The sequence below is a fragment of the Allobosea sp. Root381 genome, from assembly GCF_001429395.1.
Lineage (GTDB): Bacteria > Pseudomonadota > Alphaproteobacteria > Rhizobiales > Beijerinckiaceae > Allobosea.
Genome location: NZ_LMJT01000018.1, coordinates 1 through 56,784, shown reverse-complemented (window position 1 = coordinate 56,784; position 56,784 = coordinate 1). Strand labels below are relative to the sequence as shown.

Here is a 56,784-nt window from a genome sequence, read left to right as displayed (position 1 = left end):
CCCAGCTGCCGAAGAACATGCGGACCTGGGCCTCTTCCGGGGTCTTGGCGCCCCACAGTCTCGTGGTTGCGACGCCGGCTTCAAGCGGATTGACCGCCACCTTGACGCCGACTGCGGCCAGCTGCTGCTGGAGGAACTGCGAGGCCCTGTTGTTGAGGGTGTTGCTGAAGTTCCAGATCTCGGTCTCGAACCCGTTCGGATAGCCTGCCTCGGCCAGCAACTGCTTCGCCTTGGCGGGGTCGTAGGGCCAGACGCCCTGCTTGTTGTAGAAGGCGATGCCCGGCGCGACGGGGGCGTCCATCGGCGTGCCGAAGCCATTGTAGACGACCTTGATGAAGGCGGCCTTGTCGATGGCATAGTTGAGAGCCTGCCGGACGCGCGGATCGTCGAACGGCTTCCTGGTGGTATTGAGCGCGACATACTGCGCCACGATCGAGGGCGTCTTGTCGATGGCGAGGCGCTCGTCGCGTTCGACGATCTGCACTGTCTCGGGCGGCAGGGGGAAGACGAACTGCGCTTCGCCGGAACGCAGCAAGGCGAGCCTCGCGCCGCCTTCGGGAACGCTGCGGATCGTGACGCCGTCGAGGCGCGGCAGGCCCTGCCGCCAGTATTGCTGGTTGCGCGACGCCTTGAGCGTGTCTGGCGTCCAGCTCGCGAAGACGAAAGGCCCGGTGCCGACCGGATGCCGCGAGATGTCCGCGCCGTATTGTGCGATCGCCTTCGGGCTCAGGATCGAAGCGCCGGTGTGAGCAAGATAGTTGAGCAGCACGCCCGATGGAGCCTTCAGGATCAGGCGAACGGTGAACGCGTCGACGACCTCGACCCTGTCGAGCGCCTCGAGCAGGCTTTGCCGCTTGAGGCGGTTGGACGGGTCTCGCAGCCGGTCGTAGTTCAGCTTGACCGCGGCCGCATCGAAGGGCGTTCCGTCATGGAATTTGACGTCTCGCCGCAGATGGACGGTGTATTCGGTCGAATTGGCGTTGACCTCGCTGCGTTCGGCCAGAACCGGCACGAGCTTGAGGTTGCGGTCGAAGCCGTAGAGCCCCTGGAAGAACAGCCGGCTGGCGGAAAGCGACACCGAGTCGTTGAGGTCTGTAGGGTCGAGGCCGAGGATGTTGTCGCCGACGCCGACCGTGATCTGCCCTGCAGCGAGAACCGGACTCGCGAGACCGAGGAGGGCTGCTACGGCCACCGATCGAAAGGCGGTGCGAATGCGACTGGATGAAGGCAGCGATCTGGGCATGAGCGGCATCTCCGGCTCGGCACTTTGGGGTCACTACAGGCGTCACGGTCGTTCTTAGAAACGAACGACTCTAGGATCGGGATTTGGCAGGTCGAAGTCCAGCGTTGTGCGGACAAAGGGGAACCAAATTCGCGGCGCCTTGCAGAAGATTATTCTTTGTTTGCAAGGCTGCGTAGGTGCTCGCTTCGACTGGGGGTACGAAGCGAGCGCCTACCGGCGAGCTCCAGCGTCCTGCCGGAGATCAAATTGAGATCGTTTGGTTTGACGAACGGTGACGTCGTTCGCCCGCCAGCCTTCGCAGGGGCGATCCGTCCGATGGACTCAAGTCCGTTCGCTGAGCGGATGAACGGAATCCGCCCCTTCGGCAGCCGAGATCAGCCATTGGTGACCCGCGTGGCGAAGCGGTGCAGGCGCTTCAGGCCATCAGCGAGCGTTTCGCGATCGACGCAGAAGGACAGGCGGAAATAAGGTGACAGGCCGAACGGCGTCCCCGGCACGATGGCCAAGCCCTCGGTCTCCAGGATTTCACGCGCCACGTCCTCATCGGTCTCCATGCGCTGGCCGGATGGGGCCGTCCTGCCGACCAGCCCCGCGCAGTTGACATAGGCGTAGAAGGCCGATTGTGGGGCGGCCAGTTCTAAGCCGGGTGTCACTGCGACCGTGGCTACCACCAGATCGCGCCGCTCCTCATACTCCTTGCGATTCCGGTCCCTGAACTCCTGGTTGTCGGCGAGCGCTGCCAGCGCGGCGTATTGCGCGATCGTGCTGGGGGAGCTGACCCCTTGCGAGTTGAGCGCGTTGATCGCGGCGATGATCGGCTTGGGTGCCGCGGCGAAGCCGAGTCGCCAGCCGGTCAGCCCATAGCCCTTGGAGAAGCCGTTCACCAGGACAGTACGGTCGCGCAGATGAGGAGCCGCAGCGACGAGGTTGCCCGGGTTCACGCCGTCGAAGTTCAGGTGCTCGTAGATCTCGTCGGTCAGCACCGCGACCTGCGGATGGCGGGCCAGAACCTCGCCCAGCGCGGCGAGGTGCTCGTTGGTGTAGATCGCCCCGGTCGGGTTGTTGGGGTTGTTGAGGATCAGCAGCTTCGTGCGCGGGCCGATGGCGGCTTCCAGATCCTGCGGGGTGAGCCGGAAGCCGTTCGCCTGCGTGGTCGGAACCAGGCGGGTGGCGCCGTCGGCGTACCGCACCATCTCCGGATAAGACACCCAGAACGGGGCCGGCACCAGAACCTCGTCGTCGCGGTCCAGCAGCGCCATCAGTGCGGTCAGAAGCAAGATCTTCGAGCCGCTGGAGACGGTGATCTCGGCGGCGTCGTAGCTCACGCCGTTCTCCCGCAGCAGCTTGTCGGCAATCGCCCTGCGAAGCGCGAGAAGGCCGTCGACGGCGGTGTAGCGGGTGTCGCCACGCCGGATCGCGGCAATGCCGGCCTCTGCCGCCGCGAGGGGCGAGCCGAAATCGGGCTCGCCCGCGCTCAGTGCCAGAACATCGCGTCCGGCGGCCCGCAGCTCGGCCGCCAGCCGGGTGAGCGCCATCGTCGGCGAGTCGCGGATCGTCTTCCCCCGTGTCGACAGGCGCGAATGCGGATCGAGGGTGACGGACGAGGCGGATGCCGACATGAGTTTCTCCAGCTCGGCGCAGGACAGAGGGATGCGCCGTGCCGTCTTGTATATATCTATAAAATCGATAGACAACATGCTTGGCTTGCCGGCAATCCGGCGAACCAGCAATCCCACGGCCCGGCGACGCTGCCTGGCGAATGATCGGAATGAGGCGGTTATGATGTTCGAGACGGTGCGCCGTATTGGTTTGGCAGTCGCTGCCACGCTGTCCCTGCCGATCGCGCAGGCCATGGCCGGCCCGACCGTCGATGCGATCAAGGCGCGCGGCGAGCTGGTTTGCGGCGTGAGCCAGGGCTCCGCCGGGCTTTCGCTGGCCGGCGGCAATGGCCGCTGGGCCGGGCTCGATGTCGATTACTGCCGCGCTCTGGCGGCGGCGATCTTGGGCGACGGTGAGAAGGTCCGCTTCACGCCGCTCAGCTCGCAGCAGCGCTTCACCGCCCTGCAGTCCAAGGAGGTCGATGTCCTCTCCCGCAACACGACGATCACCTCGAGCCGCGATGCCGGCCTGGGCGTGACCTTCGTCGGGACGATCTTCTATGACGGCCAGGGATTTCTCGTGCCGAAGAAGCTCGGCGTGAAGAGCGCGAAGGAACTCGACGGTGCGCAGGTCTGCGTGCAGCCGGGCACCGTCAACGAGCAGAACCTGGTCGACTACTTCAAGAGCAACAAGCTCGCCTTCCGCCCCGTGGTCATCGAGAATCTCGTGGAGCTGGAGCAGGCCTTCTATGCCGGCCGCTGCGACGTCTACCTCTCCGATGCCTCGACGCTCTCGGCCAGCCGCGCGGCGCGTGCGCCGAAGCCGGACGATTTCGTCATCTTGCCGGAACGCATCACAAAATCGCCGCTCGGCCCGGCCGTCCGCCAGGACGATCCTAACTTTGCCGCGATCGCGCGTTGGACGCTGAATGCGCTGGTGGCGGCAGAGGAACTGGGCATCACCCAGGCCAATGTCGAGGAGCAGCGCAAGAGCCCGCAGGCCGAGACGCGCCGCCTGCTCGGCGTCGAGCCGGGCCTCGGCAAACCCTTCGGCCTCGACGATGCCTGGGCCTACCGGGTGATCAGGGCGGTCGGCAACTACGCCGATATCTGGAACCGCAATCTCGGGCCCCAGACGCCGCTCGGCCTGGCCCGCGAACAGAATCGCCTCTGGAACGAGGGCGGCCTGCTCTATTCGCCGCCGTTCCAGTGATCCGGCGGGACCTGAACTCCCGCCGGCCGTGAGCTCATTCGCAGGATGGAAGGGCGGCCCTCGGGCCGCCCTGACCGGTTTTTACGGACTTGCTTTCCTCGCCGGTCTCGGCCTCGTGCTCTGGCTGGCCGCGCTGGTCTCGGGAATGCAGGCGTCGCAGGGCATTCGCGGCGGCTTCGGCTTTCTCTCGGAGCCGGCCGGCTTCCAGATTCCAGAAGCGCTGTTTCCGGTCGGTCCTTCGGACAGCTATCTCCTCGTCATCCTGGCCGGGCTCGGCAACACGCTGCTGGTGGCGGCGCTCGCCATTCCCCTGGCGGTGGCGCTGGGCACGGCGGTCGCATTGCTGCGCCTGTTCGGCAGCCGGCCGCTGGCCTGGCTGGCGACGGCCTATGTCGAGCTCTTCCGCAACACGCCGGTCCTGCTCCAGCTTTTCCTCTGGTACGGCCTGCTGCTTCTGCTGCCGCCGATCCGACAGGCCTTCGATCCGCTGCCGGGCGTGCTGATCTCCAACCGGGGCCTGATCGTCCCGGCTCTCGCCCAGGGCGGTGCCTGGTTGGCGCTCACCGCCGCGACCGTGCTCGCGCTGCTGCTCCTGCGGAAGCGGGTGACGGAGGGCCAGCGCTTCTGGCTGAGCGCGCTCGCCATCCTTCCCCTGGCGGCGCTCGCGATTCTGCCGCGGCCGGAACTGGAGTTCGGCGCCCTGCGCGGGCTTGCGGTCTCGGGCGGCTGGAGCCTGAGCCCGGAGCTCGCCGCGCTGACCCTCGGGCTGATCCTGTTCCACGGCGCCTACATCGCAGAGGTCGTCCGTGCCGCCATCCTGGCCGTCCCGATGGGGCAGGTCGAGGCGGCCCGCTCGCTCGGCTTGGCGAATGGCGCGATCGCCCGCCTCGTCGTCGCGCCCGGCGCCGGGCGCATCGCCCTGCCGCCGCTCGCCAACCAGTTCCTGGCGCTGATCAAGAACAGCTCGCTGGCCGTCGCGATCGGCTATCCCGATCTCGTCGCGGTCATCAACACCGCGATCAACCAGACCGGCCAGGCGATCGAGGGCTCGGCGCTGGCTCTGGGCATCTATCTCGCGCTTGGCCTCTGCGTCGCCGGCGCGGTCAATCTCTATCATCGCCGCTCGAGCTATGGGGCGCTGACGGCCGATCCGACGGAGCGGCTTGGCGAGCGCTTGGCGCGGTCGCCTGTAACGCCCGCGACGCCGCTGGCCCGGGGCTTGAGCGGGTTTTCCTATGCGGTGCTGGCGCTGGCGGGCTTATGGCTGGCAAAATGGGCGCTGTGGGATGCCGTCTGGCTCGGCCCGGCGCAGCTCTGCGCCGATGGGGCAGGGGCCTGCTGGGCGGTACTGGCCGAGAAGCGCGGCCTGATCCTGTTCGGCACCATGCCGGGACAGGCGCATATCCGCGCCGTCATCGGCATCGGCCTGCTGCTGGCGGCCGTCTCGCTGATTGCGGCGCGAGGGTTGCCGCTGGCATGGCGCGCGGCTCTCGCCGTGCTGCTGGCGCTCGTCGCGCCGCTGCTGGTGCAGGGCCAGACATTCGGCCTGTCGCCCGTGCCGGTCACCAGTTGGGGCGGCGTCTTTGTCACGCTGCTGCTCGCGGTCTTCTCGATCGGCCTCGCCATCCCGCTCGCCTTGCCTCTGGCGGTTGCGCGCCGGGCGGCGACGCCGCTCCTGCGGGTTCCGGCCACATTCGTCATCGAGGCCATCCGCGGCGTGCCGCTGGTCCTGCTGCTCTTCGTCACGGCCTCGCTGCTGCCGCTGATCCTCGGCGGGCTCGCCGTCGAGAAGATGTGGCTGGTGCTGGCCGCACTGGTGCTGCACGGCGCGGCGACGCTCGCCGAGGTATGGCGCGGGGCGCTGGCCGCCGTGCCGCCGGGGCAGGCCGAAGGCGCCGCCAGCATGGGGCTGACGCGCTGGCAGGGCTTTCGGCTCGTGGTCTGGCCTCAGGCGCTGCGCATCGCCCTGCCGCCGACGGTCGGCACCATCATCGGCGCGGTCAAGGACACTTCGCTCGTCCTGGTCATCGGCGTGTTTGATGTCCTCGGCGCCGCCAAGGCCGCCTTGGCCGACACGCTGTGGCGCCCCTATGCGCTCGAGGTCTACCTCGCCGTCGCCGCCTTCTATTTCGCCATCTGCTTCCCGCTCTCCGCCTATGCCGAGCGGATGCGAAGCGGCTCGTCCTTCAACCGATGAAGACTTCCTGGAGAAACGACATGTCCGATCAACGCACGCGCCGTCGCCGCAGCTTCCTCTTCGTGCCGGGCCTGCGGCCCGACCGCTTCGCCAAGGCGCTCGAAACCGGTGCGGACGTGGTCTGCATCGATCTGGAGGACGCGGTCGCGCCCGACAGGAAGGACGAGTCCCGCGACCTGTCGCTGCCGCTCTACCATGAGCACAGGGCTGCGAAGCCCGAGAAGGCCGTCCGCATCAACAGCGCGCGCACGCCCGAAGGGCTCGCCGACCTGCTGGCGATCCTCAAGCTCGAGACGCTTCCTGACGCGGTCGTGCTGCCCAAGGTGCGCAGCGCCGACGAGGTCCGGATCGTAGCCGATCTCCTGCGCCATCGCCCCGAGCCGATCGTGCTCTATGTGATCATCGAGACGGCGGAGGGGCTCGAGAACGTCGCCTCGATCGCCCTGGCGGATCCTTCGATCGTCGCACTCTTCATCGGCGCCGTCGATCTCTCCGCCGAGCTGCGGGTCAAGCCGAGCTGGAATGCGCTGGCCTACGCGCGCTCCCGCATCGTCCATGCCGCGGCGCGGGCGGAGGTCGCCGTGCTCGACGTGCCCTATCTCACCATCGATGACGACGAGGGCCTGCGCCGCGAGGCTGCCCGCAGCGCCGAGCTGGGCTTCACCGGCAAGGCCTTGATCCACCCCAACCATATCCCGGCGATCCACGAGGCGTTCTCGCCGACCAGCGAGGACATCGCCTACGCCAAACGCGTCATCGCCGCCTATGCCGAAAGCACGACGGGGCTGGCCGTGGTCGACGGCAAGCTCATCGAGAAGCCGGTGATCCGCGAGGCCGAGCGCATCCTCGCCAATGCCGAGCGCGCGGCCGACGCGTAGCTTCGGCCCGGATACGCATCCTGAAACTGCGGCCCGGCCCGGCATTCCAGCCTGGCCGGGCACAGCTTGCCAAACCTTGCCCCAACGGACCGGAGGCGATCCCCGTGACAGCTGCGAGCGAATATCTCTGGTACATCCCCAATGCCGCGACGGCCGGTCACCGGGGCGACACCGCCTCCGAGGACCACAACAGCCTCACGACGCTGACCGAGCAGGCGAAGGCGCTGGAGCGGCATGGCTGGACGGGTGCGCTGATCGGCACCGGCTGGGGCCGGCCCGACACCTTTACGCTCGCGACTGCGCTCGCCGCGCAGACGACCAGCTTCGAGCCGCTGATCGCGATCCGCCCCGGCTACTGGCAGCCGGCGCATTTCGCCTCCTCCGCGGCGACGCTGGACCACCTCACCGGCGGCCGCGTCCGCATCAACATCGTCTCCGGCAAGGACAATCTCGCCGCCTATGGCGACAGCGAGGACGGCCAGGCCGAGCGCTACGGCCGGACCAGGGAGTTCATGCGGCTGGTCCGCAGGCTCTGGACCGAGGAAGCGGTCAGCCATGCCGGTGAGCATTTCGGGGTCGAGGCATCGACCGTCGTGCCGCGGCTGCAGCCGCGCGGGACGCGCCGTCATCCACGGCTCTATTTCGGCGGTGCCTCGGAAGCGGCGGAGCGCGTCGCCGCCACCGAGGCGGATGTCCAGCTCTTCTGGGGCGAGCCGCTCGACGGCGTCCGCGAGAGGATCGAGCGGCTCAAGGCGTTGAGCGGCAATCTGGATCGCGACCTGCCGCCGCTGGAGTTCGGGCTGCGCATCACCACGCTGGTGCGCGATACCACCGAGCAGGCCTGGGCCGATGCAGAGGCGAAGGTTGCGGAGATGGCGAGGAGCCAGGGCAGCGGTTGGAACGACCATCAGCGCGGCGTCGCCAAGGGCCAGCGGCGGCTGCTCGACCTGCAGGCGCGCGGCGAGGTTCTGGACGAGAATCTCTATACGGCGCCGGGGAAATTCGGCGGCGGCGGTGCCGGCACGACCTGGCTGGTCGGCTCGGCGGAAGACGTCGCCCGCTCGCTGCGCAAATACCAGGAGCTCGGCATCACCCAGTTCATACTCTCCGACACGCCCTATCTCGCCGAGATCAGGAGGCAGGGCGAAGAGCTCCTGCCGCTGCTGCGCGACTGAGCGCCGCTGCGGCGGCGGTTTCATTCGGCTGCCTGCCACCTCGTGCCCCACAGCGCGGAGCGATAGGCGTCCTCGCCAAATTCGGGGGCGACTGCCGAGGTGACGCGTTCGGCATGCCGGTCGAGATCGGCAAGGAACAGGTCGCGGCTGATGCTGGCGGTGACGGCGGGAATGTCCCGGCGCATCGACGGGACATCGCCGACCGGCACGCCGAAGCTGACAAAGCCGCCCGGATTGTAGATGTGGATGTTCCGGAGCTGCGGCGCGCGTCCCGGCTCCTTCTCCTGCAACTCATGGCCGAGGCCGAGATAGGGATGGGCGCCGAGATCCTCGTCCGCCTCGGTCTCCGGCGGCACATAGCGGTCCCGCCAGAGCAGGATGTCGCCGGCCAGATCGTCCAGTTCCGGGCGTCGGGCCAGGTCGACGCGGAAACCGGTGCCGGCGATCGCGAAGTCGAAATGGAACCGGCCCTGGTCGAGCGCCACCGCGATGCGGCCGTTCTCGACCTGCGGCTCGTGCCATTCCGTGCCGAGATGGATGTGAAAATTCGGGTGCTTCACGGCGCGCTCGACCGCGTCCGGCGTCGGTGTCGAGCCGGAATTGCGGAAGCGCAGCGCCTGCCGCCAGCGCAGCGCATCGGGGAGGTGGGGATAGTTGTCATAGGCGCCGGGATAGCCTCTGGCGCGGCTCACAGGCACGGACGCGATATGGTCGCGCCGGGCGAAGAGATGCACTTCGCGGGCACCAGCCTCGAGCGCGGCCCCGGCTGCATCGAAGGCCGAGGCCGCGGCGCCGATCACGGCCACGGCCTTGCCACGCAGCGAGGCGATGTCGATCTGGTCGTTGGTATGGGCGCGCAGGGTCTCGGGCAGCGCCAGCAGCGCCTCCGGCGTATAGGCATAGCCGCTGCCGGCGACGCCATTGGCCAGGATCACCTTGCGCGTGGTCTCGATCCGACGCTCGCCACCCGTCTCGAGATGAAGCTTCAGATGATCGGCCGCAGGCTCGATCCGCAGCAGCCGCGTGTCGTAGCGAATGGAGAGGCCGAGCCGGCCACGAAACCAGGAGATGTATTTCGCCCAGTCGAGGCGGGGAATGCGCAGCAGCTCGGCATAGGCCTGCCTGCCCTTGTGCTCCTCGTACCAGGCCTGGAAGCTCAGCCCCTGGACGCCGAGTTCGGGGCCCGGCAGGTTCTTCGGCGTCCGCAGCAGGTTCATGCGGGCGCGCGTCAGCCAGACGCCGGAATTTGCCTCGTCGGTCGCCGCATCGATGATGCTGAAGCGGCGGATGCCGGCGCGCTGCAGCGCAAGGGCGAAGCCGGCACCGGTGTGTCCGCCACCGACGACGACGACGTCATGGTCGATGCCTGGCCGTTCCGGCACCCAGTTCTCGGGGAAGGGGCCGAGCAGGCGCAGCGCCTCGGCGGCCGGGGACAGATCGGTCATGGGGCACTCCGGGAGAGTATGTAACGCCTGCGGCGCCAACGCCGTCTGGCCTGAAGCGGTTGTGCTCCGCCTTACTGGCGCCGAGACACCGGGAAGGCGGAAAAGCGTTGTCAGATCCGGTACCGGTCTCCGGACCGGCAAGACGCGCTCAGTGCGCGCCTTCGCGGAAGCGCACGAGCCCGTCGCGCGCGAGCAGATCGGTGATGTCGTCGCCCCAGCTGACATAGGCCGCGAGATTGCTGCGGCGCTGCGCCAGGGTCGGTAGGGGCGGCAGGGCCTCCGCCGGGTCGAATGCCGGCTGGTCGAGGCCGCTGCGGCGCTCCAGCCCGGCTTCGATCCAGGCCTGGGTTCCGCCCGCGAGCGCCAGCACGGGGCGGTCCTGCCCCGCCAGATCGGCGGCAGCCAGGCGCGCCAGCTCGCCATCAGCGGAGGTCAGCACGATCGCGCCCACGCCGGGAATACGCGAAAGGTTGTCCGCCAGCGTCGCACGGCGTGCGACATGGGAACCGGGGATGTAGCGCCGCTCGCGGAAATAGGGAGGCGCGGGCTCGAGATCGACCAGCGCGACATCTCCGGCGACAAGGCGCTGGTGCAGCTCCTGCACGGTCAGCGTCTTCGCAGAGGCGCCGTTCCCGAGGACACGCGAGGTCTGGGCGCCATGCTCGGTCAACGCGTCGGCCGATGCGGCATAGACATAGACGTTCTCATGCCCGAGTTGGATCAGCCAGGATGCCGAGATGCGTGAGCGCACGAGATCCTGATCGTCGACCAGCACGATCCGGCCCTGGCGGACGCCGACGAAGCGATCCGTCGTCTGCACGAGTTGCCCGCCGGGGGCCGAGCGGGTGCCCGGCAAATGGCCGGCGAGATATTCCTCCGTCGTCCTGACATCGAAGAGATAGAGCGTCTGCTCCGCGGCCTGCGCCTTGAATTCGGCGAGATCGGCCTTGGACAGCGTCCTGATGCCGAAGCGTTCTACCAGCCCGGAAGCGGCCTGCTCCGCCCTGGCGAGGCCCTCGGTGGTCGGACGGTCGGCGAGTGCGGTGGCGCCGCGGGCGGGCTCGTAGCCGGCGAGCAGCCATGCCGTCGTACCGTTTTCGAGCGAGACGACCGGATTGGGGAAGCCGGCATTGCGCAGAGCCTGCGCGCCGATGATGGCGCGGGTCCGGCCCGCGCAATTGATCACCACCGGTGTTTCCGGGGAGGGGATCTGGTCGAAGATCCGGTAGAGCAGCTCGGCGCCCGGCGCCGCGATGCCGCCCGGGATGGCGATGTGGTGGAACTCGTCCAGTGGACGCGTGTCGAGGATCACCAGCTCCTCGCCGGAATCGATTCGCGCCCGGAGGGTTTGCGCGTCGATCCGTGGCGTGTGGTAGCGACGCTCGATGAATTCGCCCAACGCCTTGCTGAGTGCGTACTGGCCGGTGATCAGCCCGTGGCCGGCCTTCCGCCAGCCCGCGAGCCCGCCTTCGAGCACGCGGGCGTCGCTGTAGCCCAGCTCGGTGAGGCGGCGAGCGGCGGCGAAGGCGAGTTCGCCGCCATCGTCGTCCGTCACCACCACGGTCACGCTGCGGCGCGGCAGCAGGTCTGCGGCGTGGAGCTCGATCTCGCTGAGCGGCAGCTCGACGGCGATCGAGATATGTCCGGCGAGGTAGCGCTCCTGGGCGCGGGCGTCGACGACCGCGATCTCGCGGCCTGCCAGGGCCTGGCGGCGCAGCTCTTCTGCCGAGATGGTGGCGATCGCGGAATGGGCCTTGGCGGAGCCGGGGAGGTCGTAGGCGAGGCTCATGGCTTTGCTCCTGTGAGGGGGGAAAAGGGTCAGGCGGCGACGACCGGGCGGTCGAGGCCGAGATGGTCGCGCAGGGTCCGGCCGGCATATTCGGTGCGGAACAGGTTGCGGCGGCGCAGCTCCGGAACGACATGGTCGACGAAGAGCTCGAGGCCGGACGGATAGGCGTCCATGTTCAGGTTGAAGCCGTCTGCGGCGCCGGTGCCGAACCAGAGCGCCATGTCGTCGGCGATCTGCCCAGGCGTGCCGACGACGAGGCGGTGGCCGCCGAGCGGGTTGCGGCCGAGCACCTCGCGCACGGTCAGGCGCTCGCGCCGCGCCTCGCGCACGATGTTCTCGACGAAGCCGCGGGTGACATGCGGGCTGATGTTGTCGAGTATGTCCTCGGGCAGCTCGCGATCGAGGGGCAGTCGCTCGGGATCGACGCCGAAGCGGACGGCAAGCTTTGCCTGCTCCTCTTCGATGTCGAGCAGGTCGTCCATCGCGCGCTTGCGGGCGCGCGCCTCGGCTTCGGTGCTGCCGATGACGGGATAGAGCCCCGGCAGGACGATCAGCGTCTCCGGGTCGCGGCCGAAGCCGCGGGCGAGTTCCTTGACCCTGGCATAGAAGTCGCGCCCGCCCTCGATGGTGCGCTGGATGGTGAAAAGAGCGTCGGCCCAGCGGGCGCCGAGGCGCTGGCTCGCATCGGAATCGCCGGCCTGGACGATGACCGGGCGGCCCTGCGGCGTCGGCGGCACCTGCAGCGGCCCGCGCACCGAGAACAACTCGCCGACATGGTCGATCTTGCGTGTGCGGGCGAGGTCGACATAGCGCCCGGTCGCGGGATCCGCGACGATCGCCCCCGCCGACCAGCTGTCCCACAGCTTGACGACGACCTCGACGAACTCCTCGGCGCGCCGGTAGCGGTCCTGATGGGCCGGCAGGTTGTCATAGCCGAAATTGCCGGCCGCGGCGTTGTGCTGCGTGGTGACGATGTTCCAGGCCGCCCTTCCGCCGCTGACATGGTCGAGCGAGGCGAAGCGCCGGGCGACGTGATAGGGATGGTCGAAGGTGGTCGAGGTCGTCGCCACGAGGCCGACATGGCTCGTCGCGCCGGCCATCGCGGTCAGCAGGATCGTCGGATCCAGCGCCGGCCAGGGTCGGAACGCCGCACTCTCGTCCAGGGCAGGGTGGTCGGCGAAAAAGACGGCATCGAAGGTGCCGCGCTCTGCAATCCGCGCGATTTCCAGGAAATGGCCGATATCGACGACCAATTCCGGCCGCTCCTGAAGCCGCCAGGCCGCATTGTGGCGCCCCGAGGGGATGACATTGGCGTTGAGATGGAGCTTGCGCCCTTGCTGGCGGCCGCCCGCATGAAAGGTCATGCCGCTTCTCCGGCGTATTTTCGATAATAGTATATTATTTTTATATTCTTTTATGCGTCAACCTGCGCGAGTGGCATTCTAGCTGTTCGGGCTCGACGTGCCGCAAATTAAGAAGGAATATCTCGTTAAGGTGCAAAATGAGACGATCTGTTCCAGCTGCTGGTCTTTGCACCTACCCTGCCTATTCGCCGGATCAGTCTCTAAAAAATACAGTTGTATGATAGATATTTTTGCGATCTATGACGGACGCCGCCGAGAGTCCGGCGTCCAATCAGCCAGAGGTCACGCATGCCCGAATACCGCCAGCTAGGCCGCAGCGACATCCGCGTCTCCGCCATCGCGCTTGGAACCATGACTTGGGGCCAGCAGAACACCGAGGCCGAGGGGCATGCCCAGCTCGACCATGCCCTGGATGCCGGCATCAACTTCATCGATACCGCCGAGAGCTATTCGATCCCGCCGCGGGCCGAGACTGCCGGCTCGACGGAGCGGATTATCGGCACCTGGCTGAAGACCGGCGGCAAGCGCGAACGAATCGTCCTCGCTTCCAAGGCAGCAGGACCGAGCAGCCGCAACTATCTGCGCCAGGATGGCAGCTCGCCACGCCTCGACGCGCGGCACATCAACGAGGCGATCGAGGGCTCGCTGAAGCGCCTGCAGACCGACTATCTCGATCTCTACCAGTTGCACTGGCCGCACCGGAACGTGCCGCTCTTCGGCAGCGGCGCGCATGCTCCCAGCCGCGGTGCCGACGGCTCGGAGGTGCCGATCGAGGAAACGCTGGATGCGCTCGACGGGCTGGTGAAGGCCGGCAAGGTCCGCCATATCGGCCTGTCGAACGAGACGCCCTGGGGCGTCTCGCGCTTCCTGCATCTGGCCGAGACCACAGGCAGGCCGCGCGTCGTCAGCGTCCAGAACGCCTACAACCTGATCAACCGGACCTATGAGAGCGGCCTGGCCGAGTTCCACGAGCGCGAGCAGGTCGGCCTTCTGGCCTATTCGCCGCTGGCGCAGGGCTATCTCACCGGCAAGTACCAGCGCGGTGCCCGCCCGGCGGGCGCGCGCTCGACGCTGTTCGAGCGCGGCAATCGCTATCAGAAGCCGGGCACGGAGGAGGCAGTCGACAGCTACCTGGCGATCGCGCGCGATTTCGGGCTCGATCCGGCGCAGCTGGCCATCGCCTATGTCACGAGCCGGGCCTTCGTCACCGCGAACATCATCGGCGCGACCAGCCTTGACCAGCTGCGGATCGACCTGGCGTCGCGCGAGCTGAAGATCACCCCGGAGATCGAGGCCCGCATCGACGCGGCGCATCAGATCCACGGCAACCCGGCGCCCTGATCGCCGTCAGGCGCGAAAAAGCCGCCCCGCGGTCCTCCGCGGGGCGGCTTTTTGTTTGCACGCCATGTGCCGCGGTTATTCGGCCGCGCGAGCCTGCGGCGGCGCGGCGATGCTGAAGCCGGTGCTGTCGGGGCCACCCACCGCCGAAGGCAGGCCCAGCTCCCAGTCGAGATAGGCGCGCGACGAGGCGAGGTTACCGCTGTGCCGGTCATGCAGCCAGAACAGATAGTCGATCCGCTTCGCGTCGCGGGGCTCGTCGCCGGCGCCGGACAGCGCGAGCCCCGCCTGACGCCAACTCTCCTCGCCGCCGGGATAGATGGCGACCGGTACGCGGCGCGCTTCCGCCAGATCGAGCGCCACCAGCGCCGCGAGCCCGGCATCGGCAGCGGTGACGACGAGTCGCGGCGCAGCTGCAACCTCCTGCGGCAGCTGGTCGAGCCGTGAGCGGTTGACCCAGCCCGCGCGGGCAGGGCGGTTGCGGCGATGGTCGCCGCTACGGTCGGCGGAGAGCAGCGCGGCGCCGACGCCCAGCCATTCGCGCAGCTCCGCCGCGGTCAGCACCGTCGGTGCCGGCGGGCGGGCAGGTTCGGGATGCGCGCTGGTCGGCGCCTTGCCCTCGACGAAGCCGGGAAGGACGACCGCGTCCCAGCCCAGCTGCCGCAGCCAATGCGCCGTCACCCTTGCGCGGACGCCGTCATCATCGGTCAGCACGATGCGGGCGCCGCGCGTCGCGGCCCAACTGTCGAGCGCCTGGACGAGCTGCCCGCCCTGGGCGGAGACGAAGCCCTCCGCATGGCCGGTGGCATATTCCTCGGGGCTGCGGACGTCGAACAGATAGGTCGTCCTGTCCGCCTCTCCCCTGAGGCGCGCGAGCTCGGCAGTGTCGATCTCAGGCACCGCATGGCGGGAGGCCAGCGTGGCGGCCCGCGCCTGTGCCTTCGCGCGGGCGGATTCGGCGAGCGGCGAGCGGGGAACGGCCGGGCTGTCTCGCTCCAGCGCGAAGCCGGCCAGTCGCCAGCCCTGCGTGCCCCCGGACAGGACGCGGACGGGGTTCGGGACGCCCGCATTGATCAGCGCCTGCCCGCCGATGATGCCGCGGGTGCGGCCGGCGCAGGACACCACCACGGTCGTCTCGGCCGACGGCACCAGTTCGGCGAAGCGCTGCACGATCTCCGCGCCCGGTGCGCTGACGGCGCCGGGTACGTGGAAGCGGGCGAACTCGTCGCTGGTGCGCGTGTCGATGACGATCAGGTCGGCGCCTTCCTGCCGCAGGCGGTCGAGCTCCGCGGCCTCGATGTCGGGCGTGTGGAGGGTAACCTCGACGTACTCCGCGAACGCCTTGCTCGGCACGTTGACGCCGGCGAAGACGGGCTGGCCGGCGGCTTGCCAGGCCTCGAAGCCGCCTTCGAGCAGATGCACGTCGCCATAGCCCAGCGCCGCGAGACGGCGCAGGGCGAGGGGGCCGATCGCCGGTTCGGCCACCAGCACGATGCGGGTCGCCGGCCGCGGCACCAGCGCCTGGATGTCGAGCTCGAGCCGGCTGTAGGGAATGTTCGCGGCTAGCAGCAGATGCCTCTCGCCGAACAGGCCTTCCTCACGGATGTCGATGAGGGCGATCTCGCCGCCGTCGCGGAGCCATTGCAGAAGGGTATGCGGGTCGATCGTGGCCGGGGCGGCCGGCGTGAAGCTGCTCATGATGTTTCCTCGGATCGGGACAGGGACGGCCGGGAGCCGGCGGTTCAGTAGTGGACGACGCCCGGCTGGCCACCGCCGACCGGGATGAAGTCGCCCGTGATCGAGGCGCTCCGCGGTGAGGAGAGGAAGGCGATCACGTCGGCCACCTCCTCGGCATCGACCAGCCGGCCGATGATGTTGGCCGCGCGCCGGCGCTCGACCTCCGTGACGGACAGGCCGAGCCGCTCGGCCTCGGTCTGGACGGAGGCGCCGGTCTTTTCCGTACGGGTCGCGCCGGGATGGACGCCGACGACATTGATGCCGTGAGGGCCAAGCTCGTCGGCGAGGTTCTTGGTCAGGGCCACGACGCCGACATTGCGGATTGTCCGCGCGATCGAAAGCGTCGTACGGGCGCCGAGCCCGCTGATGTTGATGATGCGACCCCAGCCCTGCCGGATCATCGCGGGAGCGATCGCCCGCGCCGTCCTGAGATAGCCGACCAGCTTGACGTCCAGGTCGCCATAGAGCGCCGCGTCGGTCGTGCCGGCAAGGCCGGGATGGGCTGCGCCGATGGTCTGGTCCGAGGCGGAATTGACCAGGATGTCGATGCTGCCGAGCGCGTCCTCCGCGCGCCGCGCCAGTTCCCGGACGGAGGCATCGTCGCGGACGTCGGTCGGGATGCCGATGACCTTGACCCCGTGGGCGGCTGAGAGCGAGGCCGCGACCTCGGCCAGCACATCGGCGGAGCGGGCGGCAAGGACGAGATCGACGCCCTCGGCCGCCAGTGCGCGTGCAGCGGCAAGGCCGATGCCTCTGCTGCCGCCGGATATGACGGCGCCCTTGCCCTTCAACTGGAGATCCATTGCAAGAACCTTCTTTGAAAAGAAAACCGCACGGACCCGTCAGGCGGTCATGTCGCGCGCAGCGCCGGATCGTCGAGATCAGGGGAGCGCAGCATTCTGCCTCGCAACGATATCGCCATCCGTTGATGTTCCATTAGTCTACAGTAGAGATGTTCAATATGTCCAAGACTCGATGACGTGCCTGGTACGGTACGAGGCGGGGTCGAGAGCGTATGGTCTCCGATTCAGGCGAAGTGACTCGCTGGTCGCGCTGTAAGGGTAAGGAGAGCCTCGCGCCGCTCGAAACAATGAAAATTAATTCTACTTCACAATGTACTATTCGAGGCGGCCGTTCGCGGCTCGAATCGTCGCGGCGCGCTGCTGCCCGACCTTCGCCAACCCGATTCCGGAAAGCTGACATGACGGATATTGCCGCCAATGCCCCTGGCCTCCAGGCCCGATCGGCTCCAGCCGTGTCGGGCGATCGGCCCCGTGACGGGGGGCGTTTCGCGCTTGTCGACCTCAGCCCGATCGCTGGTTCCGCCTCCCGCTTCGGCCATCTCGCCCAATGGCGGGGCAGGGCGCTCCGGGTCGGCGTGCCGCTCCTCATCCTGCTCGCCTGGCAGCTGTCCTCCTGGCTCGGTCTGGTCGCGCCGGAGGTGCTGCCGCCGCCGACGGCGATCTATGCCGCCTTCGTCGAGCTCATCGTGCATGGCGACCTGCAGGAGGCCTTGCCGGTCTCGCTGACGCGCTCGCTGGTCGGTCTCGCCATCGGCGGCACGGCGGGACTGCTGCTCGGGCTCTTCGCCGGGCTGTGGCGCACCGGCGAGGAAATCTTCGACGCTCCGCTGCAGATGCTGCGGACGATCCCCTTCATCGCGCTCGTCCCGCTCTTCATCGTCTGGTTCGGAATCGACGAGTTCGCGAAGATCGTCGTGATCACCGCCGCGACCATCTTCCCGATGTACCTCAACACCTATGCCGGGGTGCGCGGGGTCGATCCGAAGCTGATCGAGGCCGCGCGCACCTTCGACCTGAGCCGCAGCCAGACGATCCTGCATGTCATCCTGCCGGTGGCTCTGCCCTCGGTGCTGGTCGGCCTGCGCTATGCCGCGGGCGTGTCGCTGCTGGCTCTCGTCGTCGCCGAGCAGATCAATGCCCATTCCGGTCTCGGCTACATCCTCAACGTCGCCAACATGAACCAGCGCTCCGACATCATCATCGTCGGCATCCTCGTCTACGCGGCGCTCGGCATCACGACCGACCTCGTCATGAGGGCGCTGGAGCGCCTGGCCCTGCCCTGGAGGCCGAACATTGCCCTCGACTGATCTTCACATTCTGGCTGCGTCCGGCCCGCGCGACGCCGTGGAACTGAGCGGCGTTCGCCGCGTCTTCGGCGAGCGCGCCGTTCTCGACGGCATCGACCTGACCATCCGCCGCGGCGAGTTCATCGCCGTGCTCGGCCCCTCCGGCACCGGCAAGACCACGCTGCTGCGTCTGCTCGCCGGCCTCGACAAGGCGGATGGTGGCCGGCTGCTCGTGCCGAAGACCCGCTCCGTCGTCTTCCAGGAACCTCGCCTGATCCCGGCGCGCAGGGTCTGGGAGAATGTCGTCCTTGGCCGTCGCGGCGCGCAGGCCCGTCGCGAGGCGGCTGCCGCGCTGGAAGAGGTCGGGCTCGGCGCCCATGTCGATGCCTGGCCGCGGACGCTGTCCGGCGGCGAGGCCCAGCGCGTGGCGCTCGCCCGGGCGCTGGTGCGCGAGCCGGGGTTGCTGCTGCTCGACGAGCCTTTCGCCGCGCTGGATGCCCTGACTCGCATCCGCATGCACGACCTCGTGCTTCAGCTCTGGCGCCGGCACCATCCGGCAGTCGTCCTAGTCACGCACGACGTCGACGAGGCAATCCTGCTGGCCGACCGGGTCCTTGCCCTTTCCAACGGCAGCTGGGGCCTCGACGAGCGCGTCGAGATCAAGTCCCCGCGTGACCGCTCCGACCCTGCTTTCGCCGCCCTGCGCGGCCGCCTTCTCGCCGAACTCGGCGTCCGTCCCACCATCGCGCCGCTGCAATAGCGCGCCGCTTCCATTTCCGGAGTCTGACATGATCATCACCCGCCGCAGCATTCTCTCCGCCATCGGTGCCGCCGGCGCCGTCGGCGCGATCGCGAGCCCTGCCGTCCTGCGTGCCCAGACAGCGCGGACCAAGCTCGTCGTCGGAACCCAGGATATCGGCCTGCAGGAAACCGTGAAGGCCTCCGGCGTGCTCGAGGGCGCGCCCTTCGACCTGCAATGGGCGACGCTGCCCGGGCCGGCGGCACAGCTCTCTGGTCTGTACTCCAAGGCCATCGATGTCGGGCTGATGGGCGACACATCGCTGATCATCGAGCAGGCGCGCGCCTCCGGCGATTGGACGGAAGAGAATGCGCCGCTGCAGATCGTAGCCGGCTGGCGCAATCCCGACCCGGCCTTCCCGCCGATCATCACCGCCGTCCGCAACAGCGCCAAGATCGAGACCCTGGCGGATCTGCGCGGCAAGCGCTGGGCCTTCAATTTCGGCGGCTTCAACTACCTGCAGTATATCGCATCGCGCATTCGTGCGGGTCTCAAGGTCGAGGATATCCAGCCGGTCCAGCTCGTCGACACCAACGCCGCCGCGGCGGCATTCAACAGCGGCCGCGCCGATGTCTTTTCCGGCGGACTGGGGCCGGTCAAATCGTCGATCGACAAGGGCGATGCCCGTATCCTGCTGCGCAGCGACGATCTCGACATCCCGTCGCTGACCGTCTTCACGGCGCGCGGCGAGGTCATCCGCGACGAGGCCAAGAGCGCTGCGCTGGGCGATTTCCTCGGCCGGGTCGGTCGTCACTGGCACTGGTACAAGAACAACATTCCGGCCGTGGAGGCGATCTTCCGCGAGCGCCTCAAGCAGACGCCGGAGCGGGCACAGTATTCCGCCGGAAACGGCTTCTCGCGCTTCTATCCGCTGGACGATGCGCTGGTGAAGCGCGAGCAGAAGCTGGCCGAGATCCTCTTCGAAGCCGGCGATATCCAGCGCCGCATCGACGTCTCGGTCGAGTTCAGCCGCAAGTTCAACGCGGCCACCAGCGCCGCCTCGAACGTCTGATCACCGATTGCGGGCAGGGACGATCACTGCCGCTGGGAGCGACCCGATGAACATCGAAGCCAAGCCGGCCGCGGCCGCCCGGATCGCCGGCGATCAGGAGGCGCTCAGCGTTGCCGCTGCGATCGCGGCGGACTTCGCCGCCGGCGCCTCGGCGCGCGACCGCGACCGGCTGCTGCCATGGCCCCAGGTCGAGGCCTTCAGCCGCTCCGGGCTCTGGGCGATCACCGTCCCGCGCGATCACGGTGGTGCCGAGGTTTCCAACGTCACCCTCGCGCGGGTGGTCGCGCTGATTTCGGCGGCCGATCCTTCGCTCGGGCAGATCCCGCAGAACCACTACGCCAATCTGGAGCGGCTGCGCCTCTACGGCTCGCCCGAGCAGAAGGCCTTCTTCTTCGGCCGGGTGCTGGCCGGAGAACGCTTCGGCAACGCTTCGGCCGAGCCCGGCGACAAGCGGCCCAAGGACCATGCCACGCGGCTTCTGCGAGAAGGCGACGGCTGGCGCCTCATCGGCCGTAAGGTCTATGCGACCGGCGCCCTGTTCGCGCACTGGATTCCGGTGCCGGCGATCTCCGAGGGCGGAGAGGGCGTCACCGTCTATGTCCCGCGCCACGCCGAGGGCGTGACCGTGATCGACGATTGGGACGGCTTCGGCCAGCGTACCACCGCCAGCGGCAGCGTCATCTTCGACAATGTCGAGATCGATCCGCTCTGGGTCGCGATGCGCAGCGCGGGGCCCGCGAGGATCGACACCACCAATGCTGTCTCGCAGCTGGTCCATGTCGCCATCGACCTCGGCATCGCCCGGTCGGCACTGGACGAGACGTTGCGGCTGTTGCGGGCGGTCTCGCATCCGGCGCGGGGATCGGGCGTGGCCCACGCAACCCAGGATCCGCTGGCATTGCGCGATGTCGGGTCGCTGACCGTGCACTACCACGCCGCCGAGGCGCTGACCGAGAAGGCGGCGCGTCTGACGGACGAGGCCAGCGCCTCGAGCCGCGAAAGCGATGCGGCGGAGGCGCTGATCGCGATCGCCGAGGCCAAGATCCTCACCACGGAGTACGCGCTCGAGGCGTCGAGCAAGCTCTTCGAGCTCGCCGGCACGCAAGCGACCAGCAGCCGCTATAATCTCGACCGGCACTGGCGAAACGCCCGCACTCATACCCTGCATGACGGCGTCCGCTGGAAATACCACAGCGTCGGCGAGTTCGTGCTGAACCGGCGCCTCTGCGACCCCTGGACGCTCGGCCATCCCTATTCGTCCGCACCGGAGTGAGGCGAAGCGCCTTCACAGCTCCGGCCCGGTTGTCCTCATCGAGAATCTGTCATGCCCGCACAGCGCCAACTCCATCTGAACCTGAACTTCCTCAATGCCGGTACGCACAGCGCGGCGTGGCTCTGGCCGGATGGCGATCCCGCTGCCTTCGTCGATCCCGCCTATTATGTGAAGGTGGCGCGGATCGCCGAGCGCGGCACTTTCGACGCGATTTTCCTGGCCGATCATCCGACCTTTCCGGATCGCTCGGATTTCCGCCCGTTCCAGGCGCTGGAGCCGACGATCCTGCTCGCGACGATCGCCGCCGCGACCGAGCATATCGGCCTGATCGCCACGGTGTCCTCGACCTATAACGACCCCTTCAACATCGCCCGGCGCTTCGCCACGCTCGACCAGGTCAGCGGCGGCCGGGCCGGCATCAACATCGTCACGACGGCGGACCGTTCGGCCGCGTTCAATTTCGGCCTCGAGCAGCATGTCGCCCATGCCCAGCGCTATGAGCGGGCGGTCGAGTTCGCCGATGTTCTGACCGCGTTGTGGGACAGCTGGGCCGACGATGCGCTGGTCGGCGACAAGACGGCGCCGGTCTTCGTCGATCCCGCCCGCGTCCGCCGCATCGACCATCGCGGTCCTCATTTCGCCGTGCGGGGGCCGAGCACCGTGCCGCGCTCGCCGCAGGGCCGGCCCCTGATCGTCCAGGCCGGCGGCTCGGATGACGGGCTGGAGCTCGCTGCCCGCCATGCCGAGGCTGTGTTCACGGCTGCCCATACGCTCGACCGCGCCAAGGCCTATGCGGAGAAGCTGCGTGCCCGCACGGCCTCGGTCGGCCGCCCCGCCGATGCGATCCGTATCCTGCCCGGCCTCGTCACCATCATCGGCGGCACCGAGGCCGAGGCGAAGCGGCGGGAGGAGGAGCTTTGGGATCTCGCCCCGCTGGAGCAGGGTGTCCGCTGGATCGCCGGCCTGCTCCAGGTCGATGCAGCACGGCTGACGCTGGACAAGCCGCTGCCGGACGATTTGACCGTGCCGACGGATGGGATGACCACCTTCGCCGCCGAGGCGCTGGCCAAGGGGCGGCGCGACAATCTGACGGTGCGTGAGCTCATCCGCTCGCAGGGTGCGGGTGGCACCAATCACCGCACGGTCGTCGGTTCGCCCGAGCAGATCGCCGAGACGATCGAGACCTGGTTTGCCTCGGGCGACATAGCCGGCTTCAATCTGATGCCGGATGTGCTGCCCTCGGGGCTGGAGGCATTCGTCGACCATGTCGTGCCGATCCTGCGCCGCAGGGGCATCTTCCGCGCCGCCTATGAAGGCCGCACGCTGCGCGACCATTTTGGCCTGCCGCGCGCCGAACGTCGTCCGGCCTCTGTCAGCCCGGTCGAAACGCCCGAGGGCCGCAAGCCGGAGCTTGCAGCCTCGGCGTGAACGGATGTATGCGGTAGAGATCATGCCAAAACGCAACAGCGGCTCGGTGCGCCGGCGCCACAAGGTGCAGGCTGTCCGGGAAGCCTGGCGCAGCGTCGTCGCCGACTGGCAGCGCGACGTCGCGAGCTGGGGCGAGGAGCTGGGCCCGGCGCCCGGGACGATCGGCTGCCTGTGCCCCCCAGACGTTCTGGCCGAATTCGGTGTCGGCGATCCCGGGGCGAAGGATCCCGCGCTCGTTTGAGTGCCGGCCGGCTTGCCGTGCCGATTAGAGCGCTGTTCGAGCCCTCCGGCTTGCCGAAGGCAAGATCTGGGGCTCGCAACGACGGGAATGGCATGTCAATTCGATCGATCTAGATGCGGAGCCCCGCTTCGTGCAGCAGCGGCAGGACCTCGCGGCCGAAGAAGGCGAGATCGCGCTCGAAATCGAAGAACGAGATCTGCACGCCGTCGATTCCGGACTGTTTGAGCCGCAGCAGATAGTCGCGGATGCGCTCCGGCCCGCCGACGAGATGGAGATTGCCGCCCACGGCACGCGCGCCCTCGACCGGCTTGTGCGTGCTCCAGGCATGGGCGTCGCTGTCGCCGCGAACGCGGTTGGTGAAGCCGACCGAGGCGTCCTTGTCCTCGGCCGCGATGATTGCGCGATAATAGTCCTGCGCCTCCGCATCGGTCGCGCCGCTGACGATGGTCGGGTTGATGATCGCGCGGACCTCGCGCCCCTGTGCGAGCGCCTTGGCCTTGAGCCGCCCGGTGAAGGCCGGCAGCGCCTCCAGCGTCGGCTCGATTTCGACACCGGTCGGGCTCGGTACGAAGACGAGATCGGAATGGCGCGCCGCGAAGTCGAAGCCTGCCTCCGAGCCGGAGGCGTTGACCAGTATCGGCCGGCCATGCGCCGGGCGGGGCGAAACGAAGGCCTCCTTCAGCGACCAGAAGCGCGCGTCGAGGCTGAGATTCTCGTCCGAAAGCCAGAGCCGCTTGGCGATGTCGACGAATTCGTCGACCATCTCGTAGCGCAGGTCGTGCTCGACGCGCGTCTTGCCGAACATCTGCCATTCCGCGCCGACATGGCCGGTGACGATGTTCACGCCCCATCGGCCGCCGGAGATATGGTCCAGCGTCGCGCCGTATTTGGCGAGATGCAGCGGGTGCCAGGGGCCGTAGAGGACGTGGACCGTCGAGATCAGCAGGATCCGGCTGGTGACTGAGCTCAGCGCGGCGGTGGCGACGAAGCTGTCGAGCGAGTTCTCGCGATAGCGCATCTCTCCGCCGTGGCCGCCCTTCGACAGCCACTGCGCCAGGCCGAAGACAAGGTCGAAGCCGAGCGCCTCCGCCTGCAGCGTCAGGCGCTTGTTGTATTCGAAGCTCCAATCGGTCGAACGCGGCAGCGTCGAGATCGACCAGCCGCCGTCCTGGATCGGGAGGAACAGGCCGAGCAGCAGCGGCTGGCGCAGGGCCTCGGCCAGTGGCCCCTGCCTCTGTGGGAGATCGGCGGTCATGGGATGTCGAAACTCCTCGACCGCGCCGTCCCGGAGGGACGGCGCGGCGGTTCTCTTCTTGGCGCGTGGATGGATGGGAGTGGTCAGGCAGCAAGCGCCGGGAAGGTCTTGAAGGAGACGTCTGCGTCGCGCTCGATCTGCTTGAGCAGGTCGACCTCCCATTCGAGATAGGCGCGGAAGGCAGCATGCCGGTCGCCCGCGACCTGATAGGGCGAACGCCAGACATCGTCGGCGGCGTGATGTAGCGCGACCAGCCCGGTCTCGAACGGCAGCAGCGCGGCCTTCCAGGCCTGCGTGCCGTCATCCAGCACGCGCACCTTTTCCGCGCCGATCAGCAGGGCCAGCTCGGCCGCGGCAAGGCGGGCCAGCTTTCCGTCCGGCGAGGTCAGCACCACGGGCTTGCCTGCCAGGGCATCGAGATTTTCGGATAGCCGCGAGCGCACGGCGAAGCGCGCGCCGGGGATGTGGCCGGCCTCGTAGGCCAGGCTCGAGGCCAGGTCGAGCACCACGACCGTGCCGGCGTCGATCTCGGCCTTGAGATTGGCCGGGCTGGCGATCGCCGCCTCCGGCAGCGCCGGCAGATCGAGCGGGGCGGGGCCGGTGTCGCGGCCCTCGCCGGTCAGGCGTGTGGCGAGCGCGAAGACCTCGCCCCAGCCCAGTTGCACCAGCCAGGAGGCCGTGATGGCGGCGCGCGCGCCGAGCTCGTCGTCGATCACCACGATGCGGCTGTTGCGGACGGGAGCGAACTTGTCGATGCCCTGCACCAGCTGGCCGCCTTCCGCCCAAAGCGAGCCCGGCAGATGGCCGGCCTCGAACTCGGCCTGCGTGCGCACGTCGAAGAGATAGAGCGTCCGCCTATCGGCTTCAGCCTGCAGCCCGGCGAGCCTCGCCTCGTCGATCCAGCGCAATCCGAAGCGCTTCGTCAGCCCTTCGATCGACGGGCGGACCGGTTCGCTCTGCGCCGCGGTCGGCTTCGGCGCGAGGTTGAGCGTGCCGTGATCGAGCTCATAGCCCTCGAACAGCCAGGCCATCGTGCCGTTCTCGAGCGCCACGACCTTGTTCGGCAGGCCGGCATTGATCAGCGCTTGGGCGCCGATGATCGAGCGCGTGCGCCCGGCGCAATTGACGACCACGAGCGTCTCCGGCGAGCGCACGATGCTGTGCACGCGCAGCGGCAACTCGGCATTCGGCGCGGCATAGGCGCCGGGGATGCTGAAATTCTCGAACTCCTGGACGGTGCGGCCATCGAGGACGACCACATCGGCCTTGGCATCGAGCAGGCTCTTGAGTTCGGTGGCCGAGAGATGCGGCGTACCATAGGCGTGCTCGACGAACTCGCCGAACGCCTTGCTGTAGGCGCTCTGGCCCGTATAGACCTCGCGGCCCGAGGCCTTCCAGGCAGCGACGCCGCCGTCGAGCACCGCGATGTCGACATAGCCGAGGCTGGAGAGCTTCGCCGCCGCGCGGTCGGCCAGGACGCCGTCGCCTGCATCGGTGACGACGACACGGACATCGCGCCGCGGCAGCAGCGCGCCGGCGCGCAATTCGATCTGGCTCAGCGGCAAGGCGACGGAGAGCAGAAGATGGCCGTCGCGCGAGCGCACGCCTTCCTCGCGAACGTCGACGATCGCGAGCTCCTTGCCGTCACTGAGTGCCTTCGCGAGGGCTTCGACGTCGATGGAACGCAGGCGGCTGGGGGAAAGGGTCATGAATGGGCTCCGATAGGTTCTGCCAAGGGGCGAAAGTCGGAGTCAAATAATGCATATAATTAGTAGACTATCCGTCTGTATTCCAACGCTTCGAGGGAATTGGCTCTCCTTTGGGAGCGAAGCGAGAGAACGCGGTGCTTTGCCGGCCGTACTCCGCAGCGTGTCAGCGCTCGACCAGGATTTCGTCGCAGGCGCGCAGATGCTGCAAGCGGGAAGTAAGCGGAACTCCGGCCACCTTGGTGCTGAAGAATTCGAGCCGCTCCTCGTTATTGAAGCTGGCCATGCTGTAGGCCCGCAACAGCGGTCGCCCCTCCACGCAGGCGCGCCTCTGGAAGAGATGGACTTGGAGAGGGATCGGCCTGGATCGTCGGACCGAATGCCGTATTCGGATCTGACGATCCAGGCCTTTGATCTTGCATCGGCTTTTCCCGAAAACCGCATGCCACTTTTCGGGAAAAGCCGATGCTTTAGCCTACTGCGTTTTGGTACCGGATGCGCGCTCGATATGCGAAAGCCGAGCTTGAGTGCTGCGTTTCAGGATCAGCTGGTCGAGCAGGCGCAGCCCCTCGGGCCAGCCGCCATGGCCGCTCGCCACGTTGATGTGCCCGGCATCGCCCGCGTCTATGAAGGCCGCCTCCCACATGTTGGCGATCACGCGCGCGCGCTCGATCTCCATATAGGGATCAGTCCGGCTGGCGACGACGATGGCCGGGAATCCGAACGGCTCGCTCGGCACCGGACCGAAGCTCGAGATGCCGCGGATCCGCGACGCGCGCAGCTGCGGGTCGGCGGGAGCGACCAGCAGCGCTCCACCGATCGGGAGGCGCGGATAGCGGGCGGCGAGATGCGCGATCAGCGTCGCGCCGAGGCTGTGCCCGACCAGGATCGCCCCGGGGCGCCTCAGGACGTGCCGGCGCAGGCTGTCGATCCAGGCCGAGAGCTCCGGCGCGTCCCAGTTCTCCTGCTGGACGCGTTCGGCCCGCTCGAGTTCGGCTTCCCAGCGGCTCTGCCAATGGGCCGGCTCGGAACCGTAAAGGCCCGGGACGATGAGGACGGTCATGATGCTGTTCCTTTTCGTCCAGCAATCATCCGTGGGGGATCGCCCTCCGGTCAATGAAACGTGTTGGCGAAGTTCCCGGGCATTTTAGGATGGTCTGCCCGCATTCGGCGTGTTCGGAGAACGTCCGGGTCTCGCGGCCGGTTCGGCGCGGCGGTCAGATGCCGGCGCCGTGCTGGAGCGTCTCGTCGAGCTTGCCGTAGACGCCGCGCCAATAGAGCAGGGCGCCGGCGTCCTGGGCGTGGCGGATCGCCTTGATTCGGCCGATCAGGATGGTGTGCGAATGCCGCTCGATCGCCTCGTCCGTCTCGCAGTCGAGCACCGCGAGCGCGCCGTCGAGCGTCGGTGCGCCGGTGACGAGGCAGCCCCAGTCGCCTTCGCCGAAGCGTGCCTCGCCTTTGAAGCCGCCCCGCCCGGCGAAGCGGTCGGCGATCGCCTGATGGCGGGCCGCCAGCACGTTGATCGCGAAATGGCCGGCGCCGTCGATCGTCGGCCAGGCCGAGGCGGCACGGTTCACGCAGACGATGACGGTCGGCGGTTCGGCCGACAGCGCGGTCAGCGATGTGGCCGTTAGCCCAGCACGCAGGCCGCCATGGCTGGCTGTGACGATGCTGACCGCGCCCGCGACGTTGCGCATGACCGCCTTGAAGGCGTCGGCCTGAATGTCGGCGGGTCGGACAGGGCTGACATGACGGTTCATCGCGCTACCATGTTCTCGGCGGCTCGTGGCCGCTTTCCGAGTCCTACGGGAGCAGCATATATTTGTCTATCGGTTATATAGATTAATCTCAGATTACATATTCGGCCTCGGCCGGAGCTTTGACCAGCGAGCGCCGGACCATGTCGGCGATCGTGGTGTTGTCGACGACGCCCGCCATCGCGTCGCGAACCTCGGTCATCACCGAGCGGACCGGGCAGCTGTCGATCTCGCCGCAATCCTCGCAGGCGCGGAAGGCCGAGCGGCTGGCGCAGCCGATCGGGGCGATCGGCCCCTCGAGGGCGCGGATCACCGCGCCGACCTTGATCGTTCGCGCCGGCTTCGCCAGGGCATAGCCGCCGCCCGGGCCCTTCTTGCTGCGAAGCATGCCGGCATTGCGCAGGTCGAGCAGGATCGCGTCGAGGAACTTCTTCGAGATATTGTTCTTTTGGGCGATGTCGGCGACCTGCGCCGTCTCGCCAGCTTCCAGCTTCGCAAGATGAACGATGGCCTTGAGGCCATATTTGCCTTTGTTGGTGAGCACGACGCTCGACTCCCGCTTATGAATTACATTGTTTCTATCAACTTAAAGGGTGTTTGAAAACGGTTTGGTTGCGATCGGCCATCGCCTCGGACGAGTCTTCTCCGCATGCTCTTATGGCGGGATCGTTGTCCTCCGGCGGCTCCAGCGTTTCGGCGGGTCGACCCGTGCGGGGGTGCAGAATATACAACATAAATAATAGACTAATATTGACGCCGATCATGGCATGGCGTTGAACGCGGTTCCGACAGCGCCATCCGGTCGGGGGGGCGTCCCGCAGGCCGGCACGAGCGGCCGGGCCGGTGGCGCCAATCTGGAGATATGCGATGACCAGCACGAATCACCGGAACGCGAACCACGAGATCGAGCCGCTCTTCCTCGAGCGCTGGTCGCCTCGCGCCTTCACGGCCGAGGAGATCGGCCGCGACGAGCTTCTCCGCCTGTTCGAGGCGGCGCGCTGGGCGCCCTCGGGATACAATGCCCAGCCCTGGCGCTTCATCTATGCGCGGCGGGGCGACACCAATTGGGACCGCCTGCTTGGGCTGCTGATTCCGTTCAATGCGTCCTGGGCCAAGCAGGCGGCGGCGCTGGTCGCCGTGGTCTCGAAGCCGACCCTGCTCCCGCCCGGAAAGGAACAGGAGGTCGCCAATTACAGCCATTCCTTCGATGCCGGCGCCGCCTGGGCGTTGCTGGCGCTGCAGGCCTCGCAGCTCGGCTGGCAGGCGCATGGCATGTCCGGCTTCGACCATGCGCGCGCCGCCGCGGAGCTCGGCTTGCCCGAAGGCTACCGCCCCGAGGCGATCGTTGCCATCGGCAGGCCGGGAGACCGTTCCAGCCTGCCGGAAGGGTTGCAGGCGCGCGAGAGGCCGAGCCAGCGCGAGCCGATCGAGAGCTTCGTCTTCGAAGGCGTCTACGCGGGATAGGGCAGCGCGCGAAAAGCGGGAGCCGAGCCGGTCAGCGCAGCGCGAAGCCCAGCTTTGTCAGGGCATCACGGATGCGGTCACGCCCGCTCAGCGATTGCGGCGCGGCGACGCGGGCAAGCGCCTGGCGCGACCACGGCACCTGAGGAATGGCCTGCTCGCCCTGGAAATCCTGGATCGCCGCGTCATAGGCTGCGATCGCCTCGGGCGTGAAGCCTTCGCCATAGCGCTCGCGATGCAGCACGAGCGACGGCGAAAGCCTCGGCTTGATGCCTGTGACGACGCTCTCGTCGGGATAGCCGACGCAGAGGCCGAAGACCGGCAGGACCTTGGCCGGCAGGCCGAGTTCGCGCGCGACGCGCTCGGGATCGTTGCGCAGGGCGCCGATATAGACCGTGCCCAGCCCGAGGCTCTCGGCGGCGAGGACGGCGTTCTGGGCCGCAAGCGCCGCGTCGATGATGCCGACGAACAGCGTCTCCAGATAATCCAGCCCCTCGACGGGCTGCGCGCGCTCCGCGCCGAGCCTGCCGAGCCGCTCGAGATCGGCGAGCCAGACCAGCAGGGTCGGCGCTTCGAGGATATGCTTCTGCCCGCCGGTGACCTCGGCGAGGCGTGCCTTGCGGGCCGGGTCCGAGACCTCGATCACGCTCCAGGTCTGCAGGTTGGACGAGGTGGCTGCCGATTGCCCGGCTGCGACCAGCGTCTCGACGATGCCCTCGGGCAGCGGATCGGGGCGATAGCGGCGCACCGAGCGATGCGACACGATCTGGCCGATCACGGCATTCCAGTGCGGGGGCGCGGGCGTGGCAGCCTCACGATAGCGGGCACGCAGCAACGCGTCCGCCGGGGCGCCCGCTCCGACTTCGGACAAGGCCGGTCGGGGCGCCGGCTTGTCGGGGGCAGTTTCCGTGGCGTCCGGCAGCAGCGGCTCTGCGCCGAGGAATCCGTGAGTCATGGCAAATCCCGCAGTGTCAGCGCGCCATGCCCCAGCGCCGCACGGTGAGCCGTTCGATGCTGGCGAAGACGACATTCTCGATGACGAGCCCGATGATGATGACAAGCAGCAGGCCGGCGAAGACCTTGTCCGTATAGAGCTCGTTGCGGTTCTGGAAGATGTACCAGCCCAGCCCGCCGCGGCCGGATGAGGCGCCGAAGACCAGTTCGGCCGCGATCAGCGTCCGCCAGGCGAAGGCCCAGCCGATCTTGAGCCCGGACAGGATCGCCGGCAGCGCCGCCGGTACAAGGATGCCGAACACATAGCGCAGGCCGCGGAGCCCATAATTGCGGCCGGCCATCCGCAGCGTTTCCGGCACGCCCTGGAAGCCGGCAAAGGTGTTGAGCGCCAGCGGCCACAACACGGAGTGGATCAGGACGAAGATCAGGCTGCCGGGGCCGAGCCCGAACCAGAGCAGCGCCAGCGGCAGGAGCGCGATTGCCGGCAGCGGGTTGAACATCGCCGTCAGCGTCGAAAGCAGGTCGCGCCCGAGCTGGGTCGAGACGGCCAGTGTCGTCAGCAGGAAGGCCAGCACCACGCCCGCGATATAGCCCTGGGCGAGCACGACGAGCGACAGGCGCGCCCGCTCCAGCAATTCGCCGCTCGCCAGCCCGTCGAGCAGGGCTGCCAGCGTCGCGAGGAAGGTCGGCAGCAGCAGGTCATTGTCCTGCCATCGCGCTGCCGCCTCCCAGATGACGGCGAGCAGCAGCAGGATCAGCGATTTGCGCAGCCAGCCCTGCCGCGCCAGGCGCTCGAGCAAGGGGGCCGGCCGCGTCAGCGCGTCGGCGGTGAAGGGCGGCAGGGGCCGGTCATATTCGGGGCGGATCGGCGGCTGGGCGAGGGTCATCGGCGTGCCTCCGCCCGGCCGGTGCCGGCTGAATCGACATCGCTCTCGAACAGCCGGTCGTGAAGCCGCTTCACGGCGCTCTGGAAGGCGGTGCCGCCGATGCTGCCGAGGTCGAATTCGTGGCTGTTGAACTCCGCCCTGAGCCGGCCCGGATGCGGCGACAGCACCGCGACGCGGTTGCCGACGATCAGCGCTTCCTCGATCGAATGGGTCACGAAGAGCAGCGTGAAGCGGACCTCGTCCCAGAGCGCGAGCAGCTCCTCCTGCATCTTCCGGCGCGTGAGCGCGTCGAGTGCCGCGAAAGGCTCGTCCATCAGCAGGACTTTCGGCTGCATGGCCAGCGCCCGTGCGATCGCGACGCGCTGCTTCATCCCGCCCGAGAGCTGATGCGGATAGCTGTCGGCGAAGCCCGACAGGCCGACCTTGTCGACATAATGCCGGGCGCGTTCCAGCGCCTCGCGCCACGGCAGGCTGCGCGAAGCCAGGAGCGGGAAGGCGACGTTGTGCAGCACGGTCTTCCACGGCGGCAGCTGGTCGAATTCCTGGAAGACGACGATGCGGTCCGGCCCCGCGGTGCGGACCTGCCGGCCGTCGAGCCTGATCTCGCCCTCGACCGGCGCGATGAAGCCGGCGATCGCCTTGAGCAGCGTCGATTTCCCGCAGCCCGAGGGCCCGAGCAACACGAAGCGATCAGCCGCGTGCACGTCGAAGCCGACACGATGCGTCGCCCGCACGATCGTGTCGCCGGTGCGGTACTCCAGGGTGACGCCGTCGACCTGGAGCAGCGGCCCGAAGCCAGCAGCGCTCGCCGCGACGGGGGCGAATCGCTCCGCGCCGGCGCACCGGATCTCCGCCACCGTCGTGTCGCGCATGAATTCGTCGGCGACGATCGTCATCGGGCTCAGCTGCCGGCTGCGACGCGCGGATCCGCGAAGAAATAGTCCAGCAGCACTTTCGGCTCGTTCTTGATGGCGCCGACGCGGTGCAGGAACTGGCCGAGGCCGAGCGTGTTCTGCGGCTCGACCTTGAAGGTCACCTGCGGGTTCTTGATGATCTCCAGCAGCAGCTTGCGGTCGCCCTTGCCGCCATTGGCCTTGAGATAGATCTCGGCCGCCTGCTCCGGATTGGTCGTGACGAACTTCGCCGCCTCGTCGAGGGCGTCGAGGAAGGCGCGATAGGTCTTGGGAGCGTCCTTGTAGAACGTCTCGGTGGCATAGAGCACGGTCGAGGACGCCGGGCCGCCCTGGACGTCGTAGGAGTTGAGCACGATCCGGGCATTGGCGTTCTCGGCCAGCTCCTGCTCCTGGAACGGCGGATTGCCGAAATGCCCGGTGATCTCGGTCCCACCCTTGATGATCGCGGCCGCAGCCTCGGGATGGGGCAGCCCGACGCTGATCTTGTCGAGGCGGTTGAATTCCTTGTCGCCCCAGAGCTTCGCCGAGGCCCATTGCAGGATGCGCGCCTGGACCGAGACGCCGACTGCCGGCAGGGCGATGCGGTCTTTCTCCGTGAAGTCCGCGATCGACTTCACGTTCGGGTTGTTGGTGACGAGGTAGTAAGGGAAATTGCCGAGCGAGGCGACGCCCTTGACGTTCTGCCGCCCCTTGGTGCGGTCCCAGAGCGTGAACAGCGGGCCGACGCCGGCGCCGGCGATCTCGATATTGTTCGAGAGCAGGGCGTCGTTCACCGCCGCGCCGCCCGAGAGCTGCACGAACTCGACCTTGATGTCGACGCCGGCGGCCTTGCCGTGCTTCTCGATCAGCTTCTGCTCATTGGCGACGTCGAGCAGCAGATAGACTACGCCGAACTGCTTGGCGATGCGCAGCTGGCCTTCCGCCGCGGCCGCCGGCCCGAAGGAGGCGAGCGCCAAGGCCGCGCCGCCGAGAAGGGCGGTCACCCGCCGGCGTGAAATCGTCCCGCTCCACTTCGTCATGCCGTGCTCCAAGCTCAAAAAAACACCGCCCGGGTGGGCGGTCCAGTCCTGATCAGCTTGCAGGCCACGGTCGGAAGCGTCAATCAGAATGTTCGTTTTAAAGAACGGTGTGAGGAGGCATAAACTTCTCTAAATGGACCAGTCGGAAGCAGAGGCATCGCTCCGGGCACGAAATGCGCTGTTTCATGGCTAATTCTGCTTCGCGAAATACACCTCCGACGCCGGTGGTGATATTATCTCCAAGGTCTGTTCTCTTTAAAAAACGATACTCTTGACCGGCCAGGCGGCCGGGCGACATCCTCGACCCTTCCCCGGCGACGGCGGCCCGCAACCGGCCTTCATTGCTCCCCCGCGAGGTTCGTCATGTCCGACACCGCCCGCCAGCTGGCGCTGAATCTCTTCATCTATCCCGGCGGGCATCACGAGGCTGCCTGGCGCTATCGGGAGTCCGAGCCACGGCGCGTGCTCGACATCCGATATTATCAGGAGCTTGCCCGGCGCGCCGAGGCCGCGAAGTTCGACGCGATCTTCTTCGCCGACGGCCCGTCCCTGCCGGAGAATGTGCGCTATTCCTCGCGGGTGCGCTTCGAGCCGCTGACCTGGCTCTCCGCAATTGCGGCCGTCACCGAGCGGATCGGTCTGATCGGTACAGCCTCCACCACCTATAACGAGCCCTACAACCTGGCGCGCCTCTACGCCTCGCTCGACCATCTTTCGGACGGGCGTGCCGGCTGGAACATCGTCACCACAAGCGATGCAGGCGCGGCGCAGAATTTCGGCTTGCCAGAGCATCCTCCCCATGGCGAGCGCTACGACAAGGCGCGCGAGTTCCTCGAGGTCGTGACCAAGCTCTGGGATAGCTGGGAGGACGACGCGCTGCTCGCCGATGCCGAGAGCGGCGTCTTCGCGGATGTCGGGAAGGTGCACCGCATCGACCATGTCGGGCGCCATTATCGCGTGCGCGGGCCCTTGAACGTTGCGCGCTCGCCGCAGGGCCGGCCGGTCTACGTGCAGGCCGGCTCCTCGGAGGACGGCCGTTCCTTCGCCGCGCAGCATGCCGAAGCGATCTTCACCGCGCACCAGACGTTAGCGAGCGCGCAGGCCTTCTACAGCGACATCAAGGCGAGGGCGGTATCGCTCGGGCGGGCGCCGGAGCATATCCGCGTGCTGCCGGGCATCAGCCCCTATCTCGGCTCGACGCAGGCCGAGGCAGACCGGCTGGAGGAGGAGATCAACGAGCTGATCCAGCCTGCCGCCTCGCTCGAGCAGCTCCGGCGCCTGATCGGGCTCGATCTGTCGGGCTTCGATCTCGACGGGCCGTTCCCGCGCCATCTGATCGATACCGATGGGCCACGGGGCGTCGCCAGCCGCTTCCAACTGGTGATCGATATCGTCGACCGCGAGAAGCCGACGATCCGGCAGCTGATCCGGCGCATGGCCGGCGCACGCGGTCATTGGGTCCTGGTCGGCACGCCGGAGCGCGTGGCCGACGAGATCCAGCGATGGTTCGTGCAGGGCGCTGCGGACGGCTTCAACGTCATGCCGCCATGGCTGACAGGCGGATTCGATGCCTTCGTCGCCGAGGTGCTGCCGATCCTGCGCAAGCGCGAGCTCTTCCGCGAGGAGTACAGCGGCCGGACGCTGCGCGAGCATTACGGGCTGCCGCGCCCGGCGAGCGAGTTTGCGCAGGATCGGCGCCTGAGCGCCTGATCGGCCGACGCTTGCTCGAACGGAAAAGCGCGGGACCTTCGTCCGGCGCCTTTTCGCATTTGGTTGGGCCTGCAAAGCGAGCGTCAATGACGGTGCGCGGGGCGCATGCTCGCATCGAAGGGTTTGGCGAAGATCGCAGCGATCTCCTTGCTCCGCTCCGCCCCGCTGCCCGGCCTGTAGCGAAAGCGCAGCCAGCCCTCCGTGTCGATCAGGAAGACCGTGCCGCCCAGCTGTTCAGATCCAAGGCCGGCGAGCACCGCATAGGCTGTCCAGCCATCGCGCGAGGCCGAGACGCATGTGCCGGGTCCCGGAGCCGCGTCGCCGGATTCATCGAGGATCACCCGCACGGCCTTGGCCATCGACGGCGCGGCCGATGGCGCAGGTGCGCCTCGCCCATTTGCGATCAGTTCGACGACGCGGCCCTGGAGTTCGCTCAGCCGGCTCGGGCCGTCGGTACAGGCGATGTCGATCTCCGGCGCCGGTATCGCGATGCGCCAATCGTCCCGCTTGCGCAGGAGCCCGGCCGCGACGCGGGCGCGGAAATAATCGATCAGCATCCAGCGTTCGCGCTCGCTCAGGCCGGTGATCGTCCCGTGGGCGAAAGGGCTGTAGCCGATCCTGTCGAAGACCTCCGTCAGCCAGCCGAACAGGTCGCCGTCGCTGCGGCCCCAGAGATTATAGGAGGCGGGCTCGGTCGGATCGTCCTTCGCCGTGAAGCAGTTGGCGGTGCAATGGCGCTTCGTGATGTCCTCGCCGCGCGCGATCGAGGAGGCTGAGAAGCCGGTTTCCGAGACGTGGAAGGAGGTCGGCGAGGCCGGCTTCGCCAGCAGCCGCAGATTGGGCGCCGGCAGCCAGACGATCAGCAAGGCGGTTACGACCAGTCCGGGCCAGCGCGTGGCGCGCCGCAGCAGCGCCGCGAGCGCGAGTGCAACCACGCCGGCGAGGGCTGCGGCACGCCAGAGCTCCTTCCGAATATAGGAATCGTCGAGGCCGCTGAGATCCGGCTGCAGCGGGAAGGGCCATTGCGGCTGGAGATGGACGCCGGGTGGGACGGTCGCCAGCCAAGCGGCGAGGCCGATCACCGCCAGGCCGATGCCGCTCTCGATTGCGATGCTGGCCGCCAGCCATCGGCCGCCGCCCCGGGCCAGCAGTCTCGGCGTGAACAGGAACTTGTTGGCGGCGGCCAGTCCGAGCAGCAGCCCGAAGCCGCAGAGCTTGGCGATGGCGACGCGGCCATACACCGTCCCGAACCAGCCGCCGACGCCGCCGACCAGCAGCGAGGCGAGGACATAGGCCGAGCCGGCGAGAACCAGCACGGCGGCAATGCCGAGCCAGGAGAAGCGCCTGACCGCGACCGCCGCCCGCTCGGGAGGCAGGCGCAGCACCAGCCAGGCGAGGGGCGGTAGGGCGCCGAGCCAGGCGCCGGCCGCGAGGATGTGGAGCGCGAGCAGCAGTTGCGCGAAGGGCTTGTCGAGCGCAACGCCGTGCCCCAGTCGCGCCTGCAGCGCCAACGCGACGGCCGCAAGTCCGCAGGCGAAGGCGACGCGCAGAGGAGAGCGCAGATCACCGGCTACGAGAACGGCTGCGGTGGCCAGGGCGGTACGTCCGAGAAGCGCCTGGCCGAAGACGGTGTCACCCGCGACCAGCCTGATGAGGTCGAGGTCGAAAGGGGTCTTGCCGCCCATCTGCGCCGCCTGTGCGGGCAGCCAGATCGCGGTGGCAGCGAGCTTGAGCGCGAGGCAGAGGAAGAGATAGGCTCGCGGCGCCGTGGAGACCGCGCCCGCTTCCCGCAGCAGCGCCGGACGGGCAATCGCCGCCGCGAAGAGCAGCGCCCCGAAGATCGCGATCGAACTCGCGAGGTCGAGCCAGCGCGAGAGGCGCAGCGCAAGCAGGATGGGGTCGAGCGCTTCCGGCATTCCTCAGCTTTGGACGGTGAAGCCGAAACTGCCGCGGAGTCTGTGGTTGTAGATGCAGGTTGCTGCCCAACTGACCTCGTAGCGGCCTGCCGGCAGGGGCTTCAGCGTCACAGCGAGCCTCGCCGCATCGCCGCCGACCGGGCTGGGCAGGGACTGGTCGACGCGCGCGCCGGCCGCATCCGTCACGATGATCTGCGAAAGCGCCGGCTGCACCTTGTCGGAGAAGACAAGGACGATCTCGGCCGGCGCCGCGGCCAGCGACTGGTTTGCAGCCGGGATCGAGCGCTGGAAGCGGACATGGGCCTGCGCCGGCTGCCGCGATGACAGCGAGAAGGCCGCGAGCGCCGTCGCGCTGCCCAGCAGGAGGCGGCGCCGGCCGCTGTCGATAGGCGGGATCATCCCTGCAAACTCCAATGGCTGGACGAGACGGGCCAGTGGCGGAAGGCCGCCCGGCGCGGGTGCCTACGGCTTGACGATGAAGGTGAACTGGCCCGAGGTCCGGTGCGTATCGACGGAGGTGATCTCCCAGCGCACGGTGTAGGTGCCGGGGGCGAGCGGGTTCACGCCCACCGAGAGCCTCTTGCTGTCGCCGCGCGCGACGGCAGCATCGTCCTTGTCGACGCGCTTGCCGGCGCCGTCCTCGACGGTCAGCCGCGCGAGCTTGGGTTCCAGCGCCTCCGTGAAGGAGATCACGACACGTTCGGGCGGCTTGCGGACCGTCGAGTCGGCAGCCGGAGCGGCGGACTTCAGATGCGCATGCGGCCAGGCGGGTCCTGCCGACGCGAGACTCAGTGCAGCGGCGGCCAGGAGTGGCGCGATGCGCGCGCGGGCGCCGCTGCCCGGCAGGGCGCGGCGAAGGAAATTCACCATTGAACCTCTCCCTTGCGGCCGACGAGGACGCGGTCGCGAACGCGGAACAGCAATGTGATGAGGGACGAGAACAGCACCGACATGATGATCAGCGCACCGTAGAGATGGCCGTAGGCCGCCCAGCCCTGGGCCCAGTCGAGATAGTAGCCGAGCCCGGCCTTGACCCCCATCATCTCGGCCACGACCAGCACCGAGATCGCGCTGCCGAGTGCCATGAACAGGCCCACGAACAGATGCGGCAGCGAGGCCGGCACCGCGATCTTGAGTAGCAGGAAGCGCTGCCTGGCTCCGAGCGTCCGGGCGACGTCGTAATAGCTGTTGTCGACGCTCGAGACACCGGACCAGGTCAGGATCGCGACCGGGAACCAGGCCGCGAGCGCGACCAGAAAAATGCCGCCGCTGAAGCTGCTCGGGAACACGAAGACGACGATCGGAATGAGCGATGTTGCGGGGACCGGGCCGAACAGCCGCAGCACCGGGATCGTCCAGTAACCGACCTTCGGCGACCAGCCGGTCGAGAGCCCGGTCAGGAAGCCGGCGAACGAGCCCAGCGCGACGCCGGCGACGAGCAGCACCAGCGAGGCGCGGATGCTGTCGAGCAGGCGCGGATAGTCCTTCACATAGGCGTCGAGCACGCCCTGCGGCGGCGGGAAATAGGGCTGCGGCCAGTAGCCGAGCTTGGCCGAGGCGAGCTGCCAGATCGTCAGGAGCGCCGCCAGCGCAAGCAGCCTCAGCGCATTGTTGGCGAGCCAGCGGGAGACTGCCCCGAGGCGGCCGCTGAACAGATAGCCCACCACGAGCAGGGCGGCGAACAGCCACTGGCCGACGCCGAAGTCGCTGGTATGGGCGAATTCCTTCGTGTTCGGCCAGAACAACGTGATCGTGCCGGCCGCCAGCCAGCCCGCCGCCGCATAGAGCAGCCCTGGGTCGAGGCTGGGACGCGCCGCGGGCGCCGCCGCAGCCAGGCCGGGGGCGTCACGTTCGGCGCCGATCACGCTTTGAGTGCTCACGGATCAACTTCCTGCCGTTTGGGGGCTCGGTGAGCGGCGCGCCGGGGACCGGCGCACCGCGGGAAGAGGAGCGGGCGTGCCGTCCGGATCAGGCGAAGAGCTCGAGCGTCGCGCGCTTGGCGAGGTCGACCGGATCGGTGCGCTTGCGGATGATCCCGACGTCGCGCAGGTCGCTCGCATAGATCGCGATCTCGTCGACCAGCCGCTTGCCGCCATTGTAGTTGACGTCGTGGCGGTGGCTGCGGATCACCTCGGCCAGCAGGGCGGCCGGGTGAGGCGAGTATTTCTGCGCGATCTGCGAGGCCTCGTCCGGGTTCTCGGACATCCACTGCGCGGCTTCGGTCAGCGCCCGGGTTGCGGCCGTCGCATCCTCGCGGCGGGTCTCGCCGAAGACCTTGCTGACCACCACGCCGCAGCAGGAGAGCCCGCTATAGATGCCGGTCTGCAGCCCGCCGATCTCCTTCAGGTAACCAGCATTGTTCTTGAGCACGAGGAAGGTGCCCGGATCGGCATCGACGGCGGCCTGGATCTCGCCCTTCCGGATCGCCTCGGCAAACAGATCGACCGGGTAGACCCGCCATTCGACCTCGTTCTGCGGGTTGATGCCGGCTTTGTGCAGCTGCACGGAGAGGAAGTTCTTGCCTGGGCTGCCGAGGCTGGTGACGCCGATCGACTTGCCCTTCAGCGAAGCGTAGTCGACCTCCGGCGTGCCCTCGGCCGCCACCACACGGATGCAGCCGCCATGGACGGAGCCGGTGAAGCGGATGTTCGCTCCCTGCTCGAGCGGCTTGAGCAGGCGCAGGATGAAGCCCGCCGTCGTGTCGATCTTGCCGGAAGACAGCGCCTCCAGGACCGCGTCGTTGCCGCCGCTGAACGAGAGCAGGTCGGGCTCGAGGCCGTGCTTCTGGAAGAACTCCTTGTGGACCGCGACGGGAATCGCGTTGTGGCAGATGCTGCTGCCGGTCCAGCCGACATTGATCTTTCTGAACTTCGAGCCCTGGGCGAAGCTCGGCACCGGCACGAGGCCGTAGGCGAATGGCGCGCCGACGGCGAGCGCCGAGGCGCCGCGCAGCAGGGTGCGGCGCGATATGGACGGCGATTTGGCGGTGGGCTGCGTCATGGCGGAGGCTCCTGGGCCGGTTGCTGCACGTCTCGGGGTGAAGGGAAGGCGCGGCCTCACCAGCTGGCGTCGAGGCCGAGATGGCTGAGGCTGGCGCGGCGCAGTTCCGCGAGACGCGGGTCGCCGCGGTGGCGCGGATAGGGCAGGTCGACCTGGAAATCGGCCTTGATGCGGGCCGGCCGGTCGCTGAAGATCACGACGCGGTTGGCGAGGAACACGGCCTCCTCGACGTCATGGGTGACGAGGATCGCGGTGAAACCCTTGCTGCGCCAGAGCGAGACGAGTTCGGACTGCATGGTCAGCCGCGTCAGCGAGTCGAGCTTGCCGAGTGGCTCGTCGAGGATCAGGATCGACGGATCGTTGACCAGGGCGCGTGCCAGCGCCACGCGCTGCGCCATGCCGCCCGAGAGCTGGTGCGGATAGGCCTTGGCGAATTGCGAGAGCCCGACGAGATTGATCGCGTCGTCGACCCGGCTGCGCTGCTCCTTGAGGTTGCCCTGCGCCTCGGGGCCCAGTGCGACATTGTTCCAGACAGTGCGCCAGGGAAACAGCGTCGGATCCTGGAACACCACGACCCGGGAGGGGTGCGGGCCGGTGATCGCCCGACCATCCTCCTTCAGCACGCCCCGGCTCGGCGGCTCCAGCCCGGCGATGAGGCGCAGCAGGGTCGACTTCCCGCAGCCCGAGGGGCCGAGCAGGGCGACGAACTCGCCGGGTTTGACGTTCAGCGAAACCTGGTCGAGGACGCTCAGGACCGAGCCGTCGAGATCGAAGGCATGGCTGACATGCTCGATGTCGAGGGCGGCGCCGGCCGTGGATGCGGGCTCAGCCGCAAGGTCTTCCTTGTAGGAGGCAGCTACCATTTGACGAGACCCTTCTGCCACGACAGCATTCGGCCGCGGATCTTGAACAGGACGGTGATCGAGGAAGAACAGAGCAGCGCCAATACGATGATGGCGGCATAGACGTTGTTGTAGGATCCCCAGCCCTGCGACCACTGGACATAGAAGCCGAGTCCGGCCTTCACGCCGAGAAGCTCCGCCACCATCACCGAGGAGAAGGCTGCGCCCAGCGCCATGAACAGGCCGACGAAGACATGGGGCAGGGCGGCCGGGATCGCGACTTTGATGATCAGGGCCAAAGGCTTGACGCCGAGCGTTCGTGCCACGTCGTAATAGGCGGTGTTGACGCTCGCCACGCCCGACCAGGTCAGCACCGCCATCGGAAACGCGACTGCGAGCGCGATCATGAAGATGCTGGCGCTCCAGCTCGACGGGAAGGCGAAGAAGATGATCGGCAGCAGGGCCGTCGAGGGAAGCGGCCCGACGAAGCGCAGGATCGGGTGAATCCAGTAGGCGGCGTGGCTGGACCAGCCGAGCGCAATGCCGGTCAGGAAGCCGGCGATACCGCCATAGACGAAGCCGACGGCGAGCAGCCGGAACGAGGCCAGCAGGTTCACGCCGAGATCGGCATAGTCGTAGGCATAGACCTCGACCAGCGCCTGCGGTGGCGGGAAGAAGGGCTGCGGCAGCCAGCCGAGCTTGGCCGAGGCCAACTGCCAGAGCGCGAGGAAGAGCCCGATGACGATCAGCCAGGGGCTTTTCCGCACCAGCCATCGCGCCAACTCTGGCGCCAGGCCCTGAGCCAGGGTGGCGAGCGCGATCGCGGCTGCGATCACCGCAGCGCCCACGGCGAAGTTGGTGGTCTCGGGCCAGTCACCGACATCCGGCAGCAGCCCTGCCGTCGCGGCTACCGCCGCCCAGGCCCCGGCTGCGGCGAGGCCGAGCAGGGCGCCGCGGCGCAACCCCTCGCCGGCGGGGCCGGCCGTCGTCAGCACGGTCGAAGATACGGTCATGGAAGCACCTGTCTCACGGCCGGGCCAGGCTCCCGCTTGGGAAGGGAGGTCGGCCGTAGCGGTTGCGGTCAGAAGAAGGCGCCGTTCGGAAGGGCGGATTCGTTGATTACGAAGTCGCCGATCGATCTGGCCTTGTAGGCGAGGGGATTGTGCGAGGAGAGCGTGCGGATGTTGCGCCAGTGCCGGTCCAGCCCCTTGCTCTGCCGGGCCGCCGAGGCGCCGCCGACATCGAAGAGCTGCGTCGCCGCGCTCAGGGCGAGATCGTCGATCACGATCTTGGATTTGGCCGCGCGCAGTGCCGCCTCGCGGAAGAGCTCGATATCCGGCTCGCCGGCAATCGCCGAGCGGAACGCCGCATCCAGCGCCTCTGCGGCCCGCAGCACGCTGGCTTCGGCGACATAGGCCACGCTCGCCAACCGGCCAATCGTCTGCTGCAGTATCGGGTCGTCGGCCGGGCTGGCCGTCACGGCATGATAATAGTTGCGCTCGCGCCCCTTCACCAGTTCCGTCGCATCGACAACGATCCGGCGCAGGATGCCGGCCACGATCGCCGTCAGATAGAGCTGGGCGAAGGTGGCGTTGAAGGGCAGCTTCACCTCCTGCTGGGACGCGAACAGCACGTCGTCGGGGGCGACCTGCGCATTGGTCAGCACGGTCGTGCCGCTTGCTGTCAGCCGCTGGCCGATCCCGTCCCAATCGTCGTCGACATCGACGCCCGGCTGGTCGGTGGCGACAAGCGCGGTCACCGCCTCGTCCTTGGCCGTGCGCGCCTGAACCAGGATATAGTCGGAGTAGAAGTTGCCGGTGCTGTAGAACTTCTTGCCGTTCAGCACATAGCCGTCGCCCGCCTCGTCGAGGCGCGTTTCGACATGTCCTGAGCCGATGTTCTGAATGCCGAGTTCGCTGGCGCCGAGGCCGAAGGTCTTGCCCTCCTTCGCCCAGTCGAGCCAGCGCTGCAGCACCGGGTTGCCGGGCGTGCGCAGGGCCCGTTCGACGAAGGCGAAATGGTTGCGCAGAATATGCGGGATGTTGGAATCCGCCTCGGCGAGAGCGATCACGAGCTCATAGAGTTCCGGCAGCGACGCGCCGCCACCGCCTTGATGTTCAGGCAGCCGGAAGATGCCGAGGCCCGACTGCTTGATCTGGTCAATGGCGATGCGCGGCGAGACCTCACCGCGTTCGCGCGCGGCTGCGTCCGCAGCGACAACTTCGATCAGCCGCGACAGTTCGGGCGAGCCGGGTGTGACGGGCCGGTTCGTCCTCAGCTTCACCGCCGCTGCAGTCGCATTGCTCATCGATCAGGCTCCAGCCTTGAAAATTTGGGATCGACAGCCCTCGAACTGCCGAGTCTGATCGTGTCATAAAACTAATAGTCTATCTATATTATAGATTACTAATGTTGCAGAGGATTGCAGGAGATTTCTCTCCGAATGCGTTGTCGGGATGCGAGCGGGAGAGGGCTTGGCGAGGAGGGTGCTCGCGCCGGGTGTCGCGGTGCCCTTCGCGACTGCTGGTCCGCAAACAGAAAATCCGGGCCCGCCCGCAGGGCGTCCCGGATTGCAGAGCCTTGCTGCAGAAGCGAAGCGTCTAGAAAAAGCCCGTCTGCGGCAGGGGGGCGCCGTTGATCTCGAGATCGCCAATCGCCTGCGTCTTGTAGAGCGCCGGATTATGAGAGGCGAGCGTGCGGGCATTGCGCCAGTGACGGTCGAGATTGAAGCTCTTCTTGGTGGCCGAGGCGCCACCGACATCGAAGAGCAGCGTCGCCGCGCGCGCCGTGATGTCGTCGAGGACGATCTTGGCCTTGGCTGCGGCTAGCGAGGCGGCATGGGCCAGCTCCCGGTCGCGCAGCCCGAAAGCGTTCGCGCTTTCGATCGCCCTATCGAGCGCATCGGCTGCGGCGAGCACAGTGGCCTCGCCCGCGAAGGCGAGGCTTGAGATCTGGCCGACGACATGCTGGAGCAGGGGATCTTCGGCGGGCTGCTGGACCGCCGCATGCGCGAAATTTCGGCCGCGGCGCTTCACCAGCGCGGCGGAGTCCGCAACGATGTTACGGAGGATTCCGGCCAGGATCGAGGTCAGGTAGAGCTGGGCCAGCGCCGTACCATAGGGCTGGGCGTAGCTGGTGCCGGGCCCGTGCAGGATGACTTCGCCGCGCTCGACGCGGACATTCTGGAAATTGGTGGTGCCGGTGCCGGTGAGCCTCTGGCCCATTCCGTCCCAGTCATCGATGCGCTCTACGCCGTCGCGCTCGGCCGGTACGACCGCCACGCCGTCGATGCCGTCGGCATTCGTCGCCCGGACCATGATGAGGTCGGCATAGAGGCTGCCGGTGCTGTAGTACTTCGTGCCGTTGAGCCGGAAGCCGTTGCCATCTTCCGTAAGCTTGGTCGAGTAGTCTCGCGTACCCGGGCTCATGCCGAGTTCGCCGGAGGCAAAGCCGATCAGGGCGCCGGAGGCGATCTTCGGCTGCAGGCCGGCCTCGACCGGGCCTTGTGGGCGGCGCACATAGGTATCGACGAAGACGAAGTGGTTTCGGAAGATGTGAGCGACATTCGCATCGGCCGCACCGAGCGCGATGACGGCAGTCAACGCCTCGCGCATCGAATAGCCGGCGCCGCCCTGATCGACCGCGAGGCGCAGCGAGCCGAAGCCGGCATTCTTCAGCAGTGCCACGGCCTCATAGGGATGGCTGCGCTCGAGATCGCGCTCCGCCGCACCTTCGGCGATGGTGCCGAAGACCTCGTCCAGCTTGGTGGCGCGTGGCGGGCCGGCATGTCGCCGCACTGCATCGTTCATTTGTCGTCTGCCTCTTGTGGGTTCAGGCTGCGCGGGAAAGCCCGGCACGCCACTCGTCGCCCCATTCCTGGACGAGGTGGCCGGGAGCAACTTCGCGGATCGTCCGCAGCGGCGGAACATGGCCGAGCGGATGGACGGGGCTTCGCACCTCGTCCTGCGGAACGGGCCGGCGCTGGTGCCGCCGCGCGGGATCCGGGATGGTGATCGCCGCGAGCAACCGCTTGGTGTAGGGGTGCTGCGGATTCTCGAACACCGCGGCGCGCGGCCCGATCTCGACGATCTCGCCCATATACATCACCGCGACCCGATGGCTGACGCGTTCGACCACGGCCATGTCGTGCGAGATGAACAGGTAGCCGAGCCCGAGGCTGGCCTGGAGATCGAGCAGCAGATTGACCACCTGCGCCTTGATGGACACATCGAGCGCTGAGACGGCCTCGTCTGCGACGATGAGCTTGGGATCGAGTGCCAGCGCTCTGGCGATGCAGATCCGCTGGCGCTGACCGCCGGACAATTCATGCGGCAGGCGCCGGACCAGCTCCGGATCGAGCCCCACCCGCGTCAGCAACGAGGCGACACGGTCGCCGACCTCGGACGGCGCGGCCAGCCTGTGCACCAGCAGCGGCTCCGCGATCGCAGCACCAACCGTGATGCGCGGGTTCAGGCTCGCGAACGGATCCTGGAAGATCAGCTGCGCATTCCGGCGCAGGTCGCGTAGTTCGCGCTTGCCGAGCGTCAGGATGTCCTGACCGTCGATCAGGATCGAGCCGCTGTCGGGTTCGACGAGCCGCATGATCGAGCGGCCGGTCGTAGACTTGCCGCAACCCGACTCCCCGACCAGGGCGAGCGTCTCGCCGGCCCGCAGGCTGAAGGACAGGTTCTCGACCGCATGGACCTTGCCGCGCCCGCCGGGAAAGCGGGGATCGGTCGTATCGAAGCGCACGGTCAGGTTCCGGACGTCCAGCAGCGGACGCTGTGCATGAACCACCGTGTTCGGGGTCTCGCTCGGCTCGCTGAAGCTGCTCGTCGCGGGATCGTAGGACGGGAAGCGCAGGGGCGCCGTCCGCCCAGCCATCGAGCCCAGCCGCGGCACGGCGGCGAGCAGCCTGCGCGTATAGGGCTCCTCGGCATGCTCAAACACCCGCTCCGTCTCGCCGCTCTCGACGATCCGCCCGTCGAGCATGACGATGGTGCGGTCGGCGATCTCCGCCACCACGCCCATGTCATGGGTGATGAACAGGACCGAGGTGCCTTCTTCCTCGCGCAGCTCTCTGATCAGGTCGAGGATCTGCGCCTGGATGGTGACGTCGAGCGCCGTCGTCGGTTCGTCGGCGATGAGCAGCTTCGGCCTGCAGGCGAGTGCCATCGCGATCATCGCGCGCTGGCGCATGCCACCGGAGAACTGGTGGGGGTAGTCGTCGAAGCGCGCCGAGGCGCTTGGGATCCGGACCCGGTCGAGCAGTCGGGTCGCTTCCGCCCGCGCCTCGTCAGTGCCGATCGGCCTGTGGCAGATCAAGGCCTCGGCCACCTGCAGGCCGACGCTCATCACCGGGTTGAGGCTGGTCATCGGCTCCTGGAAGATCATGGCGATCTCGTTGCCGCGGATGCGCTGCATGGTGCGCTCGTTCAGGCCCAGCAGGTTCTCGTCGCGCAACAGAACTTCGCCTTCGACCCGGCTCGTCGCGCGCTGTAGCAGGCCCATCACCGACAATGCAGTCACGCTCTTGCCGGAGCCGGACTCGCCGACGATCGCGACCGTCTCGCCCTGCGCCACCTCGAAGGACACGTCGCGCACGGCCGACCTCCAGCCGCCTTCGCTCAGGAAGGAAGTGCGAAGCTGGCGAACGGCGAGCACCGGCGCCTTCGGGGTGATCTGGAGCGTCAAAGGCCGACCTCCTGCCGCGGGTTGAGGAGATCGTTCAGCGCATTGCCGACGAGGTTGAGCGCGAGCACGGTGACGAAGATTGCGGCGCCCGGGATCGCGGTCATGTACCAGGCTTGCCGGAGCACCTCGCGGCCGGCGCCGATCATGCTTCCCCAGGTGATGATGTTGGGGTTGCCGAGACCGAGGAAGGAGAGCGCCGATTCCGTCAGGATGGCGTTGCCGGCCAGGATCGAGACCATCACGACCGCGGGCGCCATCACGTTCGGCGCGACATGCCGCGCGATGATGCGGGCATCGGCGAAGCCCATCACGATGCCGGCCCTGACGAAGTCGCTGGTCTTCACCCGCAACGTCTCGGCCCGAACCAGCCGGGCGATCTGCGGCCAGCTGGTGATCGCGATGCCGGCGACGATGTTGGCCGTCGAGGGCCCAGCCGCCGCCACCAGCACGATGGTAAACAGCAGCGACGGCATGATCTGGAACAGCTCGGCGAAACGCATCAGAGCATTATCGACCGCGCCGCCGCGATAGCCGGCGACGACCCCGATCGCGACGCCGAACAGGCAGGTCAGCACGCCGGTGAGGACGCCGATCGCCAGCGACGAGCGTGCGCCGTAGATCACGCCGGAGAGGATGTCACGTCCGAGCATGTCGGTACCAAGCGGCAGCTCCTGGTCCTCGCCGGGCCAGAGGAAGGAGACGCCGGCGATGTCGAGCGGATCGTTGCTGACCAGTGCCGGCGCCAGCACCGCGGCGAGCGCGAGCCCCAGCAGGACGGAGCCGCCGAAGAGGCCGCCCGGCAGCCTGAGGAAGGCGAGGATTGCTCTGCGCGCGGTCATTTGGACAGCTCCACGCGCGGATCGAAGAAGCGGTAGGACAGGTCGGTGATGAAGTTCACCAGCAGCACGAAGATCGAGCTGACGAAGAGAATGCCGAGCAGAAGGTTGAGGTCGCGCGAGGCGACGGCTCCGAGCGCAAGCTGCCCGAGGCCGGGCCAGGCGAACACCGCCTCGACCGTGATCGAGCCACTGAACAGCGCGCCGAACTGCAGGCCGGTGAGCGTGACGACCGGCAGCACCGCGTTGGGCAGGATGTGGCGGAAGATGGTGCGCTCGCGCGAGGCGCCCTTGGCGCGCGCGGTGCGGACGAAGTCGAGGCTCTTGACCTCCTTGACGCTGGTGCGCATCAGCCGCGCGTAGATCGCGAGATAATAGGTCGAAAGGCAGAGCACCGGCAGCACCAGATGGACGGCATAGTCCAGCACGAGGGCGAAGCCGGTCGCCCTTTCGCCGAGCGTGTACATGCCGCTCGACGGCAGCCAGCCGAGATGCACCGAGAACAACACGATCAGCATCAGCCCGAGCCAGAACAGCGGCGTCGCGAAGCCGAAGGTCGACAGCGTCGAGATCACGAAGTCGACCGCGCGGCTGCGGCTCAGCGCTGCCAGCGCCCCGAGCGCGCTGCCGATCAGCGCTGCCAGCGTCAGGGAGACGACGAGGAGCAGCACGGTTGCCGGCAGCCGAGCCAGGATCAGGCTCGCGACCGACTGGCCGTTGCGGAACGACCAGCCGAGGTCGAACTGCAAGATCCGGCCCGCATAGCCCAGGAACTGCTGGAGCAACGGCGCATCGAGCCCGAATTGTTGGCGCAGCTGGTCGGCATACTCCATCGAGGCGGCGCCGGCCTCGCCCGCCATGACGTCCGCCATGTCGCCGGGCGCCAGCCGCAGCAGGAAGAAGTTGGTCGCCACGATCAGGAACACGACCGGCAGGATCTGTGCCAGCCGCAGCAGCCAGTAGGGCACGCGCGGGCGCCATTTCCTGCCTTCAGCCGGGGCGGAAACCCGGCCCAGGGTTATGTCTGCCATCGCTTTCGTCTCTCGTCCCTTGCCCTGGCCGTCGTCCTTCCTCAGTCCTTGAAGGCGATCTCGGCGACCGACGCGTAGGAGCCGTAGGGCGTCGGGTTGACACCCTCGAGTCGCGGCGAGATCACCCGGACGAACTGCAGCTCGAGCAGGGGGATGGAGGGCAGATCCTTCTGGACCTGGATCTGGAAGTCGCGGATCAGCTGCTTGCGCTTTGCGGCGTCGCCCTCGATCAGGGTGGCCTCGATCAGCCGGTCGGTTTCGGCGGAGACGTAGTTCGAGGTATTGCCGCCCCTGACCGTCGCCTTGGCCTTCGACCAGAAGCGCCTGAACACGCCGACCTGCGGATCGGCGAAGGCTGCGGCGAAGGCGCTGGCGGTATCGAAGTCGCGCTCCCTGGCGAGCTTGGCGAAATAGGTGCCGACGTCGAAATTGCGGATCTCGACCTGCACGCCGACGCGCTTCAGCATCTGCTGGATCAGCTGGGCCGCCCGCACGAAATTGTCGTCATAGGGGATCGGCAGATTGTCGATCTTGAGCCGGATGCCGTTGGCGTCCTTCTTCAGCCCGGCCTCTTCCAGCAGGCGCTCGGCCTTGGCCGGATCGAATGGATACTGTTCGCCGTCCGGCGAGTAGAATTCCTTCTGGTAGCTCGGGATCGGGCCGGTCGCAGGAGTCGCGAAGCCAAAGAAGGCGTTGCTGGCCAGAATCTTGGTGTTGATCGCATGGGCGAAGGCCTTGCGCACCCGGACGTCCTGGAAGACCTCTTTCTCGAGGTTGAAGTCGAAATAGTAGATCGGCGCATTCGCCTCCCAGCCGACCGTGTCGATCAGCAGCGGCGAGTCCTTGCGCTCGCGCAGCGCCTTGACCTGCGCCAGCGGGATCGACGGCACCGGCGCGTAATGGATCTCGCCGGTCTCGATCGCGATGGCACGGGCGCCGGCATCGGCGATGAAGCGGAAGGTGACCTGGTCGACGCGCGGCTTGGTCTTGTCCCAGTAATTGGGGTTGCGCACCAGCGTGACATGGCTGCCCCGCACCCACTCCTTGAACAGGAAGGGGCCACTGCCGATCGGCTTGGTGTTGATCGGATTGGTCAGCGGATCGCTGCCCTCGTAGATGTGCTTCGGCAGGATGCCGGTCCGCACGCCGTAGAGGATGTGCCAGAGGGCCAGTGAAGGATGGGCGAAGCGCAGGATGACGGTGTGATCGTCCGGCGTGTCGATGGCGTTCAGGTGGAAATAGGTCGGCGCCGCGACGGGGTGGCTCTTCTTGGCGAGCTCGATCGAGTATTTGACGTCCGCCGAGGTGATCGGCTTGCCGTCATGCCAGGTTGCGCCCTGGCGCAGCTTGAAGGTGATGACGCGCCCGCCGTCGGTCGTCTCCCAGGATTCCGCCAGCAGCGGCACCGGGTTCAGCTCTTCGTCGAAGGTCACGAGGCCGTCGAAGATGTTCTGCGAGACGACGAAGGACTGATTGCCGTTATGGATCGCGGCGATGATGCCGTGCGGCTCCGGCTGCACGCTGACCTGCAGATGGGTGATCTTCCGCTCCTGCTGCGCGAGAGCCTGCGAGACCAGCTCCGGCGTCAGGGTGAGGCCGGCGAGCGCGCCGCCCATCCGGATGAAGTCGCGTCGATTGGTGGTCATGAGGAGATCTCTTGCATGGGGCGAGCGGGGCTCCGCGGGCCATAACGGCCGGAGCCTGTGGATTCGATAGTTCTAAAAATATATCGGAATTATAGAATATTGAGTCAAGCGACTGTTTCACTCACATGCGGTCACGCCGATGGCGGTTTCTCCGGCGAGAGACGGGTTGCCCTCAGAAGGCGCGCAGGCCCAGTGCGGTGGTGACCTCTTCGGACATCCAGCCGAGTCGCTCGTAATCGCCGCGCCAATAGACCAATGCGGCATCATTGACGCCGAGCCTGATGTCACGGACGCGGCCGATGACGATGGCGTGGGAGTGCCGCTCGATGATCTCCTCGACCTCGCAGTCGAGTGCGGCCAGCGCACCGATCAGCAGCGGCGCGCCGGTCATGCCGCTGATCCATTCCGCATCGGCGTAGCGTGCCGCGCCCTTCTCTCCCTTGCGCCCGGCGAAGCGGTCGGCGACGGGCTTCTGCGTCGCGTTGAGGAAATTGACGCCGAAGCCGCGGCTCCTTTCGAGGATGGGAAAGCTCGACGACGACAGGTTTAGTCCGAACATTACGGTCGGCGGTTCGGCCGAGAGCGAGGCGACGGAGGTGGCGGTCAGGCCGGTGCGCTCGTCGCCATGGCCGGTGGTGATGACGCTGACGCCGCCGGCGAGATGCCGGAAGGCGTGGCGGAAGCTGGCCGGATCGTCCTGGATCCTGCTGGCAGGCTTAGGGAAGGGCGTGACGACGGACATCGGCTTGGCCTCCTCGGAGCGTGTGGTCGGGGCGATGGCTGCGCGGGCCGGCGCATTGCGCCCGACGGTGCCGGGCAGCCTCTCGGCGCTATCGGTCATGGGCTGACGGCCTGCTTCTGGTCGGGCTTGACGTCGTTGGCGATGGTCTCGCCGAAGGGGCCGTTATTGACCACGCCGGCAAAGGCCGGCTTGCCGTGATTGAGCCGGAGGAGTGGAAAGACGAGCTCGGCGAAGCGATAGGCTTCCTCGAGGTGCGGGTATCCGGACAGGATGAAGCTGTCGATGCCGAGGGCCTGGTACTCCTTGATCCGGGCAGCGACCTGCTCGGGATTGCCGACCAGCGCGGTGCCGGCGCCGCCGCGGACGAGGCCGACCCCGGCCCAGAGATTGGGCGAAATCTCGAGCTTGGCGCGGCTGCCGCCATGAAGGGCTGACATCCGGCGCTGGCCTTCGGAATCCATGCGCGCGAAGACCGCCTGCGACTTGGCGATCGTGGCGTCGTCGAGATGGCTGATCAGCTTGTCGGCCGCCGCCCAGGCCTCCGCTTCGGTCTCACGGACGACGACGTGGAGGCGAATGCCGAATGAGACATTGCGGCCCGCGGCCTTCGCTGCCCGATCGACGATGCCGATCTTCTCGGCGACCGCGGCCGGCGGCTCGCCCCAGGTCAGGTATTTGTCGATGCTCTGCGCCGCGACATCGATGGCGGTCGGCGAGGAACCGCCGAAATAGAGCGGAGGGCCTCCGGCTTGCGCCGGCCGGTAGAGCAACTGGCCGTCATCGACGCGAAGATGCTTGCCCTCGTGCTTCACGGTCTCGCCGCGCAGCAGGGCGGAATAGACGGAAAGAAACTCGCGCGTCACCTCGTAGCGCTCGTCATGGGACAGGAAGATCCCGTCCCCGGCATTCTCGACCGGGTCGCCGCCGGTGACGACATTGACGAGCAGGCGCCCGTTCGAGATGCGATCGAGCGTCGCCGTCATGCGCGCCGCCACGGTCGGAGACTGCAGGCCCGGCCGCACCGCGACGAGGTAGCGCAGGTTCTGTGTTGTCGGCGCGACCGCCGAGGCGACGATCCAGGAATCCTCGCAGCTCCGGCCCGTCGGCAGCAGCACGCCGTAATAGCCAAGGCTGTCGGCCGCCTGGGCGATCTGGCGAAGATAGGCGAAATCGGTCTGGCGGCCGCCGCTGGCGGTGCCGAGATAACGCCCGTCGCCATGGGTCGGCAGGAACCAGAGGACGTTGGCGTTTGGGGCAGGGGAGATGCTCACGAGCCGATTTTCCGTCCCGATGCGGAGCGGAAAGTCCTGTCGGCCAGGATAGCGCCGGCTGGTTGGGACGGAAGCGACCGGACCCTGCCAACCCACCCGCAGATATTACCGGGGGCGTCGCGCTCCATTGAGGTGGCGATGGTTTTGGACATGCGGCTCCGTTCACCGCAAGCAGCGGTGCTTTCTGTTTGCGGTGCTCTGCGAGCAGGCGGTCGTCAGCTGCGCACTATCTGCCGCGGCACGACCCGCCACATCCCGCCGGGTGCACGAAGGACGGAAGGCGGAGACACTACCATGCAGTCAGGTCGACAGTAATAATTGCCGCCTGTCTCCAGGAACGCGACTGGCAGAACGCCGTTCCGCTCTTGAATTTGTCATGCGGGGCAGAGTGATCAGGTAAATACTGCGATCGATTGGCGGTCGGCCCGATCGATACCTGAAGTGTTCTCGATATCTCTTTAGAGGTCAATAAAAGCAGTTTTCAAAGATCGATCGGGAAGGGGGAGAATGCCCTCCCGATAGAGGTGCGCTCGACCTTGTTCGTCTCGCTCGCCTTTCGGAGCTCGGGCCTGCCAAACGGACGCTAAGCCGACGCTAGGCTCAGCCATTCCACGGCGTCGCGCCTATTTGGTTCGCGGTGAGAGATCTCACCGCTGACGGCGGCCAAGCTCCAGCCCATCAGGACGAGGACGGGTCCCTTGGCTGGCAGGTCGCCGATGCGGTCAGGCAGCGTCGCGATGGTACCGCTGACGCGTGCCTCTTCCGGGCGGGTCGCGCCGAGAACGGCAATCGCAGGTGTTGCAGGATCGATTCCGGCCGCGATGGCCTGGTCACGGAAGGCTGCCAGCGTTACGCGCGGCATATAGATGACCGTCGTGGCGTACCGGTCGGCGATAGCCGACCAGTCGAGATCATCCGGCAATTGCCCATTGCGGGCGTGACCCGTGACGAACTGCAGGCGCCGCGCATGGTCGCGATGCGTCAGGGATACGCCCAGCGCGGCGGCAGCACCCTGCGCCGCGGAAATCCCCGGCACGATCGCGACCGGGATCCCGGCGGCGGCGCAAGCCTCGATCTCCTCGCCCGCGCGCCCGAAAATCCCGGGATCGCCGCCCTTAAGGCGAACCACATGTTTTCCCTGCGCGGCGAGCGAGGTCATCGTGGCGTTGATGTCCTCCTGCTTGCAGGAGGGGCCATGGCCGGTCTTGCCGACCAGCATGCGCTTGGCTTCGCGTCGCGCCAGTTCCAGCACGCCGGGCGAGACGAGCGCGTCGTAGAGGATGATGTCGGCGCTCTGCAGGGTCCGCAGCGCCTTCAACGTCAGCAACTCCGGGTCGCCCGGGCCGGCACCGACGAGCGTCACGCGGCCGACGCCCGACGGCTGCGCTTCCATGCGGGCGAGCTCGGCAAACAGCGATGCTTCGTCCTGGCTGTCGGGCCGGCGGAGAGGCTCCGCCAGCGCCTTCGCCGTAAACCGTTCCCAGAAGGCCCGGCGCAGCCCGAAAGGCAGATCGCGCCGTTGCACCGCCGGGCGCCAATCCTTCGCGGCCTGAGCCCACCGGCTCAACCCGGCCGGCAGCAGCGCCTCGATCTTGGCACGGATCGCCTGGCCGAAGACGGGTGCGGCGCCGTCGGTCGATATCGCCACGAGCAGCGGCGAGCGGTTGACCAACGAGCCGAAGGCGAAATCGCAAAATTCAGGCTTGTCGACGACATTCACCGGCGCGCCCGCCCGCCGGGCCGCCGCGACGAAAGCCAGTGCCTCGTCACGATCCTGGATATCGCCTACGGCAATCGCCGCGCCATCGAGATCGTCGGGTTGCCAGCGCCGGGGCAGGGCGGTCACGCGGCCTCCCGGCGGATCCGCGACGAGCCCCGCAAAAGCGGCGGCGCTCTCGCCGGCCAGGACCAGAAGGTCGGCACCCGCCGCCGCCAGCAATTCAGCTTTCCAGAGCGCACCTTCGCTCTCGCCCGCTACGACGGCCTTGCGCCCCACCAGGTTGTGGAACAGCGGCAAGGTCGCGAGCGCCCCTATGCGTTGGGCATGCAGGTGCTCTCGCGGGCTTTCCGTCACCGTATCGTGACCTGGGCGGCCGACGGAGGTGCCTCGCCGGAAGGGGCAGGCAGAACGAGCCGGCCGGCGAGCAGCGCTGCGATGAGCAGCCACAGCCCGGCAACGATCCAGCGCTCGAACGGACGGCGCGGCAAGATACGGGCGAATTCGCTATCGGGCGTCGCTTCGTTCCAGGAGCTTGCTCTGTCCATATCGGCCGCCTCCTCGTTCCGGGCGTGCTCTTCCATCTCGTCAGCCTGCCGGGCTGTTGGCCGCTGCCCGCGCGAGCCGGCGCCGGTCCAGAATATTGCCGTCCCGGGTGTAGCCTCGCTGATAGGTCCGGCTGAGGCGGCCGCGGGCCTGCTGCCACTGCAGCGCGCTTTGCCGCGAGGCGCTGGCCTCAGGCAGCTCGATTTCGTCGAAACCGCACGCGATCGCATAGTCGAACTGGTCGGGGATCAGCGGGCCCGACGCACGCAGCGTCCCGCGAAACCCTTCGCGTCGCAGCACCTTCGCAAGGCTGAAGCCGCGGCCATCGGCAAAGGCGGGAAAGCCGATGGCGACGAGGGCGAGCTGGTCGAAGAAGGGCTTCAATGCCTCGCTTGGAAGCGAATTAGGGACCAGGACGCCGATCTTCTGGTCGGAGGATTTCTGGTCGAGCGCTTCGGGCAGAGCGTCCCACCCGACCAATGCGTGGGAGAGGTTCCCGATCGCGGCGCCGTCGGCGCGCGTCCAGGCTTCCGTCGCCGAGCCCTCGCGATCAATCAGCAGCATGGGACAATTCCTTGAAAGCTGCCTTGAAGGGCGACAGTCCGACCCGCTTCACCGTCTCGATGAAGCGCTCGCCATCGTTCCGCTCGGCCTCGTAGACGCCGACGATCGCCTCGATCGCGCCCGGCACCTCTTCCGCAGGCAGGCCCGGGCCGAGGATTTCGCCCACGGCGGCGTTCTCGGTCGCGTCACCGCCGAGCGTGATCTGATAGGATTCGATGCCGCGCTTCTCGAGCCCGAGAATGCCGATATGGCCGACATGGTGATGGCCGCAGGCGTTGATGCAGCCCGAGATCTTGATGTTCAGCTCGCCGATTTCGGTCTGCCGCTCGGCATCCTCGAAGCGTTGCTGGATGGCCTGGGCGATCGGGATCGAACGGGCGGTCGCCAGCGCGCAGTAGTCGAGGCCGGGGCAGGCGATGATGTCGGTGATGAGGCCGCTATTGGCGGTCGCGAGCCCGGCCGGGACCAGCGCTTCCCAGATGGCGTGGAGATCGTCCTGCCGGACATGGGGCAGCACGATGTTCTGCGCATGGGTGACGCGAAGCTCGTCGAAGGAGTAGCGCTCGGCCAGATCCGCGATGACGCGCATCTGCTCGGATGTCGCATCGCCCGGCGCCAGGCCGATCGGCTTCAGCGAGATCGTCACGGCGCTGTAGCCGTCGGCGCGATGCGGGGTCAGGTTGGTGCCGGCCCAGCGGTCGAAGGCGGGGTTCGATGCCCGCGCCGCGGCCAGCGCCGCGCTCTCCCGCGGCAGGGTCTCATAGGCCGGCGGTGCGAAATACGCCTCGATCCGGGCCAGCTCCTCGGGATCGGCGTTGACCGAGGGGCCGTCGAGCGTCGCGAACTCGGCTTCGACCCTGCTGCGGAACTCCTCGGTTCCGATTTCGTGCACCAGGATCTTGACGCGCGCCTTGTACTTGTTGTCGCGCCGGCCCTCCTGGTTGTAGACGCGCATGATCGCCTCGAGATAGGCGAGAAGATCGGGCTTGGGCAGGAAATCGCGGACGACCTTGCCGATCATGGGCGTGCGACCGAGGCCGCCGCCGACGCTGATCTCGTAGCCGATTTCGCCGCTGTCGGGGTGCCGGACGATCCGCAGGCCGATGTCGTGCGCCTTGGTGACGGCGCGATCGTGCTGCGCCCCGGTCGCGGCGATCTTGAACTTGCGCGGCAGGTAGCTGAATTCGGGATGGGCCGTAGACCATTGCCGGATCAGCTCGCAGACCGGGCGGGGATCCTCGATCTCGTCCTGGGCGACGCCGGCGAAATGGTCTGCCGTGACGTTGCGGATGCAGTTGCCGGAGGTCTGGATGCAGTGCATCTCGACATCGGCCAGCAATCCCAGGATCTCGGGCACGTCGCGCAGCTTCGGCCAGTTGAACTGGAGGTTCTGGCGGGTGGTGAAGTGGCCATAGCCGCGATCGAAGCGCTCTCCGATCAGGGCGAGCTGCCGCATCTGCTTCGACGAGAGCGTGCCATAGGGCACGGCGATGCGCAGCATATAGGCGTGCAGCTGCAGATAGACGCCGTTCTTCAGTCGCAGCGGCTTGAATTCGTCTTCGGTCAGGGACCCGTCTAGGCGCCGGGCAACCTGGTCGCTGAACTGGGCGACCCGGTCGCGCACGAAGCGCTCGTCGAACTCATCGTAGCGATACATCGTTCAGGCGCTCCGGCGGGCGGCAATGCCTTCGCCCGCCTGCTTGCCCAGATCGGGGCGGTTGCTCGGTCCGAGCGTCTTGAAGCGCTCGCGAAAATGGCGTGGCACCGGGCCGTCGGCGCCGATCGCGACATCGACGAGATAGGCATCCACCACATGCTGCGCCGCGATTTCCGCGGCAGCGAACCCTTCCAGCCGGACGGCGTCGGGCTCTTCGGCGGCGACGAGCGCGAGCGCCGGGTCGCGCGTCCAGGAAAGCGCTCCGGCATCTTCGGCTCGCGCAAAGACGACATCGCCGTCGAGCAGGTCGTTGGCGAGGAGGATGACCGGGAGCGGAGGGCGCTTCGGGGCGGCCGCCATCACGGCACCATGGCTGTTCGGCGATGCCGACCAGTCCGCGCGGCATCCAGCGGAGGGGTCAGGAAAGTCAGTTTCGCTGGCCTGATATCCGCCAGATGCGGCAATTTCGTCATTGTCATTCCGTTCTGTATTCCGAACGGAATCTAGGGGAATCTACGGTTTGGATCAATTCACGCAAAGAGCATGGATATTTCAAATTACACAAAGAAAGGAGTAAAATAATCCTCGCGCTTGGGCGATTTATCCCGCCGCGAAGGCTGTTGCGTGAGTGATCTTCACGCGGACGCGTTCACCGATTGCGGGCGCGAGTTGTGATGTGAGGTCGAGGTCGAGGCGTTTGGCGAGGCCTGCGACGGTGATTTCGGCGCGGCGGAGGGGGCCTGTTCGGCGGACCTGCTCGACGATTCCGGGGATCGAGAGCGGGGCCTCGTCGACGAGCTTGAGATGGTGGGGGCGGACATAGAGCGCGGCCGGGCCACC

General features: G+C 67.5%; 50 protein-coding genes and 1 pseudogene (1 of these 51 only partly in view). 13 read left to right on the top strand and 38 right to left on the bottom strand.

Features of this window, described 5'->3' with window-relative positions; genetic code table 11:
- A protein-coding gene (locus ASE63_RS15905; RefSeq protein WP_244491421.1) for a glutathione ABC transporter substrate-binding protein crosses the window boundary here: on the bottom strand, positions 1-1,192 show its 5' portion. The gene continues 311 nt to the left of window position 1, outside the view; 1,192 of the gene's 1,503 nt are visible here — the first part of the coding sequence; its start codon is at positions 1,190-1,192; the stop codon falls past the left edge of the window.
- A 425-nt stretch (positions 1,193-1,617) separates the two neighbouring features.
- Positions 1,618-2,973 (bottom strand): pyridoxal phosphate-dependent aminotransferase, encoded by a 1,356-nt coding sequence (locus ASE63_RS15900; RefSeq protein ID WP_162261786.1) that lies wholly within the window; start codon positions 2,971-2,973, stop codon positions 1,618-1,620.
- Between the two features lie 52 nt (positions 2,974-3,025).
- Here ASE63_RS15900 and ASE63_RS15895 point away from each other — a divergent pair, with 52 nt between their 5' ends.
- The 4 genes from ASE63_RS15895 (at position 3,026) to ASE63_RS15880 (ending at position 8,304) form a co-directional block, all read left to right on the top strand.
- The gene (locus ASE63_RS15895) at positions 3,026-4,054 is read left to right on the top strand and encodes an amino acid ABC transporter substrate-binding protein (RefSeq protein ID WP_056803099.1); all 1,029 of its coding nucleotides are present in this window, start codon (positions 3,026-3,028) and stop codon (positions 4,052-4,054) included.
- Positions 4,055-4,082: 28 nt separating this feature from the next.
- Positions 4,083-6,251 carry an ABC transporter permease subunit gene (locus tag ASE63_RS15890; RefSeq protein WP_156410403.1) on the top strand — a complete coding sequence of 723 codons (2,169 nt, stop codon included), beginning with the start codon at positions 4,083-4,085 and terminating at the stop codon, positions 6,249-6,251.
- 20 nt (positions 6,252-6,271) lie between these two features.
- Positions 6,272-7,129 carry a CoA ester lyase gene (locus ASE63_RS15885; protein ID WP_056803040.1) on the top strand — a complete coding sequence of 286 codons (858 nt, stop codon included), beginning with the start codon at positions 6,272-6,274 and terminating at the stop codon, positions 7,127-7,129.
- Between the two features lie 104 nt (positions 7,130-7,233).
- Positions 7,234-8,304, top strand: a complete 1,071-nt coding sequence (locus ASE63_RS15880) for an LLM class flavin-dependent oxidoreductase (RefSeq protein ID WP_056803037.1) — start codon at positions 7,234-7,236, stop codon at positions 8,302-8,304.
- 20 nt (positions 8,305-8,324) lie between these two features.
- Here ASE63_RS15880 and ASE63_RS15875 read toward each other — a convergent pair whose 3' ends face one another.
- The 3 genes from ASE63_RS15875 to ASE63_RS15865 all read right to left on the bottom strand — a co-directional run bounded on the left by ASE63_RS15875 (position 8,325) and on the right by ASE63_RS15865 (position 12,902).
- Positions 8,325-9,749 carry an FAD-dependent oxidoreductase gene (locus tag ASE63_RS15875; RefSeq protein ID WP_056803034.1) on the bottom strand — a complete coding sequence of 475 codons (1,425 nt, stop codon included), beginning with the start codon at positions 9,747-9,749 and terminating at the stop codon, positions 8,325-8,327.
- A 148-nt stretch (positions 9,750-9,897) separates the two neighbouring features.
- Positions 9,898-11,538, bottom strand: coding sequence for a rhodanese-like domain-containing protein (locus tag ASE63_RS15870; RefSeq protein ID WP_056803031.1), 1,641 nt, complete (start codon positions 11,536-11,538; stop codon positions 9,898-9,900).
- 29 nt (positions 11,539-11,567) lie between these two features.
- Positions 11,568-12,902 (bottom strand): LLM class flavin-dependent oxidoreductase, encoded by a 1,335-nt coding sequence (locus tag ASE63_RS15865; protein WP_056803028.1) that lies wholly within the window; start codon positions 12,900-12,902, stop codon positions 11,568-11,570.
- 288 nt (positions 12,903-13,190) lie between these two features.
- Here ASE63_RS15865 and ASE63_RS15860 point away from each other — a divergent pair, with 288 nt between their 5' ends.
- Positions 13,191-14,243: an aldo/keto reductase gene (locus ASE63_RS15860; RefSeq protein WP_056803026.1), complete on the top strand. Its 1,053-nt coding sequence runs from the start codon at positions 13,191-13,193 to the stop codon at positions 14,241-14,243.
- Positions 14,244-14,318: 75 nt separating this feature from the next.
- Here ASE63_RS15860 and ASE63_RS15855 read toward each other — a convergent pair whose 3' ends face one another.
- Positions 14,319-15,938, bottom strand: a complete 1,620-nt coding sequence (locus ASE63_RS15855) for a rhodanese-like domain-containing protein (RefSeq protein ID WP_056803023.1) — start codon at positions 15,936-15,938, stop codon at positions 14,319-14,321.
- Positions 15,939-15,982: 44 nt separating this feature from the next.
- Positions 15,983-16,780, bottom strand: a complete 798-nt coding sequence (locus ASE63_RS15850) for an SDR family oxidoreductase (protein WP_056803020.1) — start codon at positions 16,778-16,780, stop codon at positions 15,983-15,985.
- A 398-nt stretch (positions 16,781-17,178) separates the two neighbouring features.
- Between ASE63_RS15850 and ASE63_RS15845 the strand changes: the two genes are divergently transcribed.
- From ASE63_RS15845 to ASE63_RS15820, 6 genes are read left to right on the top strand one after another with little or no spacing between them, the layout of a single operon-like run.
- Positions 17,179-18,087, top strand: a complete 909-nt coding sequence (locus ASE63_RS15845; protein ID WP_082609998.1) for an ABC transporter permease — start codon at positions 17,179-17,181, stop codon at positions 18,085-18,087.
- Entirely contained in the window at positions 18,074-18,826 is a 753-nt protein-coding gene (locus ASE63_RS15840) for an ABC transporter ATP-binding protein (protein WP_244491420.1), read from the top strand. The genes ASE63_RS15845 and ASE63_RS15840 overlap by 14 nt, the downstream gene beginning before the upstream one ends.
- Before the next feature lie 28 nt (positions 18,827-18,854).
- Positions 18,855-19,877 carry an ABC transporter substrate-binding protein gene (locus ASE63_RS15835; protein WP_056803013.1) on the top strand — a complete coding sequence of 341 codons (1,023 nt, stop codon included), beginning with the start codon at positions 18,855-18,857 and terminating at the stop codon, positions 19,875-19,877.
- A gap of 46 nt (positions 19,878-19,923) precedes the next feature.
- A complete protein-coding gene (locus ASE63_RS15830) occupies positions 19,924-21,150 on the top strand; it encodes an SfnB family sulfur acquisition oxidoreductase (RefSeq protein ID WP_056803010.1) in 1,227 nt (408 codons plus the stop codon).
- Between the two features lie 51 nt (positions 21,151-21,201).
- Entirely contained in the window at positions 21,202-22,578 is a 1,377-nt protein-coding gene (locus tag ASE63_RS15825; RefSeq protein ID WP_056803007.1) for an LLM class flavin-dependent oxidoreductase, read from the top strand.
- Positions 22,579-22,600: 22 nt separating this feature from the next.
- A complete protein-coding gene (locus tag ASE63_RS15820; RefSeq protein ID WP_156410402.1) occupies positions 22,601-22,819 on the top strand; it encodes a hypothetical protein in 219 nt (72 codons plus the stop codon).
- A gap of 109 nt (positions 22,820-22,928) precedes the next feature.
- Here the strand turns inward: ASE63_RS15820 and ASE63_RS15815 are convergent, their stop codons facing one another.
- The 6 genes and pseudogenes from ASE63_RS15815 to ASE63_RS15795 all read right to left on the bottom strand — a co-directional run bounded on the left by ASE63_RS15815 (position 22,929) and on the right by ASE63_RS15795 (position 28,081).
- Positions 22,929-24,074 (bottom strand): LLM class flavin-dependent oxidoreductase, encoded by a 1,146-nt coding sequence (locus ASE63_RS15815; protein WP_056803001.1) that lies wholly within the window; start codon positions 24,072-24,074, stop codon positions 22,929-22,931.
- 83 nt (positions 24,075-24,157) lie between these two features.
- Complete coding sequence (locus tag ASE63_RS15810; RefSeq protein WP_056802999.1) at positions 24,158-25,783, bottom strand: rhodanese-like domain-containing protein; 1,626 nt, start codon at positions 25,781-25,783, stop codon at positions 24,158-24,160.
- A gap of 172 nt (positions 25,784-25,955) precedes the next feature.
- Positions 25,956-26,099: pseudogene (locus tag ASE63_RS26650) on the bottom strand (ferredoxin--NADP reductase); the annotation flags it as partial.
- A 156-nt stretch (positions 26,100-26,255) separates the two neighbouring features.
- A complete protein-coding gene (locus ASE63_RS15805; protein ID WP_082609997.1) occupies positions 26,256-26,843 on the bottom strand; it encodes an alpha/beta fold hydrolase in 588 nt (195 codons plus the stop codon).
- Between the two features lie 154 nt (positions 26,844-26,997).
- On the bottom strand, positions 26,998-27,540 hold the full coding sequence (locus ASE63_RS15800; RefSeq protein WP_056802996.1) for a flavin reductase family protein: 543 nt from the start codon (positions 27,538-27,540) through the stop codon (positions 26,998-27,000).
- 88 nt (positions 27,541-27,628) lie between these two features.
- A complete protein-coding gene (locus ASE63_RS15795; protein WP_056802993.1) occupies positions 27,629-28,081 on the bottom strand; it encodes an Rrf2 family transcriptional regulator in 453 nt (150 codons plus the stop codon).
- Between the two features lie 323 nt (positions 28,082-28,404).
- Here ASE63_RS15795 and ASE63_RS15790 point away from each other — a divergent pair, with 323 nt between their 5' ends.
- Positions 28,405-29,001 carry a nitroreductase family protein gene (locus ASE63_RS15790; protein ID WP_056802990.1) on the top strand — a complete coding sequence of 199 codons (597 nt, stop codon included), beginning with the start codon at positions 28,405-28,407 and terminating at the stop codon, positions 28,999-29,001.
- 31 nt (positions 29,002-29,032) lie between these two features.
- On the opposite strand, the gene ASE63_RS15785 is transcribed toward ASE63_RS15790, so the two are convergent.
- The 4 genes from ASE63_RS15785 to ASE63_RS15770 are packed head-to-tail and all read right to left on the bottom strand — an operon-like array spanning position 29,033 to position 32,772.
- A complete protein-coding gene (locus ASE63_RS15785) occupies positions 29,033-29,953 on the bottom strand; it encodes an NADPH-dependent oxidoreductase (RefSeq protein ID WP_082609996.1) in 921 nt (306 codons plus the stop codon).
- A gap of 16 nt (positions 29,954-29,969) precedes the next feature.
- Positions 29,970-30,839, bottom strand: a complete 870-nt coding sequence (locus ASE63_RS15780; RefSeq protein ID WP_056802987.1) for an ABC transporter permease — start codon at positions 30,837-30,839, stop codon at positions 29,970-29,972.
- Positions 30,836-31,735 carry an ABC transporter ATP-binding protein gene (locus ASE63_RS15775; protein WP_082609995.1) on the bottom strand — a complete coding sequence of 300 codons (900 nt, stop codon included), beginning with the start codon at positions 31,733-31,735 and terminating at the stop codon, positions 30,836-30,838. The genes ASE63_RS15780 and ASE63_RS15775 overlap by 4 nt, the downstream gene beginning before the upstream one ends.
- 5 nt (positions 31,736-31,740) lie before the next feature.
- Positions 31,741-32,772 (bottom strand): ABC transporter substrate-binding protein, encoded by a 1,032-nt coding sequence (locus ASE63_RS15770; protein ID WP_056802984.1) that lies wholly within the window; start codon positions 32,770-32,772, stop codon positions 31,741-31,743.
- Between the two features lie 363 nt (positions 32,773-33,135).
- Here ASE63_RS15770 and ASE63_RS15765 point away from each other — a divergent pair, with 363 nt between their 5' ends.
- Complete coding sequence (locus tag ASE63_RS15765; protein WP_056802981.1) at positions 33,136-34,482, top strand: LLM class flavin-dependent oxidoreductase; 1,347 nt, start codon at positions 33,136-33,138, stop codon at positions 34,480-34,482.
- Between the two features lie 83 nt (positions 34,483-34,565).
- On the opposite strand, the gene ASE63_RS15760 is transcribed toward ASE63_RS15765, so the two are convergent.
- The 21 genes from ASE63_RS15760 to ASE63_RS15660 form a co-directional block, all read right to left on the bottom strand.
- Positions 34,566-36,398, bottom strand: a complete 1,833-nt coding sequence (locus ASE63_RS15760) for a CopD family protein (RefSeq protein WP_056802978.1) — start codon at positions 36,396-36,398, stop codon at positions 34,566-34,568.
- A 3-nt stretch (positions 36,399-36,401) separates the two neighbouring features.
- The gene (locus tag ASE63_RS15755; RefSeq protein ID WP_056802976.1) at positions 36,402-36,797 is read right to left on the bottom strand and encodes a copper resistance CopC family protein; all 396 of its coding nucleotides are present in this window, start codon (positions 36,795-36,797) and stop codon (positions 36,402-36,404) included.
- A 63-nt stretch (positions 36,798-36,860) separates the two neighbouring features.
- On the bottom strand, positions 36,861-37,268 hold the full coding sequence (locus ASE63_RS15750) for a copper resistance protein CopC (protein ID WP_056802973.1): 408 nt from the start codon (positions 37,266-37,268) through the stop codon (positions 36,861-36,863).
- The gene (locus ASE63_RS15745; RefSeq protein ID WP_056802968.1) at positions 37,262-38,278 is read right to left on the bottom strand and encodes an ABC transporter permease subunit; all 1,017 of its coding nucleotides are present in this window, start codon (positions 38,276-38,278) and stop codon (positions 37,262-37,264) included. The genes ASE63_RS15750 and ASE63_RS15745 overlap by 7 nt, the downstream gene beginning before the upstream one ends.
- Positions 38,279-38,366: 88 nt before the next feature.
- Complete coding sequence (locus tag ASE63_RS15740; RefSeq protein ID WP_056802963.1) at positions 38,367-39,398, bottom strand: ABC transporter substrate-binding protein; 1,032 nt, start codon at positions 39,396-39,398, stop codon at positions 38,367-38,369.
- Between the two features lie 56 nt (positions 39,399-39,454).
- Positions 39,455-40,261 carry an ABC transporter ATP-binding protein gene (locus ASE63_RS15735; protein ID WP_056802959.1) on the bottom strand — a complete coding sequence of 269 codons (807 nt, stop codon included), beginning with the start codon at positions 40,259-40,261 and terminating at the stop codon, positions 39,455-39,457.
- Positions 40,255-41,253, bottom strand: a complete 999-nt coding sequence (locus ASE63_RS15730; RefSeq protein ID WP_056802957.1) for an ABC transporter permease subunit — start codon at positions 41,251-41,253, stop codon at positions 40,255-40,257. The genes ASE63_RS15735 and ASE63_RS15730 overlap by 7 nt, the downstream gene beginning before the upstream one ends.
- A gap of 68 nt (positions 41,254-41,321) precedes the next feature.
- Complete coding sequence (locus tag ASE63_RS15725) at positions 41,322-42,548, bottom strand: acyl-CoA dehydrogenase family protein (protein WP_056802954.1); 1,227 nt, start codon at positions 42,546-42,548, stop codon at positions 41,322-41,324.
- Positions 42,549-42,840: 292 nt separating this feature from the next.
- A complete protein-coding gene (locus ASE63_RS15720; RefSeq protein WP_056802950.1) occupies positions 42,841-44,049 on the bottom strand; it encodes an acyl-CoA dehydrogenase family protein in 1,209 nt (402 codons plus the stop codon).
- A gap of 22 nt (positions 44,050-44,071) precedes the next feature.
- Positions 44,072-45,934, bottom strand: coding sequence for an ABC transporter ATP-binding protein (locus tag ASE63_RS15715; RefSeq protein WP_156410401.1), 1,863 nt, complete (start codon positions 45,932-45,934; stop codon positions 44,072-44,074).
- Positions 45,931-46,773 (bottom strand): ABC transporter permease, encoded by an 843-nt coding sequence (locus ASE63_RS15710; protein WP_056802947.1) that lies wholly within the window; start codon positions 46,771-46,773, stop codon positions 45,931-45,933. The genes ASE63_RS15715 and ASE63_RS15710 overlap by 4 nt, the downstream gene beginning before the upstream one ends.
- Positions 46,770-47,801 carry an ABC transporter permease gene (locus ASE63_RS15705; RefSeq protein ID WP_056802944.1) on the bottom strand — a complete coding sequence of 344 codons (1,032 nt, stop codon included), beginning with the start codon at positions 47,799-47,801 and terminating at the stop codon, positions 46,770-46,772. The genes ASE63_RS15710 and ASE63_RS15705 overlap by 4 nt, the downstream gene beginning before the upstream one ends.
- Before the next feature lie 41 nt (positions 47,802-47,842).
- Positions 47,843-49,447: an ABC transporter substrate-binding protein gene (locus ASE63_RS15700; RefSeq protein WP_056802941.1), complete on the bottom strand. Its 1,605-nt coding sequence runs from the start codon at positions 49,445-49,447 to the stop codon at positions 47,843-47,845.
- Positions 49,448-49,619: 172 nt separating this feature from the next.
- On the bottom strand, positions 49,620-50,288 hold the full coding sequence (locus ASE63_RS15695; protein WP_244491419.1) for a flavin reductase family protein: 669 nt from the start codon (positions 50,286-50,288) through the stop codon (positions 49,620-49,622).
- Positions 50,285-51,460, bottom strand: coding sequence for an FMNH2-dependent alkanesulfonate monooxygenase (ssuD, locus tag ASE63_RS15690; protein WP_156410400.1), 1,176 nt, complete (start codon positions 51,458-51,460; stop codon positions 50,285-50,287). The genes ASE63_RS15695 and ssuD overlap by 4 nt, the downstream gene beginning before the upstream one ends.
- A gap of 583 nt (positions 51,461-52,043) precedes the next feature.
- Positions 52,044-53,534 carry a siroheme synthase CysG gene (gene cysG / locus ASE63_RS15685; RefSeq protein ID WP_056802939.1) on the bottom strand — a complete coding sequence of 497 codons (1,491 nt, stop codon included), beginning with the start codon at positions 53,532-53,534 and terminating at the stop codon, positions 52,044-52,046.
- Complete coding sequence (locus ASE63_RS15680) at positions 53,531-53,725, bottom strand: hypothetical protein (protein ID WP_156410399.1); 195 nt, start codon at positions 53,723-53,725, stop codon at positions 53,531-53,533. Before ASE63_RS15680 ends, cysG begins: the two co-directional genes overlap by 4 nt.
- 40 nt (positions 53,726-53,765) lie before the next feature.
- Entirely contained in the window at positions 53,766-54,287 is a 522-nt protein-coding gene (locus tag ASE63_RS15675) for a DUF934 domain-containing protein (protein ID WP_082609994.1), read from the bottom strand.
- The gene (locus ASE63_RS15670; protein ID WP_056802933.1) at positions 54,274-55,944 is read right to left on the bottom strand and encodes a nitrite/sulfite reductase; all 1,671 of its coding nucleotides are present in this window, start codon (positions 55,942-55,944) and stop codon (positions 54,274-54,276) included. Before ASE63_RS15670 ends, ASE63_RS15675 begins: the two co-directional genes overlap by 14 nt.
- A gap of 3 nt (positions 55,945-55,947) precedes the next feature.
- Positions 55,948-56,304 (bottom strand): DUF2849 domain-containing protein, encoded by a 357-nt coding sequence (locus ASE63_RS15665; protein ID WP_056802930.1) that lies wholly within the window; start codon positions 56,302-56,304, stop codon positions 55,948-55,950.
- Positions 56,305-56,544: 240 nt separating this feature from the next.
- On the bottom strand, positions 56,545-56,784 hold a 240-nt coding region (locus tag ASE63_RS15660; RefSeq protein WP_156410398.1), incomplete at its 5' end, for a TOBE domain-containing protein.

Coding starts and splice junctions, on each gene's coding strand:
- ASE63_RS15680 (WP_156410399.1), bottom strand. CDS start 53,725: ATGGACAGAGCAAGCTCCTGGAACGAAGCGACGCCCGATAGCGAATTC.
- ASE63_RS15750 (WP_056802973.1), bottom strand. CDS start 37,268: ATGGTGAATTTCCTTCGCCGCGCCCTGCCGGGCAGCGGCGCCCGCGCG.
- ASE63_RS15785 (WP_082609996.1), bottom strand. CDS start 29,953: ATGACTCACGGATTCCTCGGCGCAGAGCCGCTGCTGCCGGACGCCACG.
- ASE63_RS15720 (WP_056802950.1), bottom strand. CDS start 44,049: ATGAACGATGCAGTGCGGCGACATGCCGGCCCGCCACGCGCCACCAAG.
- ASE63_RS15870 (WP_056803031.1), bottom strand. CDS start 11,538: ATGAGCCTCGCCTACGACCTCCCCGGCTCCGCCAAGGCCCATTCCGCG.
- ASE63_RS15710 (WP_056802947.1), bottom strand. CDS start 46,773: ATGACCGCGCGCAGAGCAATCCTCGCCTTCCTCAGGCTGCCGGGCGGC.
- ASE63_RS15780 (WP_056802987.1), bottom strand. CDS start 30,839: ATGACCCTCGCCCAGCCGCCGATCCGCCCCGAATATGACCGGCCCCTG.
- ASE63_RS15730 (WP_056802957.1), bottom strand. CDS start 41,253: ATGACCGTATCTTCGACCGTGCTGACGACGGCCGGCCCCGCCGGCGAG.
- ASE63_RS15775 (WP_082609995.1), bottom strand. CDS start 31,735: ATGACGATCGTCGCCGACGAATTCATGCGCGACACGACGGTGGCGGAG.
- ASE63_RS15825 (WP_056803007.1), top strand. CDS start 21,202: ATGCCCGCACAGCGCCAACTCCATCTGAACCTGAACTTCCTCAATGCC.
- ASE63_RS15755 (WP_056802976.1), bottom strand. CDS start 36,797: ATGATCCCGCCTATCGACAGCGGCCGGCGCCGCCTCCTGCTGGGCAGC.
- ASE63_RS15865 (WP_056803028.1), bottom strand. CDS start 12,902: ATGACCTTTCATGCGGGCGGCCGCCAGCAAGGGCGCAAGCTCCATCTC.
- ASE63_RS15665 (WP_056802930.1), bottom strand. CDS start 56,304: ATGGCGGCCGCCCCGAAGCGCCCTCCGCTCCCGGTCATCCTCCTCGCC.
- ASE63_RS15695 (WP_244491419.1), bottom strand. CDS start 50,288: ATGACCGATAGCGCCGAGAGGCTGCCCGGCACCGTCGGGCGCAATGCG.
- ASE63_RS15760 (WP_056802978.1), bottom strand. CDS start 36,398: ATGCCGGAAGCGCTCGACCCCATCCTGCTTGCGCTGCGCCTCTCGCGC.
- ASE63_RS15820 (WP_156410402.1), top strand. CDS start 22,601: ATGCCAAAACGCAACAGCGGCTCGGTGCGCCGGCGCCACAAGGTGCAG.
- ASE63_RS15725 (WP_056802954.1), bottom strand. CDS start 42,548: ATGAGCAATGCGACTGCAGCGGCGGTGAAGCTGAGGACGAACCGGCCC.
- ASE63_RS15835 (WP_056803013.1), top strand. CDS start 18,855: ATGATCATCACCCGCCGCAGCATTCTCTCCGCCATCGGTGCCGCCGGC.
- ASE63_RS15675 (WP_082609994.1), bottom strand. CDS start 54,287: ATGCTGCTGATTGATCGCGAGGGCTCGGCGACGGAAGCCTGGACGCGC.
- ASE63_RS15860 (WP_056803026.1), top strand. CDS start 13,191: ATGCCCGAATACCGCCAGCTAGGCCGCAGCGACATCCGCGTCTCCGCC.
- ASE63_RS15850 (WP_056803020.1), bottom strand. CDS start 16,780: ATGGATCTCCAGTTGAAGGGCAAGGGCGCCGTCATATCCGGCGGCAGC.
- ASE63_RS15740 (WP_056802963.1), bottom strand. CDS start 39,398: ATGACGCAGCCCACCGCCAAATCGCCGTCCATATCGCGCCGCACCCTG.
- ASE63_RS15885 (WP_056803040.1), top strand. CDS start 6,272: ATGTCCGATCAACGCACGCGCCGTCGCCGCAGCTTCCTCTTCGTGCCG.
- ASE63_RS15790 (WP_056802990.1), top strand. CDS start 28,405: ATGACCAGCACGAATCACCGGAACGCGAACCACGAGATCGAGCCGCTC.
- ASE63_RS15845 (WP_082609998.1), top strand. CDS start 17,179: ATGACGGATATTGCCGCCAATGCCCCTGGCCTCCAGGCCCGATCGGCT.
- ASE63_RS15830 (WP_056803010.1), top strand. CDS start 19,924: ATGAACATCGAAGCCAAGCCGGCCGCGGCCGCCCGGATCGCCGGCGAT.
- ASE63_RS15815 (WP_056803001.1), bottom strand. CDS start 24,074: ATGACCGCCGATCTCCCACAGAGGCAGGGGCCACTGGCCGAGGCCCTG.
- ASE63_RS15700 (WP_056802941.1), bottom strand. CDS start 49,447: ATGACCACCAATCGACGCGACTTCATCCGGATGGGCGGCGCGCTCGCC.
- ASE63_RS15735 (WP_056802959.1), bottom strand. CDS start 40,261: ATGGTAGCTGCCTCCTACAAGGAAGACCTTGCGGCTGAGCCCGCATCC.
- ASE63_RS15895 (WP_056803099.1), top strand. CDS start 3,026: ATGTTCGAGACGGTGCGCCGTATTGGTTTGGCAGTCGCTGCCACGCTG.
- ASE63_RS15765 (WP_056802981.1), top strand. CDS start 33,136: ATGTCCGACACCGCCCGCCAGCTGGCGCTGAATCTCTTCATCTATCCC.
- ASE63_RS15810 (WP_056802999.1), bottom strand. CDS start 25,783: ATGACCCTTTCCCCCAGCCGCCTGCGTTCCATCGACGTCGAAGCCCTC.
- ASE63_RS15800 (WP_056802996.1), bottom strand. CDS start 27,540: ATGAACCGTCATGTCAGCCCTGTCCGACCCGCCGACATTCAGGCCGAC.
- ASE63_RS15875 (WP_056803034.1), bottom strand. CDS start 9,749: ATGACCGATCTGTCCCCGGCCGCCGAGGCGCTGCGCCTGCTCGGCCCC.
- ASE63_RS15855 (WP_056803023.1), bottom strand. CDS start 15,938: ATGAGCAGCTTCACGCCGGCCGCCCCGGCCACGATCGACCCGCATACC.
- ASE63_RS15670 (WP_056802933.1), bottom strand. CDS start 55,944: ATGTATCGCTACGATGAGTTCGACGAGCGCTTCGTGCGCGACCGGGTC.
- ASE63_RS15705 (WP_056802944.1), bottom strand. CDS start 47,801: ATGGCAGACATAACCCTGGGCCGGGTTTCCGCCCCGGCTGAAGGCAGG.
- ASE63_RS15770 (WP_056802984.1), bottom strand. CDS start 32,772: ATGACGAAGTGGAGCGGGACGATTTCACGCCGGCGGGTGACCGCCCTT.
- ASE63_RS15805 (WP_082609997.1), bottom strand. CDS start 26,843: ATGACCGTCCTCATCGTCCCGGGCCTTTACGGTTCCGAGCCGGCCCAT.